Here is a 57,671-nt window from a genome sequence, read left to right on the forward strand (position 1 = left end):
ACCACCGAATTTCTTCGCACATACAGTTGCAATTGCAGCTGTTAAAGTTGTTTTACCATGGTCAACGTGACCGATTGTGCCCACGTTAACGTGTGGCTTATTACGTTCAAACTTAGCCTTAGCCATGTTCATCTTCCTCGTTTACGTCGAACACAGGTATAAACAACTCAGTATCGACACATCGCCTAAAAAAATCAGACACCAAATACTTGAAAAGCAGACTAATAAGCCTGCTTTCTTAAAACTTGTAGATAATCTACTAAACTGTAATCTGGAGCTCTTATCGAGATTTGAACTCGAGACCTCTCCCTTACCAAGGGAGTGCTCTACCACTGAGCTATAAGAGCAAATATAAAACTTCAAATGGAGCGGGAGACGAGGGTCGAACTCGCGACATGTAGCTTGGAAGGCTACCGCTCTACCAACTGAGCTACTCCCGCACGATGTTGGTACAAAGACCACTTTTTGAAGTCTTAAAATTGGTGGTGAGGGAAGGATTCGAACCTTCGAAACTTTCGTAGCGGAGTTACAGTCCGCCCCCTTTGACCGCTCGGGAACCTCACCATTTTACACTTACTTCAGTGTCGCTCTTTACTTAACTTACTCAACTCTCTAAGATGGTGCCGGCACACGGATTCGAACTGTGGACCTACTGATTACAAGTCAGTTGCTCTACCAACTGAGCTATGCCGGCGTTTCTTAGTGTTTCGTACGTTTCGTATCGGAACGGTGTGCAGTTTAGCAAAACTCAAAATCCTTGCAAGTGTTTTTTTCAAAAAAAACGTCAAAAACTCACAAAATCAATCCGTTTGATGATAATTCAACCGCTTTGATCACTGCGCGAGCTTTTATTTGGGTTTCATTCCACTCAGATTCAGGATTTGAGTCATAAACAAGCCCTGCTCCAGCCTGAACATAGACCTTATTTTCACGAATCACGCAGGTACGAATCGCAATCGACATGTCCATTTCACCATGCCAGCCTAAATAACCAACAGCACCACCAAAAATTCCACGTTTTACTGGCTCAACTTGGTCAATAATTTCCATTGCTCGAATTTTAGGTGCACCCGAAAGAGTGCCTGCAGGGAAAGTTGCTTTAAAAACATCCAATGCATCCACATCATCACGGACTTCACCTTGAACATTGGACACAATATGCATGACATGTGAATAACGTTCGATCACCATTTGATCTGTCACTTGCACTTTTCCAATTTTTGAGACGCGACCGACATCATTTCGCCCCAAGTCAATCAACATCAAATGTTCTGCAATCTCTTTTTCATCCGATAATAAGTCTTGCTCAAGAGCTAAGTCTTCTTCTTTGGTTTTACCACGTGGGCGTGTTCCTGCCAGCGGACGTACCGTTGCAATGCCATTTTCAAGACGCGATAAAATTTCAGGGGACGAGCCGACAATATGAAAAGGCTGATTATTTTCCAAAGTTTGCCCTTGCACCAAGAACAAGTAAGGCGATGGATTCAAATGACGTAGTGCGCGATATACTTGCAGAGGTTCTCCATCAAAGTCAGAAACCATGCGATGCCCTGGTACGACCTGCATCACATCACCCGCACGAATATACTCTTTCACCGTCTCAATGGATTCTAAGAATTTCTGTTTTCCAGTGAGTGACTCAAAATGTGGTGCAGTATGTGGAGTCGCTTTAAGACTAATTGGCGTTGCCAACAAATCCTCTAGAACATCTAGTTGCTGCTGTGCTTGCTGATAAGCCTCCGCATTATTGACATCAGCATGCACGATCAGGAATAAAGTATCTTTTAAATTATCAAACACAATTACTGTTTTAGACAGCATCATCCAAATATCTGGTAAGCCTACAGGATCCGCTTCTGGCACGTTATTTAAACGTGGTTCAATATAACGTACTGCATCATAACCAAAGTAACCCACCAAGCCCCCTGTAAAGCTTGGTAAAGCAGGTAAATCTGCTTGGGTTGGAACTTTATATTGAGCTTGAAAATCACGGATATATTGAAAAGGATCTACGCAAGGCTGCTTTTCTATCGCTCCATCGGCTTGTTGAATGGTGAGCTCACCTGCGTTGCACGAGAAAACAGTCGATTCACCTAAACCAATAATCGAGTAGCGCGCCCAGTTTTCACCACCCTCCACGGATTCAAACAAATAGGCTTGCTTATGCTCTTTTAGGCGAGCAAAAACAGATAATGGCGTCTCGGTATCAGCTAAACGCTGACGATAGACAGGAATTAGGTTATAACCTGAGTTTTTGAGTTGATCGAATTGAGCTTGTGTTGTCATGAGTGTTTCTCTATTTTTTCAATATGGCGATATCAGTTTTTAAAATTAGCAGGTTGAGTTTCGCCATCGAAAAGCCATATGTTTACTCATGTTCATTCCTTCGTTTACAAAGTTACCCAATCAGCTCACACAGATTATCCACCACTTGTTGTGGCTGACAATCTAAAATATTTTCACCATGATTATAGCCATAGCTGACCACAACACAATCAATACCCGCACGGCGTGCAGCCTCAACGTCATTGGATGAGTCCCCAATCATTAAGACCTGGTCTTTGTTTTGCGCATATTGCTCAACACAGTGTAACAACTGACGCGGATGAGGTTTGCGCTCTTCAAAACGATCTCCACCAATGACATCAGCAAAATAATGACTCATCCCCAAATGATCGACAATGGCGCGTGCAGGTTGTTCAGGCTTATTGGTCACACAAATCATGGTTTTCTTTTGCGCCAAGCCCCATTCCAAAAATGGCACAATGCCATCAAAAGGTAGCGTTTCCACACATGGGTCAGCATTATAAATCTTTAAAAACGTATCCAATAATTGTTGTTGCTGGGCTGGATCAACTTCACCAGTCAAATGCTTCAAGGTACTTTGACAAAACAGTGCCGTTCCTTTTCCTATCCAGATCCGCACCTGTTCTTCCGTCACGGTTGGTAGTTGCATGGCGTTGAGACTCATGTTCATGGCACGATGTAAATCCGTGGCAGAATCCACCAAGGTTCCGTCTAAATCAAAAAGTAAAACTTCTCGTTGCGCCAAGTTAGCAATATTCATTCACCCTCACCCATTTTTATCATGTGCTGCCCAAAAACAATCAAGGCATGCTGTTGCATGCCTTGATTGTAGTGTGATCTGAATCTTATTTGAACATCAGCCACGCAATAATGGCTAAAATAATCAAGACAATGATTGAGATGAGTCCCAGCGAGGCATTTTTCTGAGTTTCAGCCTCTTGCGCAACCTGTACTTTTGGAGCCTCATTGTTCTCAACCTGAGGTACGCTAGGCGCAGTCAAGTCCACCCCTGCTGGAATAGGCGCAGGTTTAGGAATACCAACATTTTGTGGCATACCATCACGTGTTAGGCTCACATTAGCATCACGCTCTTTCAGCTCTGGCATTCCCTGATCATTCATTTGCTGTGCTACTGTTTTGGGTTGCTCAGGTTCTGCTTGTGCTGTTTCCGAAGTAGCAACAGCTTCCGATGGCTGAGCAATCGTCTCTTCTACCACAGTCGCACCCAACGTCGCATCATCTACTGACTCAACCACCTGCTCAAGTGGCTTTGCAGGCTCAAGTACTGAAAACTTTAAGCTGGCAAACTGGACAATATCACCCTGCTTTAACAAGGTCTCTACAGCAATTTGCACATCATTGACAAACGTGCCATTTGACGAACCGAGATCTTGTAACCAGAGTGCTTGCTCTTTCAGTAAAAAGGCTGCGTGCTTACGCGAAATTTCAGATTGTTGTAATAAGATATCTGCCGTCTGATGACGACCCACCAACATATCACGATCAATATTAATTTCTTGACCAGTTAACTCACCAGAAATTGCTTGTATTTTCCAAGTCATGACTTATCTCTCTATGTGCTGATTTATCATAACACAGTGAATATTCTTTACCATTTTGCCTTTTATGCAGATGAAGTAAAATCATCTATGCTGTATTCGACTGTAAATCCTCAGATTTTAAAGTAAGTTGTCGAGACCGACTTTTGTGTCATCTGCCCAAGCATGGCACCTTGCATCCGATCAACACTTAAATTCTTCCATACAGACTCAGGTTGCTGCACTTGTGGTAACTGACTTGACGTGGTCTTCTGAGGCACTTTAGCAACGGGTTGTTTTTGAATCACAGGTTCAATCGCAACAGGTGTTGTTTCTACCTTAGGTTGAGTTGCTGTCGGGCTGCTCGGTACACGCTGATAAGATTGTGGCAAGCTTGGTTTCGTTGAGCTAACAGGCAAACGTTGTTGGAAGACATCATCGACATTTTCTGGTAATTTTGAAAAACTACCATCTTTATCCATAGCCAACTGCAAACTGTATAACTGACTATAGCGCTGTTGAGAAAGTCGACGTGCTGACTCAGCATCACCAACAATCGTTGGATGAATGAAAACCAACAAATTGCGTTTCTGATCCGTCTTACCATCTGAACGAAATAAGCGCCCCAAACCAGGAATTGCACCTAGACCAGGAATTGACTGGCGTGAATAGGCTGTATTATCAGAAATCAAACCACCTAGAACAATGGTATTACCATGTTCTGCCAAGACTGAAGTCTTGATCGCACGCTTACTGGTAACCAAATCTTGCGCTTCACCCTTATTGGTTTTGACATCTGAGACTTCTTGTTCAATCTCTAAACGGATCGTTCCGCCTTCCCCAATATGTGGCACCACCTTAAGCGTTACACCCACATCTTTACGTTCAATCGTTGTATAGGGATTGGCTGTGCCTGAAGATGTGGTAGAAACCGAACCCGTCACAAACGGTACATTCTCCCCCACAACAATATAGGCTTCTTCATTATCCATAGTCACAATAGACGGTGTGGAAAGCAGATTCGACTTAGTTTTACTCTTTAAAGCCTGAATCATGGCACCATATAACTGGCGAGAACCATCACTGCCTTCTTTGTAATCACCCAAAATGAGTGAAGCACCAGCTCCAATTGCACTGGCTGCCCCTGCACCACCACTGGCTAAATAACCCGCCGCAATACTTTGTAAACTTGAACCAATATTGTCAAAGTTAATAATTCCCACACCACTGCTTAAATCACCCATCGCCCATTGTACGCCCAGTTGATCTGCATCATTCCCTTCCACTTCAAGAATAGTTGCCTCAATCAGGACCTGCTGACGACGAGTATCCAATTGCTGAATAGCAGACTCAATTTCACGCATGAGCTGTGGATCGGCTTTAACAACCAACGCATTTTGTGAGCTATCAGCAATAATACTCACTCCATTACTATTAAAACTGGTGATGTTGTTTTGATTGCGATTGGACTGGCTATTTAAGTTAATACTGGGTGTAGAAATCTGTGAAGACGAACCCTCACTGTTATTATTTTGGCTAAAGGCCGCATTAGTGTTGCCACTATTATCAGCAGACTCGTTACTATTGACTGCTTGTCCCGAAACTAAGCCTTGTAAAATCTCAGATAAGTTTTTGGCGCTGGCATATTTTAAACGAAAAACCTTCAAGCCACCCAGACGTTCCGCAGCAGGCACATCGAGCATCTCGATCATTTGGCGAATACGTTTACGTGTAGCGGTATCCCCTTTTAAAATAATCCGATTGGTGCGGTTATCTGCAATAATACGTATTCTTGAGCCTTTTAAGTCCTTGATGGAACCTGTGCCGCTCATACTCTCCAACAACCCTATCATCTCTTCAGCTTGACTCGACTGTAACGACACCGCTTCAATATCATTTTGTCCCGTACCATCCAAATTACGGATAATGGTTTCAAGCTGATAAATATTGCTAGCACGATCGGAAACAATCAGTGCATTGGTTCCATTCACTGCCGATAAATGTGCAAATTGTGGCATCAGCGGGCGTAATGCTGGAATTAAATCATTGGCATTGGTATTTTCCAGCCAAATCACCCGCGTCACAATCTGATCACCTGTAGCGCGGTGACGTGCGTCATAGGGAATGCCTGAGCTTTTTACATTACTATCAGGCACAATTTTAATGGTTCTGCCAGATGGGATTGCCACTACACCATTCACATTCAGCACCCCTAAGAACAAATCATAAACTTCTTCTTTGTTAAGTGCTTTGTTTGAAATGACCGTAACATTGCCACGAACCCTTGGATCCACCGCAAAATTTTTCCCAGTGATATCTGCAACTTCATTAATAAATGCGGTTAAATCTGCATCGCGTAGATTAATTTTCCATGTTTGCGCATAACTGGCTGTGCTCACCGTGGCAAGCAAAGGTGCTGCAATTGTTAGTGCCCATGCTGAGCGGTGATTCAATAAAGCCATAAATCCAAATCATTCCTAACTGATACTGGTGATGCTTGATCACTGAAAATTTTGTTGTACCGTAATGATACGATCACCACGTTTCACTTCTATTTTTACTTGTCCTTCACGACGCGCACGCTCCAATAACTGCGCATCATTTTGCCCCTGTCCGATCGCTTGACCGTTTAAAGACATAATCTGATCTCCCGCCTGCAAGCCTAAACGACTACGTAGTGCAGCAGGGGTTTGTTCCGTCACCTGATAACCTTGGCCAGCATTATTGTTGGTACCGACACCCAAATCCTTTAAATATTGCTCGCGATCTTGTTGTAAGCCCTGTACTGCTTGGCCTAATGCTTGCTGCTCTTGACTCACAGGAGGAACTGCAACAGGTGCAGTCGTCGGAGCCACAATTTGCTGATCTAGATTATCAATTCCTTGGAACAACAATTCTCGGGTTTGCCCACTGTTATTTTTGAGAATCGCGCGGTCCCAATAGACCTCAGCCAGATAATATGAACTGCCTTCTATGCTCTCCCCCACCCGATAACGATCTGCTACATTATTTGACTTAATCACAGCAGATGAAAACTGACTAGGTTGCCCAACCACCACACCTTGTAGCTGTAAATTGAGCTGATCATCTGCAGGATTCTTACTTTGCTCTGCAAATAGCGCAAAATTGGTAATATTCGGGACTTGGGGTTGCTGTGAACCCAATTCAACACGTGGCATTTGCATAACTTGTGGTGGCGCCACCCAGAGCCAAAATAAGCCAGCCAACTTCCAGCATAGTGCCAAGATCAAAAGCATTAAACACAGTGGTGCTAGGCGCTCAAACTGTTTAAGGTTCAGCTCTGGTAATTTCTGTAGATCAAAATCCATTAAAAGCCCCCATTCAGCAGAGGCTGACGCGAACTCACCACATAACTATCTAGACCTGCTTTACCTTGATAAGATGGCACATTTAACATTAAACGTTGGGTTAATTGCACATCCAGCATCAAGTCTGGATCAACCGTTAAATTCATGAGTTTTTGTTGACGTTGATCCTGCAAATTAATCATGAGTTTATTTTGATCTTGCGATAACTTTCCTGCCAACGATGGAATTTGCATTTGCTGTGGACGTTGCGCAAAGATATACATCAATTCCCCTCCAGCCCACTGCATGCCACCACCTACCTGACTAAAACCTTGCTCTTTTTTATAATTAAAATCAATTTCTTGCAACTGGATTGCATTGCTAGGCCATTGCCAATTGGCGACCGACTTTAAAGCTTCTGGAGCAATTTGTCCGTTCAAATCCCGCACTATGACTTTTTTCCCGAAACCATAGGCCAACACACCATCCAGTTTGGTATTGGCACTATAAATCTCAACATTGGCGCCTGCACGCAGTAACAGTAAATCTAAAGGTCGGGTTGTCCAAACAACGGTTCCACGTAATTTTCCAGTTTGCCAATCGGCCTGTCCATGCCAAAGATTACCGCTGACATTCTGCAAAATCTGATTGTTTTTATAAAATTTTGCAATGAGCCATGCTGCCGGTATTTGCAGCAAAACGAAGATTAAAAATACTACAACTGTAAACATCCACCACGTGACGTATTTAGGTTTTGTGATTCTCCCACCACGAACTTTCAATTATTCTTCCTTGCTTCATTTTTTGTCTTTCTTTGATAGACATTATGCATAATTTTACAACAACACCAAACGTTAACTACAAAAAAAACCAAGCATATAATGCTTGGTTTTCGCAGTTTATGTCACGTCTGTGACAAGGCGATGACTTAGATTAGGAAATCTTCTAGCTTCGCACCTTTTTCCAACTGAGCCACTAACCAGCGTGGTTGCTTACCACGACCTGTCCATGTTTCAGCAGCATTGCTTTTGTTACGGTAACGTGGCTCGACAGACTTACGCGTGCCTTTCTTACGCTTCGTTGCACCAAACTCTAAAATTTGTTCGATGCTTAAACCTACATTTTCTGCAATTGCAATAATTTGGGTATATGCATCTTCAACTGCTTGATCTTTTTTAGATGCAATTAAAGCTTCCGCTTCGATTTGTAGACGCTTTAACTCTTCTACGGATAAATTACTAATATCTGGCATACATTAACTCCATTAACCAACATTTTATTTACTGAGCCTATTTAATAATATTTTGATTAGACCAAAGACTCAACTCATCCATGACTTAAACAACAATACTTAGACAGTATTTATATAGTCTAGCGACTTTTAAAATAAATAAAAAGACATTTATATTTTATGTCCGATGGTTAACTCGAATTCTTTGAGTTTATGACGCGTCAGTTCAGGGATTAATGTTTTCTGCATATTCACCTTATCGACACAAACAATAACCGCTTCCGCTTCTGCAACGATAGATTGTTGTTGCTCGCTCCAGAGTAAATAATGCATACGAAATGCACTATTTCTAAGTTCTTCAATCCGTGCACCGATGCTTAATTGATCTGGATAAAATACAGGTTTTAAATACTTGCACTGATTTGATGCGACCACAGTCAGTATGTCCGAAGATAAAATACCTGTCCGCTCAATATAGGCCAAACGAGCACTTTCCACATAACGGTAATACATGACGTTATTAACATGACCAAAGGCATCCATATCTCCCCAAGCCACCTGTTGGGTATAAACCAATGGGTAATCTAACAGGCTCCGCATTATCCACCTATATTTTCATTTCGACAAAATTTGCATTATTTTCAAAAATTAAATTTAACTGTTTAATTAAATCCTCATCCCCGTTTAAGGTCGACTTGATTCTTAAATAGTTCATTAATACATTATCTGGATATAAATTTAATAACTCATCGGCTTGGTCTTTGTTCCCTAAAGCGGTATAAATATGCCATTTTGCAAAACTCAAAACGGGCACACTCATATACTTCGCTTCCCATGCTTCGATATGCTGTTGTAAATCGACATAATCAGGTAGCTGTTTCAAAAGTTGCTGTTGAAACCACAAATAAAATACTTCTGCATTAAACTGTTGATTGAGCAAATGAATCGACAGAATTTCATGTTGTGCACTCAAATCAGGCATGCGCGCTAATAATTTAAGCCATAAAAGTTGAATATCATAACTGCGGGTAAAAATCTGATCCGATAGATCTAAATAGCGCTGTTTTAAATCTTCTAAATTGTCATAGCTGGCTTGATCAAATTTAATCAACAAACGTTTCAACCATGCTTTCTTCACATCCTGATCCAAATGACCATATTGGGTTGAACGCAAATACAGCCATGGAAACTGAACCGCGAAACGCCCCCACAACTCTTTTAAACAGGATTCATAAGCCGTTTGTACATCCTTTAGCCATGGTGAAAGTTCATGTTGATTAAGAAACTCAAGATGAGTGAGTGCTTGTTCCGCATCCTCTTTCGCTAAAAAGAGTTCAATACGCTGAAGTTCAGCCAGTTCAAAAGCCATGGCATTGCTTTGACTTAGTGCACTGAGTGCTTCTGGAAACTGCGCCTTCATCAAGTATAAGCGCGCATCAATAATACTTTTGAGCAAGCCCGACTGAGCAAACGCATTTTGAATAAAGGCCTGCTGATCTCGACCTGCATCTAACAACCAGATCACAGCCAATTGCTCGTAGGGATGTAAATTTTTAAAATCAAAAACCGTTTCTGCTTTACGTTTTTCCCGACTAAGATAACGTTTCAGCCCGAGCCAACATAGGTGCAAACCAAGACTCAGTACGGCTAATGCAAGAAACATCACCCAAAGATTGGTTTGCAATTGCCAGTCATGCCAAAATACATAGACATAGCCTGCACCATGTCCGTAACTCAAAACACTCAGTACAGCAATCGCAATTAAACTCACCAAGCCATAAGCAGTCAGTATTTGTTTCATCTCATTACCCCAGCAACGCACGTGTGCCTAAAATCGGGGTGGGCACGACCATCAAAGTCTTTAATTTATTCAATTGTTTTAGCAGTTCTTTAGCTTTAGGATCTGGTAGCTGCTGAATGAGCAACATAACCTCAGTCAAATCTTTTTGGTATTCGGTGTATTGTCCTGAAATTAAGGCTTGACGGGCCAATAACAAACGCAATTGGGCCTCTTTCAAAATAATCTGGCGTTGCATTAACGCTGTTGCGGGTGCTTGAGCAGGTTCAAGCTTAAACCATTGTTTCCAAAAGGGTTCAGACGAATCACGTACGGTGCTTAACTGTGGTTGCTGTATTTCACGATTTAAAGCCAGATCAATCTGTTGCAGTTGACGGTTAATTTGTGCTTGCTGTTCATTGCGCTCAGCCACAAATTTCTGAATGGTTTGCATATCTCGCGCGATGACCTGATGCAGACTTTGCTTCAACGCCACAGCCAAATTATATTTTTCCAGTTGCATATCTAAAAAGGCCAATTTATCGGTGGCCACCACATACTGCTGTTGCTTTAAGGCAAACTCCACCAAGTCCAGTTGTTGTTTGATAAACAAAATTGGATCAATACCCTCAACCACTTCTTCAGTGAGCTGACTACTCGTCGCATTCGCTACTGCAGGACTCTGCTTCAAAGTTTCTTTTTGACGTTGCATGGCGACAACTTGATCGTTCAAATTAGCACTGCGCTGCTCGATTTGGTGCATCTCACTCAACAAAGCAGTTTGCTGTGTACTCAGCCCCCACACGTCATAACTCAGCTTCGCAACCCACGCCAACGCAGCCATTAACACCACTATAAGAATCTTCTTCATGCGTTCCCTTGCCCACTGCATAACAACTGTACAATCGTGGCTGTCTTTAAGTCTTTCAGTACACTCACTTTAAACTGTACATACATTTGCTGTTGAGACTGTTTCAAGATGTGAGCCAAACGTTCACCTAATACCAAAAAGTGTCCTTTTTGCAAAAGTTGAATGTTTGTGTCTAGCAGAGCTAACCAATTCAGCCAACTAGCCTCACTACTGATCAGCGCAACATAATCATTATGTTCTGATAAACATTGAACCAATTCAGCCTGTTGCTGCAAAGTTTGATGAGGACAACGGCGTTCATATAGCACAAAGTTCAGTATAAAACGCCCGTGTTGCATTAAGGTGTCCATCATAAACTGACGCCCACCCTCGCCACGCCAAAATGCAATGCTCGCATCATCAGCCAAGTTCTGCAAAACAGGTAATTGTAACATCCCTTCTGAGCTTTCCACCTCGGGCACAACACTATCTAAACCAAACTCAGCTAAAGCTTGTGCAGTCTTTTGTCCAACAGCAATCCACTGAAGATGCTTTAAGTCAGACAGAGCTAGCCCACTGCGCACCAATTGATCCATACCAAACTGTACAGCACTTGGACTAACCACGACCACAACCTGTACCTGAGGCAACTGATCATACAAATGTGCCAAGTCTGTATCCCATAGCCTTGGAATGAGTTCCAATAAAGGCAGAGAATAGACCTCAACCGCCTGTTGCTCTAGCACTTGAGTCAGGCTTTTCGCCCGACCGACTGGACGCGTATTAATAAACAACATCGTAACTAATATTAATGATAAAAAGCTTTGAGCAAGTCACCAGCGCCTTGTGCCAATAGCTCTTGCGCCAGTACAACCCCTAAATGCTCTGCTTCAGTAGCATCACCTGCCACTTGTGCTTTCAGTAAGGTTTGCCCATCGACACTGCCCACGCGGCCTTCAAGCTGAATGCGGTTATCTGCTAAAGTGGCATAGCCTGCAATCGGTACCTGACAGCCACCTTCAAGATAAGCATTGAAAGCGCGTTCAGCACGTACACAAGTATCTGTTTCTAGATGTAGTAAGGGATGAATCAGGTCCAAGACTACTTGATCATTGCCACGACACTCTAGCCCTAAAGCCCCCTGACCCACAGCAGGTAAACTCAACTCTGGTTGAATGGTATGGCGGATACGTTCTGCCAAACCCAAACGTTTTAATCCTGCACTGGCCAAAATGATGGCATCATACTGACCCGCATCCAGTTTAGATAAACGTGTTCCCACATTGCCGCGTAAGTCGATAATGTCTAGGTCTGGTCGTTGTTTTAAGATTTGGCATTTACGGCGCAAACTCGAAGTACCAACCTTTGCCCCTTGTGGCAATGCATCAAAACTCGCATAACTATTCGACACAAAGGCATCTAAAGGATCTTCACGCTCACAGATGACCGCCAGTGATAAGCCTTCAGGCAAAGCCATTGGAACATCTTTCATCGAATGCACTGCCAAATCAGCACGACCATCCAATAACGCTGCTTCAAGCTCTTTGACAAATAAACCTTTGCCACCAATTTTTGCCAATGGCGTATCTAAAATTTTGTCCCCTTGAGTAACAAAAGTTACCAACTCTACGGTGAGCCCCTCATGCAATGCTTCTAAACGAGCACGAATATGTTCAGCCTGCCAAAGAGCAAGTGGGCTTTGTCGAGTAGCGATCTTTAGGGTTTTCATAAATTTTAGTATGTGCCAATAAGAATGAAACTATCTTAAACTGAATTTCCCCCATTGGAAATGTATTCAGCCTAAAGCACTGAGTCTCATTTCTTGCAGCATTACCGATGGCTTTAAGTTAGAGCTTATGTAAGCGCTCACGCAATCCTGGCAAATGCCGTCGGCTGACTGCCAAACGTTCATCTAGCTCACGGCAACGCACTTGATACTGTCCAGAGTTAACCACCTCTAACCCTTCTAAAAAGTGAACTGAAACCAAAGCATTGCGGTGGATGCGAATAAAGGCATCCCCAAACTCATGTTCTAAGTCTTTTAAGGTTTCATCAATTAAAACACTGCCATTTCTATGACGGACAGTGACGTATTTTTGATCCGCTAAAAAATAATAAATATTTTCAACAGGAACCAACTCCACACCACGATAGGTTTTCGCTGCGATTTGATGTCGCTTTACATTAAATTCGTCCATATTTTCTTTTTGTTTTATCTCGCTCATTTGAGCTTGGGTTAATTTAGTGAGGTGACCAAGCACCTGTTGCAATTCCTGTTGCATCACTGGTTTTAATAAATAGCCTTCAGCATGTGACTTAAATGCGTCAAGCGCATGTTCATCGTAAGCTGTACAAAACACCAAAGCAGGCATGGGCTCAAGCTGACGCAAAAAATGCGCACAGGTTAAACCATCCATTTCTGGCATTTGAATATCCAAAAGTACAACGTCTGGCTCATATTGTTGAGTGAGTTCTATAGCTTGTTGACCATGCGATGCGGTTGCCACCACCTGATGTCCAAGCTGACTCACCAATCGAGATAAACGTTCAATTGCTAAAGGCTCATCATCACAAATTAGGATGTCCATTTATCTCCCCCCCAACAGTCACCTTGTTTATTTTTATAGGTTCACTGTGGCTTATTTATATTGATACTGCACAACAGTGGTATACATTCCTTCCCCTGCATAAGTTTGAAAACTGACACTACGCCCAAAATATGCTTCTAGACGCTGCTTCACATTTTCAATGGCAATACCATGTCCCTGTCGTTTATGAATTGTTTCCTTTGTAAATGGGTTAGTTATCACGATATTAACTTGATTTTGCAATATTTCAATCAGTACACTTATCGTACTCTTAGTTAAAAATTTTTCAACTCCATGAAAAATACTATTTTCAAGTAAAGGTTGTAAAGTTAAGAGTGGAATATGTACCTGCGGACATAACTCGGCATGTTCGATTTTCCATTCAACCTGTAAACGATCTCCCAAACGAATTTGCTCGATTGCCAAATAGCGTTGACATAGCTCAATTTCATCACTTAACTTCACCAACTTCAGCTCTTGAAAACTGGCTCTAAACAGGCGCGACAAGTTGAGTAACATTTGCTCTGCTTTATCTGGATCAATCGCAATTAAACTGACAACATTATTTAAACTATTAAACAAAAAATGTGGATGAATACGGGCTTGCATAGCTTGTACCCGCGCATTCAGTTCACTATGTTGCTGCCTGAACCACTGCTCTCTTAAATATAGATAACGAAAACAAAAAGTCCCCAACAGCAGACCATAACCCAAATGTAGCGCCACATCCTCGAATAGAACTGGCGAAGTTAAACCTTTGAGACTAAAATTGATGCCAAAGAAGATCAGCATATTAAGACTCAGCGTGGTCGCCAAAACAATGATCTGTAATAAAAAAAAGCCTGACAATAAAGTCATACCCAAACTTAAATTTTGCAACTTTTTTTGAGCATACTGCATCAGTGCGGTAAACGACAGCAACACCCAATTAATGTAAAGCATATAACTCAGCACATGCCCAAACACCAAAGCTGACCAAGACTGTGCTTCGGCCAAAGCCAACAGCATAGCCAACAAATTTCCACCAACAAACAGCTCCAGCAAATGTGGCCATTGCACAATTTTACTAAATAAATAGGAAATATTGGGCTTGGTCGTACTGGAAGTTAAACTTTGCGCATCTTGAACTTCGGCAAGTTGTCTTGAATTTGTTATACTCATGCGAGTTCTACCGCTTTTTATCTTATTGAGCCGACATGACCACATCTTCTAATTCCTCAAATCCGTCACAAGCCCAAACTTCGGGTATGTGGGGCGGTCGTTTCTCTGAAGCTACTGATGCCTTTGTTGCTGAATTTACAGCATCTGTACAATTTGACCAACGCTTTTATAAACAAGATATTGCAGGCTCTATTGCCCATGCGACCATGCTTGCAAAAGTTGGCGTTCTGACCGAACAAGAACGTGATGACATCATCAATGGCTTAAACACCATTCAAGCTGAAATCGAAGCGGGTCAGTTCGAATGGCGTATTGACCTAGAAGATGTGCACATGAATATTGAGTCGCGTTTGACTCAACGGATTGGCATCACAGGTAAAAAGCTCCATACAGGTCGTAGCCGTAATGACCAAGTGGCAACCGATATCCGCCTCTATGTTCGCGATGAAATTGATGCCATTTTAGAATTACTAAAAAAATTACAAAAAGGTATTTTGAGTATTGCGGCTCAAAACACGCATACCATTATGCCGGGCTTTACCCACTTACAAACGGCACAGCCTGTGACTTTTGGTCACCACCTACTGGCATGGTTTGAAATGTTAGTCCGTGACTCTGAGCGCCTCATTGACTGTCGTAAACGTACTAACCGTATGCCTTTAGGTTCAGCAGCACTGGCAGGTACCACTTACCCCATCGACCGCGCATTTACAGCAGAGTTACTGGGTTTTGAAGCTGTTTCTGAAAACTCGCTTGATGCAGTATCTGACCGTGACTTCGGTATTGAGTTCAATGCTGCAGCTTCGCTGATCATGATGCACTTATCACGCATGTCAGAAGAACTCATTCTGTGGACATCTGCTCAATTTAAGTTTGTAAACATTCCAGACCGTTTCTGTACGGGCTCATCCATCATGCCACAAAAGAAAAACCCAGATGTGCCTGAGTTAGTACGTGGTAAAACAGGCCGTGTCTATGGCGATTTGATGAGTTTGTTAACACTCATGAAAGGTCAACCGTTGGCGTATAACAAAGACAATCAAGAAGACAAAGAGCCTTTGTTTGATGCGATTGATACCGTGCGTGGCTCGCTCATGGCTTTTGCAGACATGATTCCTGCTTTGGTGCCAAACATCGACATCATGCGTGAAGCAGCGCTTCGTGGCTTCTCAACTGCAACCGACTTAGCTGATTACCTTGTTAAAAATGGTGTGGCTTTCCGTGATGCACATGAAATTGTGGGTAAAGCTGTTGCTTTAGGTGTTCAAGAGTCCAAAGACCTCTCTGAATTGACTTTAGAACAACTTCAACAGTTCTCTGACTTAATTCAAGCTGATGTGTTTGAAAAAGCGCTGACCCTTGAAGCGTCAGTCAATGCGCGTAACCACATTGGTGGAACTGCACCTGCGCAAGTAGAAGCTGCCATTGAACGTGCCCATGCGCGTTTAGAAAAACTTTATGCTCAATAAGGACGTCTAGATATGACTCGACAAGTTTTTTGCCGTAAATATCAAACAGAAATGGAAGGTTTAGACTTTGCACCGTTTCCAGGTGTAAAAGGTCAAGAGCTTTTTGAAAGCATCTCCAAGCAAGCTTGGGGAGAATGGTTAAAGCACCAAACCACGTTAATCAATGAAAAGCGCCTAAATGTGTTTGAACCTGATGCGAAAAAGTTTCTTGAAGAACAACGTGAGAAGTTTTTTAACAATGATGAAAGCTTAGAGAAAGCTGAAGGCCTAAAGCCTGAGGCGTAATAAAGCGGAGTACTGCTCCAGCACGCCGTAAGACAAGCGAAGCGCATCGTTTCAAATGTCATGAAAGAGTCTGTAAAAGGACTCTTTTTTTTATTTGCATGTCGATTGACTAAATCACTCTCTAAAGTAAAAAAGAAGATAGATGACACGTGGATGACTTAATTACTGTTTAAACCGATTATTTGTATCCAAATGATTGAGTGTAAACATAGCGCTACAGAACCTGTATAAAACTCAACATTACACTACAAGAACCTACATGACGCAGAAAAACATCTTTCCTATAATGACATTCAAGGATAGAGGGAAACCTCTTATCTATAACGATAAATATCCCCGATTTTAGTCTCAGATTTCCCCCAAAATCTGAGATTTTTTTTATCCAAAAATTAAGCAACCATAAAAAAGCACAACCGAAGTTGTGCTTGAAAAATAAAATTCGCTTTTTTTATTTTTGGATATGTTTTTCAACTTCTTCAAAACTGGTATGACGCACATCCAAGCCTTTCACCATGTAAATCACTTGCTCAGAAATGTTACGCGCATGGTCGCCAATCCGTTCTAATGAACGTAATACCCACATCACATTAATCACGCGCGCAATATGACGCGGGTCTTCAATCATATACGTCATCAAAGTACGCGTTGCAGACTGATATTCACGGTCAATATCAGCATCGGCCATCATCACCCGTAACGCTTGCTCAGCATCCAAACGCGCGAACGCATCTAAAGCATCATGAATCATGACACGAACTTGGTTACCAATATGACGCGTTTCCATATAACCACGTGGTGATTCGCCATCTTCACATAAACTTTGCGCAATACGAGCAATTTTCGCAGCCTCATCACCAATACGCTCTAGATCAGTATTGGCTTTCGACATTGCAATCACCATACGCAAATCAATCGCAGCAGGATGACGACGGGCTAAGATCAAGGTCAATGCTTCATCAATTTCACGCTCTAATTGATTCACTGCATTGTCTTTAAACTGTACATCTACCGCTAAGTTGGCATCGGTGTCGAGTAGCGCATGAATTGCATTTGCCACTTGTTGCTCTACCAAACCACCCATGGTCATAAATTTGGTGTTCACATCCTGCAAATCTTCATTGAACTGTGAAGAAATGTGATGGTTTAAAACAGGACTATTTGGCAAAGGACGTACTCCACAGCAACATCATGAGGGACTAAAGTTTGAGCGATATTAAAACATATCAATTATGAAGATTTGATGACAAGAGCTCATTCTGAGCTTGTTTTGTCGATCCACAATGCTTTCATTTTTCGCATCTCATAGTCAGTCAACTTACCCACAGATGCCTTTAAATGCAAGATAATGCGCAAATCACCTTTCAAGTATCCGCATTGTATTTTGATTAAAACAGTATGCCTTCCCCATGAATGTCCATTTTTAGCACTAAACTTTTAACCAAATTGACATGCATCGAATTCAATTACACCTATCACAACTTAGCTTTCGCCAACATCATCAAAAGCAAAAGTTTATTCAAACGAATTGTTATTAGTTTCGTATATTTTTTATTGCATACATTACACTGACATATCTTAATGCATTCATTATGAAGTAAATATTTTCCAGCGTCATAAACCCTGAACCACATTCATTCACAATACTACACATTAAAAATCTGATTCCTCTATAAAATGAGGCGTGGAGAAACGGAGTGTCTCTATATCTTGTTGTCGCTGAACTGAGTTTTCTAAATCGAGTTGCTGTGAGTCATTTTTCTTTCTTTTCACTTAAAACATATACGCTCATATTTTTGTGCGTAATGCTGGCTGCCTGTCAGAAACCAGAGCCAGTGAGTTTTCAGGAACCAGCTAGAATTGAAGCGTCTTCGTCACAAACGATGGATCTCACAGATTTGTGCCAAAAAATTGGCAAAAACATGTCCGAAATAGATGCTCAGCGTACCACTTTTGCTTTAGAACAAATCAACCAAGACTTGAAACTATGTCTACCTTTACTTGATTTCCAACAGCAAAAACATTTATTGAGTTTATCTAATAAAATGTACAGTGACTTCTTAGCCGTCGATCGTACGCCACAGCAACAACGTGCTTTTGAAAGTTATGCTTTAGAAATGGCACAGCACCCGACCATTCAACAGAGTCTTTTTGAACAATTAACGCTTCGTGACCAATACTTAATCAAACATCAAGGCCAATCTTATGTGGAGTTATTCGACGCAGGCGAAGGGGAAGTCCATTACCGCCGCAGCCCTGAATATTTAGCTAAAATTTTTGCACCCTATTTACCTGTTGCAGAGCAAGCGTTTATTGAACATTTAGCAGCACAAAATCAGTACCCTGCCGTGATCGACCATCAAGTTAAAATTGATGCTAAAGAAATTGCAGATCGTGCATTGTATTGGGAAAGTTATTTAAAACAATATCCTCAAAGTAGCTATCATCAAGATGCCCGCCATTTATTGAATCTATATAGCACCTTGCTGTTTATTGGACCAAATACTCAAGCTGTTTATGATGGCTATACCGTACAAAGCAGTTATTTAGAGGAAATTGAGCGTCTTGCTGAACTCAAAAATTCAGTAGTCACCGATCATGCACGTTTATTTTTGAAATTTATTGAACTTAGCCCTGAACAAAGAACAGCTCAAATCATCTTGCCTGCTTCCACTCATCCGCAGCGTTTAGGTGCAGAGCAATTATTACAAACTCAACTCGCTCACTTTATTCAACTCCGTATGGTTCAACCCGACCAAGGCAAAGACTGCTTAAGTGATGCCATTTGCCTGAACCGCTAACATATACGCTCTCAAATTGTGCTCATATTTTGAGTAAAAAGATCGCTGTTTTTGCTTAACATGCATGTTAAGATGATGCATCGCTTGACGGAGCGCGAGTAACAACTCGCTGAGATCATCTAAAGCTTTTTATGAAGTTTTGAAGATGAGTACCGTTGAACCTGATCAGGTTAAGACCTGCGTAGGAATCAAGCCATCTAAAAACTGAACGCCTTTCATTGAACTATTTCCAGTAGAAATACATTCGTTGCATTTGTATCCACAAATCAACAACACATAGAAATAGTTTCAATTGCCATCGTTTTTGGTCGTGCTTGATTCGTTGATGTCATTCATAAGGATCATTGCAATGAACCATTTAACGAATCTTTCCGCTGAAATTTCAGCACAACATGAACAAGATGCCAAAGACCTGACCCGTATCTTGCCTGCCTCTAAAAAAGTCTATATCCAAGGTTCGCGCCCAGACATTCAAGTCCCCATGCGTGAGATTGAACTGACCGAAACCCCAACAGGCTTAGGCGGTGAGTACAATCCGCCTGTCATGGTATATGACACCTCTGGCGTATATACCGATAGCAATGTCAGTATTGATCTGAATAAAGGCCTACCAAATGTCCGTGAAACTTGGATTGAAGAGCGCGACGATACTGAAATATTAGACTGCCTCAGCTCAAGCTTTGGTCAAGAACGTTTACGGGATATTCGTACCGCTGAGATTCGCTTTGCGCATATTCAAAAACCACGTCGTGCCAAAGCGGGCCACAATGTCACGCAGATGCATTATGCTAAACAAGGCATCATTACGCCTGAAATGGAATACATCGCTATTCGTGAAAATCAACGTCAGCGTGAAGGGGTCGATGCACGTCAGCACGTGGGGCAAAACTTTGGCGCGCATAACTTGATGGAAATCACACCTGAGTTTGTGCGTAAAGAAGTGGCTGAAGGACGTGCGATTATTCCTGCCAATATTAACCACCCTGAAATTGAACCGATGATCATTGGTCGAAACTTCTTGGTGAAAATCAATGCCAATATTGGTAACTCGGCTCTTGGCTCTTCAATTGATGAAGAAGTCGCAAAAATGACGTGGGCAACCCGTTGGGGTGCAGACACCATCATGGACTTATCGACCGGTAAAAATATCCATGAAACCCGTGAGTGGATTATCCGTAACTCACCTGTTCCGATTGGTACTGTGCCTATCTATCAAGCTTTAGAAAAAGTCGATGGGGTTGCGGAAGACCTCACATGGGAAATTTTCAAAGACACACTAATTGAGCAAGCGGAGCAAGGTGTAGACTATTTCACCATTCATGCGGGTGTCTTATTACGTTATGTACCGATGACTGCAAATCGTCTCACTGGCATTGTCTCTCGTGGCGGTTCGATCATGGCGCAGTGGTGTTTGGCCCATCATCAGGAAAACTTCCTCTACACACATTTCGATGAAATCTGCGGAATCATGAAAGCCTATGACGTGTCATTTAGTCTCGGTGATGGTCTACGTCCAGGTTGTATTCAAGATGCCAATGACGAAGCACAATTCTCTGAGTTACGCACATTAGGTGAGCTCACTCATCGTGCGTGGAAACATGATGTTCAGGTGATGATTGAAGGACCAGGGCATGTGCCTATGCATATGATCAAAGAAAACATGGATCTACAACTTGAAGTTTGCCAAGAGGCGCCCTTCTATACTTTAGGTCCATTGACCACCGATATTGCCCCAGGTTATGACCATATTACTTCTGCGATTGGTGCAGCGATGATTGGTTGGTACGGGACTGCCATGCTGTGTTATGTCACCCCCAAAGAACACTTGGGCCTGCCGAACAAGAAAGATGTCAAAGATGGCATCATCACCTATAAAATTGCAGCGCATGCGGCAGATTTGGCCAAAGGTCATCCGGGTGCGCAAGTCCGTGACAATGCCCTGTCTAAAGCACGTTTTGAGTTCCGCTGGGAAGATCAGTTTAATTTAAGCCTTGATCCAGACACGGCGCGTAGCATGCATGATGAGACTATGCCAAAAGAAGCACACAAATCTGCACACTTCTGTTCGATGTGCGGTCCGAAGTTTTGTTCGATGAAAATCACCCAAAACGTCAGGGATTATGCACAAAATAAACAGAACACTGAACTGAATAAAATTCAGCAAGAAGAGGTTGAATCAGGCCTCAATAGTATGAAAAAACAGTTCCATGCAACAGGACAAAACTTGTACCAAAAAGTGTAAGTTCATAAAAAACCTTTTGTAATCATGCGATTCTCAGTTAGGATGAAGTGATAAATTTCATCCTGATTGAGCTTTATGAACATAATTAAGCAAGCTACATATCACCGTGAAGATGTCCAAATTGTAGACAGAACCTTTCTGTTTCGGGGTTTTATCCAAGTAGAAAAAGTAAATTTACGTCATCGTCTGTTTAATCAAACTGAGTACACCTCTGTGATTTCACGTGAGCTCATTCAGCGCCCTGAAGCGGCTGGTGTCTTGATTTATGACGATACACAACAAAAATTTGCACTGATTGAACAGTTTCGTATCGGCGCTATGGATGACCAAGATTCAGCTTGGCAGCTAGAAATTATTGCAGGGGTTTTAGATGGAGATGAATCACCCGAAAGTTGTATTCGTCGCGAAGCACTAGAAGAATCAGGTTGTCAGATTGAACAATTACAACATCTGTTCAGCTTCTATCCTTCTGCGGGTGCCTGTGCTGAACTGTTCCATCTGTATAGTGCTGCAGCCAATTTACCTGAACAAGGCGGTGTCTTCGGTATGCCAGATGAAGGTGAGAACATTTTATTGCACCTAATTGATTATGCGCAGATTGGCACATTACTTTCCAATGGTCGGCTCAGAAATGCGCCTGTCATAATGGCCTTGCAATGGCTACAACAACAGATTAAAACGACAAGGAATGTCTAAGGGGTCAGACATGACTTTAAATAATGAAAAAAATTGGATCATTGTCCAAATTTCCGATACGCACTTGATGGATCAAGATCATTTGGAATTTGTACATATGAATCCAGAGCAAAGCTTTCATCATGTGATGCAACACATTGTTGAACGCCATCCAAAAATTGATGCCATCGTCCATACAGGCGACTTGGCACAGGTTCCCGTGCCTCGGACTTATCAGCGCTATCTAGACTTTATGCAAAGTTTAAAGACGCCGTTTTACCAAGTGCCTGGCAATCATGACAATATTGAACACTTCCCTTTTCATGAGCAACAGAATAAAGCTCACGTTATTCACTTTGGTCCGTGGAGCGTAGTCTTACTCAATAGCGCAGTAAAAGGAAAAGTTGATGGATGGGTGGATGAAGCTCAGTTGATTCAGTTGGAACAGATTTTACAAGATTTTGCACAACAGCATATTCTGATTGCTTGTCATCATCATCCCTTTGAAATGCAGTCCAAATGGATTGATCAGCATAAACTCAAGAATACCCCAGACCTCACTGCTGTGTTGGCACGACATACCAATGTCAAAATTGTCTTATCAGGTCATGTCCATCAAGAATCATGGCGTGAATGGCACAATATTCAGTTTTATTCGACACCTTCAACCAGTGTGCAATTTAAGCCTTTAAGTGATCATTTTGCTTTAGATGAGCAAGCACCTGGTTATCGTATTTTACAATTAAATGCAGATGGAACACACGAAACACAGGTACAGCGCGTGTCACACGCGCAACAAAAAATAAATGTTGAAATTTCAGGTTATTAACTTTTCATTTTTCTCGTTTTCAATTACCTTAGTTGCTCTTACGAAAAAGTGATCAATTTAATCCAAACATCAAAGACTATCAAAATACTTAAAAAGTCTATATGATGACGACCCCCGAGGGTGGAATCTACTCGAGGGTGGATAAAAACACTTGCATATCACCATATTTTTTGCGTATTGAATACGTATATGATGAGGATTGCCCTAAATGGCGAATGACAACCAAAATACTGTCTTAGACGAACAAACTGATGTTGTAGATGAAAAATCTACAAAACGCGTGCGCAAAACTAAGCCCAAAGCGACTGACGGTGGTTCTACTGCTAGCTTATTTGGTATTGAACCTTATCAGCCGAAAAAAAATGAAGAATACATGTCTGAAGGTCAGCTGGAGCACTTCCGCCAGATCTTATTGGCTTGGAAAGCAGAGTTGATGTCAGAAGTTGACCGTACACTCAACACCATGCAAGACGAAAACACCGCTTTGCCTGATGTGAATGACCGTGCGACACAAGAAGAAGAGTTTGCAATTGAACTACGTACACGTGACCGTGAACGTAAACTCATCCGCAAAATCGAACAATCAATTGAAGCGATTAAAAACGACGACTATGGTTTCTGTGAAACCTGTGGTATCGAAATTGGTCTGCGCCGTTTAGAGGCTCGCCCAACTGCAACTTTATGTATTGACTGCAAAACGTTAGCAGAAATCAAAGAGAAGCAAAATAACGGTTAATCATGTTATTTAATAATCCTCCCCCAACCCCTCCTTTACAAAAGGAGGGGGACAACAGGATGGCTTATGTGGGTCGGTTTGCGCCATCGCCAACCGGCCCTTTGCATTTTGGTTCACTCATTACAGCCGTTGCCAGTTATTGCGAAGCAAAAGCACATCAGGGCTTATGGTTAGTACGCATTGAAGACACTGACATTCCCCGCATTTATCCTGGCAGTGAAAGCCATATCTTGCGTTGTATCGAAGCTTTCGGCTTTCAACCCGATGCAGAGATCATTTTCCAAAAAGATCGTCTCGATCTATACGAAAACGTCATTCAACAATTGCATCAACTCCAACTGGTCTATGCCTGTCAATGCACCCGCAAAATGCTCGGTTCTAATCACATTTATGCAGGTACTTGCCGTGACCTTGCTCTGCCTTTTGAGCAACAATCCATTCGCGTCAAAGTGGAAGATCTCGAGATTTGTTTTAATGATGCGCTGCAAGGCAGACACTGCTCGCAGCTAGCACATGAGCTCGGTGACTTTGTACTGAAACGCCGTGATGGCATTATCAACTATCAGTTAGCAGTCGTAGTAGATGACTACCTACAAGGTATCACCCATGTGGTTCGTGGTGCAGACCTTTTAGACAATACCGAGCGACAAATTTATTTAGGTCAGCTCTTAAATTACCCGCATCTTAACTATATGCATCTGCCTTTAGCCATGAATGATCAAGGGCAAAAACTGTCTAAACAAAACATGGCACATGCACTCGATCTCAACCAAGCACCTGCTCTACTCGCTCAAGCGATACGCGCTTTAAATCAGCCAGCTGTCGAGTTAGACCACCCTGAACAAATGTTGCAACAAGCCATCGCACAATGGGATGTTTCGCTGATTCCGCATTGCACTACCCTGCACGGCACTTATGTATAGCAAAACGATTACGGCAGAAACTCAACACTAGGCATAGCATTCAACGTTTCAATTAAAGCAAATTCAAAACTGATGTAAACCATTACAGTTATATCCATCATAAAAGCATGAGGGATAAATGCACTGATGAAAAACAGAATTCAGGAACAGCTCAAACGCTATTCGCATAATAAAAAACATGTCCAGTATGCAAATAACATGATGAAAGAAGAATCAAGCTTAGAAGCTTGATTCTTCTTTCGTTGGGTTAGTGCTTTGTGTGCTGGCATCAATTTTTAAAATCAAACTAATCATCACTGCACACATAATCAGTGATGAACCACCATAACTAATGAAAGGCAGGGTCAAACCTTTGGTTGGGAGCATCCCCATATTCATACCTGCATTGACCAAAATTTGCAGTAAGAAAATAATCGACACACCATAAGCCAAATACCCCGCACGCAGGTACTGGTTTTTCAGTGCACGATGACCAATTTTGATACAACATACCAACATGGTAAAGGACAGAATTAAGACTGTCGTAATTCCGAAAAAACCAAACTCTTCACCTAAAATAGCCAGCATGAAGTCAGTATGAGCTTCTGGTAAATACGCCATTTTCTGCACGCTATGCCCAAGCCCTACACCAAACCACTCCCCACGCCCAAAGGCCATCAAGGCATTGGAAAGCTGATAACCCGTACCTAGTGGGTCTTCCCAAGGGTTAGAAAACGACATTAAGCGCTCAAAACGGTAAGGCTCAAACACAATCAAAAAGACAAAGGCCGCAAAGATTGCACCAAAAGCCATACCAAACTGAATGAGGGGTGCGCCAGCAAGAAAGAAGATGCCGAGCATCATCAAGCTAATCACTACGGTTGCACCTAAGTCGGGCTCCGCAATAATCAAACCCACCGTCAACAGCATAATGATGCCGAGACGGATCAAGCCTTTGATGTTGTTCCTTACCTCTTCAGCACGGCGTACCACATAGTCCGCCGTGAAAATCGCCATCATTACTTTGGCGACCTCAGAGGCCTGCAAGGTGAAGCCCGCAACACGAATCCAGCGGGTCGAACCATTCACCTCTGTACCAACAACCAATACCGCGGCCAGCAGTAAAATGGTTAAGATCCACAACGGAAAAGTATTGTTAAACCAGACATTGAGCGGTATTCGGTAGACGGCGTAGGCTAAAATACCCGCCACAACAATGGAAATCCCATGACGCAATACGTAGTGGAATGAATTCTCATGAAGGCGTTCAGCATACGGCATAGAAGCCGAAGCTACCATGATCGAGCCTAAACACAACAACGCTATCACACAAAAGATCAATACATTACGCGGTGTCACTTCACTGGGTACACGTGGCGCCCAACGGCTATAAAACTGGTTAATTTTATTGATCGTTGTCTGAGCAAACTCAGCCATCTCAATTTCCTTATTATTTTTAGTGGAGTTCTTGCACACAAGCGACAAACTGATGTCCGCGCTGTGGGTAACCACTGAACATATCAAAACTTGCACATGCAGGTGACAATAACACGACATCGTGGGCTTGGGTATGTTGTTGGCAAAGTGCAACCGCCTGCTCTAAAGTGTCAGCATGCAGTAAAGTCGTTGTTCCTGCCACGGCTTTTTCAATCAATACTGCATCTTCACCAATCAATACCGCCACTTTCACATATTTGCTCAAAGCTTCACGTAAGGCACTAAAGTCTTGCCCTTTACCTTGACCACCTAAAATGATCGCAACTTTGCCACCTTTGGCCGCAATTGCTGCGCCTAAGCCATCAATTGCCGCTAAAGTTGCGCCGACATTGGTTCCTTTAGAGTCATTATAGTAACGGACCCCCTCAACGTCTTTCACAAATTCACAGCGATGCTCTAAGCCTTTAAAGCCTTTCAGCGTTTCCAACATCGACTCAAGCGGAAGATTAATCGCTTCACCCAAAGCTAAACAGGCTAAAGCATTGGCAACATTGTGTGTGCCTTGAATATACATCTCTGCACTATTCAATAACCGTGTGCGGCCACGAGCCAACCAAATCGTACCATCATCATCTCTTAACACACCGTACTGATTCATATCAGGAGCATTTAAACCAAAGCTTTGCATTGGTGTAGCATCAGGTACCAAAGGACGAGTGAGCGAGTCATCACGGTTATGAACAACTTTTTTCACACCTTGGAAAATACGATGCTTCGCGGTGTGATAACCCATCATATCGCCATGACGGTCAAGATGGTCTTCACTCATATTCAGCACCACCGCAACCTCAGCCTGTAAATTTGATGTGGTTTCTAACTGAAAGCTGGATAACTCCAAAATATATAGGTCTGGATCATCCTTGGTTAAGTCTAAAGCTGGACGGCCAAGATTGCCTCCCACCGCGACTTTCACACCTGCATGTTCAGCCATCAGCCCAATCAAGGTCGTCACGGTACTTTTTGCATTAGAGCCTGTAATCGCCATAATCGGTTTATCGGTTGCACGGCGTAGGATTTGAATCTCACTCACCACAGGAATGCCTTTGGCAATCGCAGCTTGAATTTCAGGTAGTTTCGGATCAAGCCCAGGACTAATAATGATTTCTTCAGCAGACAACAACAGCTCTGCGTCAAACTGACCAAAACTGGTTTGTACCTCTGCTGGAATTTGGTCATGACCGGGCGGGGTCGATCGAGAGTCCGTTACTGCAACGCGGTAGCCTTGGTTATGTAAAAAATTGACCGCTGCAACACCTGAAATACCGAGTCCTGCAACGACCTTAAGTCCACCACGTTGTATTAACATTTTCGCCCCATGCTTGGTCTGAAATTTATCTGCGGAAATGTTAGCACTTTGCTGTTTTGAATGCTTTTTCTGTTTTGACTTTCCCGCACTTTTTTTGTGTCAGTGCGTAAAAAAGCCGTCCCTATCGGACGGCTTTTTTATTTGTGAGTAAAAATCGTTTTATTTCCACTTCACCGCCTGAACTTCAGGCTTTTTTGCACTGCTGTCTTCTGTCGCTGGGCAGGCACAATTTCCACCACACCCACCAGACATCGCAGGTTTTAACCACGCTGCTAAACGCGTCCAACCGCGTGCTTCACATAGCTCCGCCAAGGATGTGAAAACTGAACCTGATGTCTGAGGAAATACTTTCTTAAACACCACCACCGCACTCCAGATCACTAGAGCAGCAACAATTAGAACTTCAATCATCTCAATCTCCTCGCCTATTTACACTGATTAGCCCAAATAGTGCGTTGCAATTTGATAGGTCAGGAATGACATTAAATAAGCCAAACCAAACAAGTAAATGGTCATAAAACTCACGGTTTTCCATGAACCTGTTTCACGTTTGACCGTCGCTAAGGTAGCCAAACAGTGCGGTGCATAAATAAACCACACCAGTAAAGATAGTCCAGTCGCTACCGACCAACCGAGCTCACCACCACTACTGATCAGTGAAGCCAAGCCTTGTGACATGGCATCATCATCGACAGCAGATAAGGCATATACCGTACCTAGAGCTGCCACCACCACTTCACGGGCTGCCATGGCTGGAATCAAAGCAATACAAATCTGCCAGTTGAAGCCCAGTGGCGCAAAAATCGGTTGCAGTAAATGACCAAGCATGCCTGCAAATGAATAATCAATTTCAGGTAAAGTCGCGCCTTCAGGGGCTTGCGGGAAAGTACACAAGAACCACAGCAAAATAGACAAGGCGAAAATGATACCACCTACACGACGTAAGAAGATCTTGGCACGGTCAAGTAAACCAATCCAAATATTCTTCAAGTCAGGGAAACGATAGCTTGGTAACTCCATCATCAACATATGTTGTGACTTGTCTTTCTGGAAGAATTTCAGAACGAAAGATACACACAGTGCACTCACAATCCCTGCCATATATAAAGCGAACAACACCAAGCCTTGTAAGTTGAACAAGCCCCAAACGGTTTGATTGGGGATGAATGCTGCAATCAATAATGCATATACAGGCAACCGTGCTGAGCAAGTCATCAACGGTGCAACAAAAATCGTGGTCAAACGGTCACGGGGATCGCTGATGGTTCGTGAAGCCATGATGCCCGGAATCGCACAAGCAAAACTAGACAAGAGTGGAATAAAGGCACGTCCTGAAAGACCTGCCTTATACATCAGTTTATCCAGCAAGAATGCAGCACGTGGCAAATAACCTGATTCTTCCAACACTAAAATAAAGAAGAATAGAATCAGAATCTGTGGCAAAAATACCACCACACCACCTGCACCTGCGATGATTCCATCCACCACCAAACTGTTGAGTAAAGGTTGACTAATCACCCCACCTGCGGTTTCACCCAACCAGCCAAAGAAAGTTTCAATCCCATCCATAAACGGCGCTGCCCAAGCAAAAACCGCTTGGAAAATAATAAACATCATCACAGCGAGGCTGACTAAACCGAGAACAGGATGCAAGAAAATTTTATCCAGAAAATCTGTTCGTTTGTCTTCTTCATCAACATACTGCACCACATCGTGCAATACATTCTCAACCTTCTGATGTGCCGTATCACCTTTTAAACCTGTCAACTCAGTATAAGGCACAGCATATTTGCCCTGCTCTAAAGCACTGAGGAGACTTTCAATACCCGAGTTACGTACTGCAACGGTTTCAACAATGGGCACACCCAAACGCTCAGAAAGCTTTTGGGTATTGATTTGCATCCCACGGCGACGTGCTTCATCCATCATGTTTAAAACGATTAACATTGGACGACCCAATGCAATCAATTCAATCACTAAACCAAGATGAAGTTTGAGGTTGGTTGCGTCAACAACGCACAAGAAAGCATCTTGCTGACCTTCATCGGCAATTTTCCCCATCACCACGTCACGGGTAATCATTTCATCAGGGCTGGTCGCATCTAAGCTATACGTACCTGGCAAGTCCAAGACGCGAACTGCTTGACCTGAAGGCAAACTAAACTGACCAACTTTACGTTCAACCGTTACACCCGCGTAGTTGCCGACTTTTTGACGGGTTCCAGTGAGATGGTTAAATAACGAAGTTTTACCGCAGTTAGGATTACCTACAAGGGCAACACGCAAGGCATCACTCATCTAGGTGCTCCTTCGACTTGAATTTCAATTTTTTCAGCTTCAACTTTTCTTAGGGCGAAACGTGTAAAACCCACTTGGATTAAAATGGGATCGCCTCCAAAAACGCCTTTGGTAATCACCTGTACTTTAGTACCTGCAACAAATCCTAGTGTTTCAAGACGACTAGCCACCAAGTCAGTCTGAGCTTCGCCATCCAAAGTACGATTCACTTTGCTAATGATGGCAGTTTGTTTGACTTTTAAATCAGATAAACGCACCGCATCCAACCCTTTAATATTTTGAACAGTATACAAACAAATGAGAATAATTACCAAATCAGATTCGATAATGATTCGCATCTGTTATAACACATCGACAAGCGAGAATGATTACACTACATTGAATAAACCCCAATCATTGTTTTGTATTTTTTGCTGATGTGCTGAAAAGTTATGCTAAATAAAAAACCGCGTATACCTGCGCCTGTTCAAATTCCAACCCAGCTCAGCTTTTTACATGGCTTTAAAGATTACCTCATTGCACAAACTGTCAGTCCGCATACGCGAAATGCTTATCTTTCCGACTTACTACAATGTAGTGAGTGCTGTGCTGTGAGCATGCCCGAATGGAGCAGTGATGATATCGCTGATGTTTTACTGGCACTTACGAAACAAGGCAAAAGTCCACGTTCAATTGCGCGCTGTCTATCCGCCATGCGTTCTTTTTTTAAGTTTTTACGGGAACAAAAACTACGCTCCGACAACCCCGTCGCACTGCATAAAACGCCCAAAATTGGCCGCGCACTGCCTAAAGATTTATCTGAACAAGATGTCGATGCCCTGATTCAAGCACCCGATATTGAAACCGCTCTCGGACTGCGTGATCGTGCCATGTTTGAAGTATTGTATGCTTGTGGGCTACGTGTATCTGAGCTACTGAACCTCCGCCTAGACTTAATCAATTTAAAACAAGGCTATTTAAGAATTACAGGTAAAGGCAATAAAGAACGACTGGTGCCTTTGGGGCAAATCGCAGTGGAATGGGTCGAGAAATATCTGCAAGAGTCTCGCCCACAGTTATATAAATCTGCAACCGACTATCTGTTTCTCACTCAACATGGGGGCATTATGAGTCGGCAAAATTTTTGGTACGCCATTAAACGCTATGCCTTACAAGCAGGGATTCAAGCAGAACTCTCGCCACACACCTTACGCCACGCTTTTGCAACCCATTTACTCAATCACGGTGCGGACTTGCGTGTGGTACAAATGCTACTAGGACACAGTGATCTGTCGACAACACAAATTTATACCCATGTCGCACAAGTGCGTATGCAGCAACTGCATGCCATGCATCATCCACGTGCTTAAAGCCATTAACAAATATGCATGGAAGACTATTTTTAGCAGGAAGGCTACGAAGTATTACCGAGTCTTCTGCTTTTTTTGCTATGCTTGGCGCTCTGTTTTTATAAAGTCAAAAGAAAAAGGGTTATCTATGTTATTTACCCGTAAGCCATTGTTCATTGCCTGTGTCCTTGCCTCCTCTGTTCTGGTCACAGCATGTTCAAACAATACTGAAGAAAAAAAACAAGACTCTTTAACAGCAAGCGCTCCGGCCACGGGTGAAGCATCGACATTGTCGGAACGCAATGCGAAACAACGTTTAATTGACACGCTTCAAAAGCATTTCAAAACAGCCAACATCAATGCCAAAATCATTGACATTAAAGCCACCGAAGTACCCAACCTATTTTGGGTGAATCTTGAAGGAATGAGTTCTGTCTATACCACAGCAGACGGCAAATATATTATCCAAGGGGATGTGATTCGCTTAGGCGATAAAACCCTCCACAATGTTAGTGATAACCTACAAGCTGAGGCCAATAAAAAGCTATTAGCAGAACTGAAAACTGAAGATCTACTGGTTTATAAAGCCAAAGGCAAGACCAAACATGTGGTTTATGTCTTTACCGATGCCAGTTGTCCTTACTGCCATAAACTGCATGAGCACATCCCTGAAATCACAGCTCAAGGTGTCGAGGTGCGTTACATTGCATGGCCACGTGGCGAGCAGTTCATGCCTGCTATGGAAAGCGTGTGGTGTAGTGCAGACCGTCAAGCTGCGTTTGATCAAGCCATTTCAGGTGTTCAACTGCCACCTGCAACTTGTAAAAATCCAGTGCGGGATCAATACCAATTAGGTCTAAACATGGGTGTAAATGGTACGCCTGCGATTTATAACGAAGATGGTGAATATCTCGGTGGCTATTTGACACCAAGTGAATTATTAAATCGACTTAAATAACTAATTTTTATTTGTTATTTAACTAATATTTATAGTTAAACATAAAGTTATTTCTTTCCTAGAGTCTCACAGTTTTTTTAGCTATGATCTAAGCTTGATTTAATATTTATAAGTAAATTGGAGTGTGACGTGAAACCAGTTCGTCTGGCAATCCTCGGTCTTGGTACTGTGGGTGGTGGTGCCCTTAAACTACTAAAAGAAAATGCTGCTGAGATTAAACGTCGCACCGGTCGAGAAATTCAAATTACCTATGTCGGCACACGTCGTCCACGTCCAGATTTAGAGCTTGATCCAAGTATTAAACAAAGCTCAGATTTGTTAGATATTGTGCGTCAACCTGATGTCGACGTTGTGGTTGAAGTTATGGGTGGCATCCACCCTGCTTATGAAGTGATTAAGGAAGCCATTCTTCACGGTAAGCAAGTCGTTACAGCAAACAAAGCCTTACTGGCTGAACATGGCAATGAGCTGTTCAAACTAGCAGATGACAATGCGGTGCAAATCGCCTATGAAGCTGCGGTTGCAGGCGGTATTCCGATCATTAAAGTCATGCGTGAAGGTTTAGCTGCCAACCGTATAGACTGGTTAGCAGGTATTATCAACGGGACAGGAAACTTCATCCTGACTGAAATGCGTGAAAAAGGTCGTGCTTTTGCAGATGTGCTCAAAGAAGCGCAGGAACTCGGCTATGCCGAAGCAGATCCAACCTTTGACGTTGAAGGAATTGATGCTGCACACAAACTGACACTATTGGCATCTATTGCCTTTGGTATCCCGCTTCAATTCGATAAAGTCTTTACAGAAGGCATCAGCAAGGTCACTGCGCAAGATGTAAAATATGCTGAAGAACTAGGTTTCCGTATCAAACACTTGGGTATTGCCCGTCGTGCTGAAAACGGCATTGAACTCCGTGTACATCCAACGTTGATTCCTGAAGAGCAATTGATTGCCAATGTGAACGGTGTGAAGAATGCCGTATTGGTTCAAGCACATGCTGTCGGCCCAACATTGTATTACGGTGCAGGTGCAGGTGCAGGCCCAACTGCTTCTGCCGTGGTTGCAGACGTGATTGATATTGTCCGTGACATTTCTTATACCGAAGATGGTGCAGGAACAATTCCACAATTGGCTTTTGAAGCATTAGCAGACTTACCTATTCTGCCACGTGAAGAAATGACCACAGGCTACTACATCCGTATTAATGCTGAAGATCAAACAGGTGTTTTGGCCGATGTCACCACAATTCTAAGCCGTGCTGGTATTAGTATTGATGCCATCATGCAGCAATCTCGCTTAAAAGACCTGATTCCAATCGTGATTTTGACTGATCCAGTCAAAGAATCAAAAATGGATGAGGCTCTTGCTCAAATTCAAGCCTTACCCGTCATTCATGGCGAAATCGTGCGAATTCGTTTAGAATCGCTTGATAATTAATCGGGTTGAGGGAAAGGCGCTTGTTCTCCCCTCACCAAGCTCTACACACAATTGGAACATCATCATGTCGAATGCCAATCGTTATACTGGTTTAGTTGACCGTTATCGCGACCGTTTACCAGTGTCTGCAACTACTCGCGCTATTTCTTTGGGTGAAGGTAATACGCCACTGATTAAACTTGAGAACATTCCACGTTTAATTGGCAAAAATGTTGAAATTTATGTGAAGTACGAGGGCTTAAACCCGACTGGTTCATTTAAAGACCGTGGTATGACCATGGCAGTCACTAAAGCCGTTGAAGAAGGCTCAAAAGCGATTATTTGTGCATCTACAGGGAATACCTCTGCAGCGGCAGCAGCTTATGCTGCACGTGCTGGCATCAAAGCATTCGTTTTAATCCCTGAAGGCAAAATTGCCATGGGTAAAATGGCACAAGCGATGATGTATGGTGCGATCACCATGCAAATTCGCGGTAACTTTGATGACGGCATGCGTCTGGTTAAAGAAATTGCAGATAAAGCGCCAGTAACCATCGTAAACTCAATCAACCCATACCGTTTGCAAGGTCAAAAAACCATTGCTTATGAAATCGTCGATGAGTTAGGTCGTGCACCAGATTACCACTGCCTACCAGTAGGTAACGCAGGAAACATTACTGCACACTGGATGGGTTATACCGAAGCAGTTGCCAATCAACCTGCAGATCAATTTGAGCAAGTGATTTACAATGCTGAAACTGATCAATTCACAGGTCCAAAACCTGAAGGCCTACCAACCATGGTGGGTTACCAAGCAGCAGGTGCTGCACCTTTCTTACGTGGTGCACCCGTTGAAAACCCTGAAACAGTTGCAACAGCAATTCGTATTGGTAACCCACAAAGCTGGAACCATGCGAAAGCGGTGGTTCGTGACTCTCAAGGTTGGTTTGACGAACTGACTGATGCAGAAATTTTAGAAGCACAGCGTTTACTTTCAATGTATGAAGGTGTCTTTGTAGAACCTGCTTCTGCAGCATCTATTGGCGGCGCAATCCGTGACATCAAAGCCGGTAAAATTGCAGAAGGTTCTGTGATTGTCTGTACCGTGACAGGTAATGGTTTAAAAGATCCTGATACTGCGATCAAGCAATGTTCTGACGCGGTTATGCTTTCAATTGATGCAACTTTAGAACAAGTTCGTGATTCAATTTTGTCGAATATGTAAGCTGAATTAAAAGAAGAAGCCCTGCATATGCAGGGCTTTTTTGTGACTCAATTTTTGTTGTTGAGTGAACAAAAACAAAGTCAGGTTAAATACGTTTTGGTAATTGGCTTGCCCAGTTCATTAGGCGCGTTGCATCATTGGTACGTGCTGCAGATGAGTCCGCGCCCAATAATACCACCACTGCTGGACGGTTATTTAAAGTGGTATGCATCACCACACAACGACCGGCTTCATTAATGAAACCTGTTTTTGAAATATTAATATTCCAGCCACCATTACGAACTAAGGCATTGGTATTATTTGATTTTAATACACGATAACCCAAGTTAAAATCATAGCTTGCTGTGGTTGAGAACTGACGAATCAGACCATATTGTGATGCGGCATTAACCAAAATACCCAAGTCACGTGCTGAAGCCACATTACCTGGATGTAAACCTGTTGACTCCATATAATGCGTTGAATTCATGCCCAAAGATTTTGCTTTGGCATTCATCGCAGCAACAAAAGCTGAACGTCCACCTGGATAAGTCCGAGCAAGTGCTGATGCTGCAGGATTTTCTGACTTCATTAAAGCAAATAACAAAGCCTCTGCACGGTTCATACTATCACCCGCACGTAGAGATGAACTTGAACTTTTACAGCCTGAACACGAAAAGTCTGCTTGCTGTAAAGTAATGTTCTCAGACATATTTAAACGTGCATCTGAAATCACCACCGCGGTCATCAGTTTGGTAATGGACGCAATTGGCAGAGCGGTATTACTGTTTTTACTGTACAGCACCTCCCCAGTATTGCCATCCATGACTAATGCTGCACGTGCATTGACAGTTGGCTGGTTAGAATATTTCGATGTGTCGAAAATTTGTGCAGTTTTAGCTGTGCTATTGGTAACAACACCATTTGAGCTTCGAATACTGGTGGTGACTTTTGTTGAACCCTGCGGAGCGTACTCCTCAGGATCTTCCATCATCTGATCATTAAGAAGCTGTTCTGCATCCGCAGCAGACCAACTCATAGTTGCTTGGCTCGATCCCGAACCCGGGTTGACCACCAAGTCTGCAAAGCTATGGGTACTGCTAGTCATTACAATTGACCATCCCAATAGATGCATTAAAAATTTATTTGATTTTTTCACTTTTATTCACTCAACTTCATAACCCATAAGATACATTTGCGTATCCACGCCCATTGCCTTACATTTGTACACAATGCGAATAGCATTGCCATCAACAGTGCGCATATCTTTTCAAATAAGCCTAAGAATAGGATTGCTAATTTTGTCGTTTCATTGCAAGCTTATTTTGCTTTATGTAACAAAAAATATGGTTTTTATAGTGAGGAAGTGCTAGGTGATCACAGTTTTAGTAGTAGATGACCATGAGTTAGTGCGTACAGGGATTTGTCGAATGCTCGAGGACCATGCCGATGTTCAAGTCATTGGCCAAGCTGAATCTGGTGAAGAAGCCATTAACCTTGTTCGTCAACATCATCCGAATGTCGTTTTATTAGATGTCAACATGCCTGGGATTGGTGGGGTAGAAACGACACGCCGTTTACTACAAACCGCACCTGACACTAAAGTTTTAGCCGTCAGCGGTTTAGCGGAAGAGCCTTATCCATCGTTATTACTCAAAGCTGGGGCTAAAGGTTACATTACCAAAGGCGCACCTGTAACTGAAATGGTTCGTGCCATCAATAAAGTGATGCAAGGCGGTAAATATTTCAGTGCTGATATTGCTGAGCAACTGGCCAGTTCTTATCTATCCGATACACAGACGTCACCTTTTGATGCCTTGTCTGAACGTGAAATGCAGGTCGCAATGATGGTGGTGAATTGCATCAGTGCGCAGGAAATTTCTGATAAACTTTTTGTCAGTGTAAAAACAGTCAATACCTATCGTTATCGCATTTTTGAAAAGCTCAACATCGACAGCGATGTAAAACTCACTCACTTAGCGATTCGTTACGGGCTGATCAAACCCTAATGTCTGCTCACTAAAGACCGACATGGCTCGACACAATAGCAATATTCAACTCAACCAATACCGCTTAGGCATTTGGTATGCGTCGTATCGACTGTTTATTGGCTGTTGTTTACTGCTGGTATTTTTACTGACCTATGCGCAACTGTTTTCAAACTACCAGTATCCAGCACTATATCGCTATGTACTGATTGGCTTTATTTTTATCAGTGCTTTTCAGCTCCTGAGCCTCAAGAATATACGGACACATATTCCGCTTCAGCTTACCTTACTGTTCATTGTCGATGTTGTCAGTCTCAGTTTACTCACCTTCGCCACAGATGGCCCTAACTTACAATTAAGTTTACTATTTGTGATCACGATTTTTGCCTCTTCCTTATTGGTGGATAAACAAAAAGCGCTCATCATTACTTTGATCGCAGTGATTACACTGGTTTATCAGCATTTTATTGGGACATTATTTTCAATTAGTTCACTCAACACCATTGGCAATAGTGCAGTGCTCGCCTTTTTATTTTTTGTGGTGTATGGGTCAGGTCAAATTGCTGTTCGACGCTTCCAATTCCTTGAAAACATAAATTTTTACCAATCTCAAGAATTAGATCAACTGCAAAATATTAACCGTTATATTCTTGAGCAAACCGAGCTGGGTTATTTGGTTCTCGATGAAAACTGCCATATTGTACTCAGTAACCCTGCAGCATGTGCACTCTTGGGTATTTCTCCGATTTATGCCAATGACAAATACCCTTTGTATAAAGCACAACCTGATTTATTCGAGCTACTCAAATTCGACCAACTGAAAAATGGGGAAAAATTCCAATTTAAATCACAGTTGAGTCGCTTTCAGATTCAAATCGAAATTCAAAAACTACAAGTCCCGAATCAAACGCTGACTTTATTTGTGCTGCAAGACGCACAAAAAATTAATCAACGCGTACAACAACTCAAACTGGCTGCACTGGGCCAACTTTCTGCCAGCATTGCACATGAAATTCGCAATCCTTTGGCAGCCATCACTCAAGCCAATGAACTGATGCAAGTCAATGGCCCACAACAAGAACTATTGCATAACATGATTGCCAAACAAGCTTCACGGATTGATAAAATTATTGGCGACACACTGAGCATGGCACGAAGTAAAGAAACCTATCCGACTTTAATTGATGTCGCAGCTTTTTTAGAACGTTTTATCATTGAAGATTTGCCCGATGTCAAAGAGCAAATTGACTGCCGTATTTCGGATCAAGCTTATATTCAGTTCGACGAACAACAACTGAGACAAGTGCTGATCAACCTGATTCGAAATGCCATCCGGCATAATGCAACGGAAGCTGAACATATTCAAATTCGCGTCTATAGCTATAAAAACCTTGTTCACATTGAGGTTTGCGATTTTGGAGACGGGGTTGCCACTCAGGATCAAACTACCTTGTTTCAACCGTTTTTCAGTACCTCAATCAATGGAACTGGTTTAGGATTATATTTATCCCATAGTTTCTGCGAAGCCAACCAAGCTAAGCTATACTATGTAGAACAAAAAATAGGGGCATGCTTTCGGATTGAATGCCCTCGTATAAACAATGACGTGTAATTTTCGGGGTTAAGCGTGGAAAAAAAACCACTTGTCTTATTGGTGGATGATGAACAAGACTTATGTACACTGATGCAAATGTCTTTAAGTCGAATGGGGATTGATACGCATATTGCCTATCGCTTACAGGAGGCTGTTCAAGCACTTAAAACACATCAATATGATGCCTGTCTGACAGATTTGAATTTACCTGATGGTAATGGATTAACGCTGGTGGATTTTATTGCTCAAAATTATCCTAATCTACCTGTAGCTGTATTAACTGCTTATGGCAACATGGATGTCGCGATTGCCGCATTAAAAGCGGGTGCTTTTGATTTTGTCAGTAAACCAATCAACCAAAAGCATTTAGAGCAACTTTTACAAAAAGCCTTTAACCAGCCTATCAGCCAGCTACATATTCAAGAAGATACGCTTGAACACAAACTGTTAATTGGTCAATCCCTTCCTATTCAACAGCTTCGTGTGACCTTGAAAAAAATTGCCCGCTCACAGGCCCCTGTCTTTATTACAGGTGAATCTGGAACTGGTAAAGAAGTGGTGGCCAATTTGGTACATCGCCTGAGTAACCGTAATGAAGGGCCATTTATTGCCATCAACTGTGGTGCTATCCCGACAGAACTGATGGAAAGTGAACTATTTGGACATCGTAAAGGTAGTTTCACAGGGGCAACCCAAGACAAACAAGGCCTGATCCTTTCTGCACATGGCGGCAGTCTATTTTTAGATGAAATTGCAGAACTGCCACTAACCATGCAAGTCAAACTCTTACGTGCAGTACAAGAAAAGCGTATTCGTCCCATTGGTAGCGATACCGAAATTGATGTCGATTTCCGTGTGATTAGTGCCAGCCACCAAGACCTTGACGCCTTAGTACAACAAGGTAAATTCCGTCAGGACTTATATTTCCGCATCCACGTCATGGACATTGTACTGCCTGCCCTACGTGAACGCGGCAATGACATTATTCTTTTGGCACAGCATTTCATTCAGAAAATCTGTCAAGAGTGGGACATCCCGGTCAAAACCCTAAGTGAACGTGCACGTGAGTTTTTATTGGCCCAATATTATCCGGGCAATGTGCGTGAACTGCGCAATATGATGGAACGTGCCATCACTTTAAGTGATGAAAGCAGTATTGACTTACCGCACTTGCAAACCGCCCCACTGCGACCGATTGCACAGGCCAGCTATACTAATGCCACACAACAGGGTGCGATTGGTACTGATCAACTTAGCCCTGTGCCTTCACGCAAATTACCTGAAGAAGGCTTAGAGCTGTATTTAGAAAAAATTGAAAAAGAAATTTTGATGAATGCACTCAATCTCACCCACTGGAACCGAACACTGGCGGCTAAAAAGCTCGGCATGTCATTCCGTTCTTTACGTTATCGCTTGAAGAAATTCGGACTCGATGGTGAAGACGATTCCGTTTAAAGACTTAACGACGGTTAATTAAAATCTCTGCCACATGTTCAACATAGCTTTCGTCTTTGAGTTCGTGTGGCATTGGATAAACCTGATTTGGCGCAATTCCCACCCCTTCAATCATCTGACCAGTTGGCGTGTAATAGTGAGACACGGTCATTTGCAAAGCTGCACCATTGGACAGTGGAAAAAGTTTCTGCACGACCCCTTTGCCATAACTTTTCTCACCAATCACCCATGCTCGCCCATGTTCCTTGAGCGCCGCAGTAAATACTTCTGCCGCTGATGCAGAGCGATCATTGATTAAAATTCCTACTTTCAAGTTTTGAAACTCAAAGCTTGGTAAGGCCTGAAACTGCTGATCACCCTCAGAGCGGCTTTTCGTTGAAACAATGACGCCTTGATTTAAAAATAGATCAGCAGATTCCACTGCAGCAGACAACAATCCTCCCGGGTTATTCCTGAGATCAATCAACACTGCTTTTAGACGCGACGAATGGTGTTCTTCAATCAACTGTTGAATTTCGTTGGCGGTATCTTGTTGGAAAACACGAACTTTCAGCACCAATACTTGGTTGTTCAATAACTGAGACTGAATATCTGTTTCAACCTTTCGGGTTCTCACCACATTGATTGGAACAGAATTAGCTTTCAATTGAAGGCTCACCGTACTGCCGATGGCACCACTGAGTAAATCATTCACCTGAGTATGGCTGAGCTTATGTAATTCCTGATCATCTATTTTAAAAATGGCATCTGCATTTTTTAAACCCAATTTGCTCGAGTCTGAATCAGGTTTCAGCCCACGTATCAGCCATTGTTGTAAGCGGGAATCAAATACTAAACCAAAATCTACCGAAGCCAAATCTCCTTCAGTATATTGCACCAACTGCTTATATTCTTGCGGTGATAAATAGCGGGAATAACGGTCTAAACCGCCGACCAAGCCTTTAATGGCCTGTTGAAAAAGAGCATCATCACTGCGTTCAGCCACATAATTATCTTTGACTAAACCATAAATTTGCACAAATTGTTGAATGGATTCTATTGGAACCTCAACATAGCCCTGTTCCAATTCATCATCAAAAGCAGGTGCAGTCGCTGTTTTTGCAACAGCACCCACTGGGTGGATCAAAGCAAAACCTAAAGCAATCATTACACCTATTGAAGTCCACGATGCTTTTGCCATTTATCCACCCAAATTGATTTATACGTCTAATGTAATTAAGTTACGACCTTGCATTTCTGTAGGAACAGGAATGTGCATTAAGCTGAGTAGCGTTGGTGCGACATCAGCCAATACGCCACCTTCAGCGATGGTTGCTTGCGTTGGTCCTACATAAATGAACGGCACGAGCTCTGTGGTATGCTGAGTATGTACCTGACCGCTATGATAATCCTGCATCTGTTCAACATTACCATGGTCAGCCGTAATTAACATATGACCTTTTTGTGCCATCACCGCTTCATAGACACGGCCTAAGCATAAATCAACGGCTTCCACTGCTTTCACCGCAGCATTAAACACGCCCGTATGACCAACCATGTCGCCATTGGCATAGTTCACCACCAACAGATCAAACTCGCCTGAGTTAATCGCAGCCACCAATTCATCGGTTACTTCATATGCGCTCATTTCTGGCTTGAGGTCATAAGTCGCAACATTCGGTGAAGGAATCAAAATACGTTTTTCACCTGGATATTCATCTTCACGACCACCGCTAAAGAAGAACGTCACATGTGCATATTTCTCAGTTTCAGCAATACGCAATTGGGTTTTGCCAAGGTCTGAAAGATATTCACCAATCGAGTTTTTCAATGCTTCAGGCATATACGCTACAGGCGCATCAATACTAGCTTGGTAACGTGTCAACATGACAAATTTCGATAAGTTGGGTACGACTTTACGTGCAAAACCTGCAAAATCTTTTTCAACAAACGCTTTAGTGATCTCACGTGCACGGTCGGCACGGAAGTTCATAAAGACAATACTGTCACCATCTTCAACTTTCACAGCATCGCCAATACGTGTTGCTTTGACAAACTCATCCGACTCATCAGCCGCATAAGCCAGTTCCAAACCTTCAACTGCCGTAGCCGCAGTACGTGTAGCTTCAGACTCTGTGAGTAAGCGATAAGCTTGCTCTACACGGTCCCAACGATTGTCACGATCCATCGCAAAATAACGACCAATCAAGCTGACAATACGTCCTTGATTTGGATATTGAGCAAACAATGCATCTAATTTTTCTAAAGAGGGTTGAGCACTGCGTGGCGGCGTATCACGACCATCTAAGAAGGCATGAAGGTACACGGTTGCACCACGTTTTAACGCAAGTTCAGCCATAGCCACAATATGATCTTCGTGTGAATGTACCCCACCTTCAGACAACAAGCCCATGATGTGTACCACACCACCCGCTGCTTTGGCTTTTTCAACAGCATCGACCAACACTTCATGCTCAAAAAAAGCACCTGTGCGAATGTCTTTGGTGATGCGGGTAAAGTCTTGATAGAGCACACGCCCTGCGCCCAAGTTCATATGACCCACTTCAGAGTTGCCCATTTGACCATCTGGTAAGCCGACGTCTTCACCAGAGCCTGAAATTAAACTATGCGGATGCTTGGCTTCAATCGCTGTTAAATTTGGTCGATTTGCTGCTAAAAATGCATTGTCTTCGACCGCCTCACGATGACCCACACCATCCATAATCACCAATACGTGAGGAATTTTGCCAGCAGTTGCATCCGCCATAATAAACACTCTTTTTTGTCTACAAATTAATCGCTATATCTTACCGAATTTTCGGTCAAGACTCTATGCAGGCATGATGGTTTAACACCATCATTCGCATTGTTTTCTTCAATATCGTACAGTTAACGCGCACGTTGTAATAAATAACCGCCTGCTGTAAACATCAACAAGATCGGCACAAAAACAAACCACGCAGGTGATGGTGAATACACCAAACTTGCATACCCCAAGAAGTCTTGTAGGTAAAAGAATCCTAAACCTGTAAACAGTGCAATCACCAAACGAAAGCCCATCGACTGTTGGCGAAGTGGACCAAAAATAAAGGAACACGCAATCAACACCAAGGCAATTAAAGCAAATGGAGAGGCCACTTTCTGCCAAAAAGCCAACTGATACGTTTTAGGCACTTGGCTGTATTCATGCATATAACTCATGAAACTGACCAATTGACTCGGTGAGAGATCTTCAGGATCAATAGTCACCATATGTACATATTTCGGTTGTAAAGCTAAGGCCAAAGGCATCTCAGTTGCTTTCTGTAAAGACGCATTCCCCGTTTCTAGCAAATCGACTTGTGCAGTATTCTGTAAAATCCAACGGCCATCTTGTACAAATTGCCCCTGTTCGGCATTCAATACCCCTTTTAAACGGGCATCCCGATCAAAGTCGACCACTTGCACATTTTTCAATTGACCTTGAGAGTTGGCATAATCGACATAAATAAAGCGTTGCCCTTCTCGCGTCCAATAACCACGGACTTCGCCCAGCTCAGCAGCCGTTCGATGACTTTTCACACTTTTGGCTTGCTCATTGGTATAGGGAATCACCCATTCACTTAAAGCAAAAGACAGCACCACTAAAATCAATGCCGAACGAATCACCCAACCGACGATCCGCCAAAGACTCACACCAACAGAGCGCATCACTATCAGCTCACTGTTCGATGCCAAAGTGCCCAAGCCCAATACAGAACCAATCAGTGCTGCAATCGGCAGAATTTCATACAAATATTGTGGTGCCCCCCATAGGACGTAGCGTAAAGCATCTAACGCCCCATACCCATCTTTGAGAGAGCCTAACTCACCTAAATAAGTAAACAGAATTTGTAGAACTGATAAAATGGCTGTGGCACCTATCATTGCCATCGCGGTGGTTTTGGTCACATGTTTTGCGACTATACGACGTGCGAACATGATTAAGACCCCGCTCGTTGTAATGTTTTCTTAATTTTGGGTGCAAGCTTTTGTTTACGAGAAAACAGTGCTGCTGCAATCGCATAAATCACCAAAATCAGTGGATAAGCCCAAATGCCCATTTCTTCTTTGCTGACCCGAGTTTTAATGGCCATTAACGCCACAATCAGACTGGCAAAAATCAGTAATGCTGGAAACAGCTTTAAATAACGCCCTTGACGTGGACTCACTTCAGATAAGGCTACAGCAAGCATCAATGCGACCACAATCGCAAAAGGCACAAAAATACGCCAACCCAATTCACTCGCCACGACAGGATCATTACGATTATCCCAAAGTTTCACGGTAGACAGTGCTTCAACATCAGCACTTTCAAACTTCGCTTCTTTATCATTTTCTAAACGTAGACGATAAGACTGAAACTCCGCTTGCGTATAACGCGGCTGTCCTGGATAAATTTCATAACGCCGACCCTGTACCAAGTCCACCACATTGGCAGGATCATTTTTAATTTCAACACGTGTGGCTTCTTTGGCCAAAATCATGACATCAGGCTTACCCTCTTTTTCAGCACGCTGATAAAAGAAAATATCTTTGAGATTCTTGCGGTCTTCCGACAAATCACCTGCATAAATAGTATAAGGGCCAGATGAAATGAACTCTTTAGGGCGAACCAGATCAAACCCTGTTCGTACTGCCTGACTGGTGGTGAGTTGTTCAAATTGACGAACACCCCACGGCGCCATCCACAACATTAAAATTGCTTGGACAGCAAGATAAACCACCGTAAGTGGAATCAGAAGCCGTCCTAACTGATTACGACTAACCCCACTACCATTAAGTACCGCCATTTCATGATCGACATATAAACGACCAAACACCAGCATCAAACCAATGAAGAAGCCTAGAGGAAGTATTAGCGTTAAAAATTCAGGCAAACGATAGCCAATAATGCTAAATAAAATACCTGCATCCAAGCGACCTTGTGCGGCTACACCAAAATACTTGATCAAACGACCGCCCATCATGATCAAGGTCAATAAGGCAATCACAACCAAGGATGTCGACACCACTTGTTTGACCAGATAACGCCGAATAATCAAATTAATGCTTCCAAAAATAGGTGAATAAAAACTAGCGCTAGTTTACCCGAATAGTGAAAATATAAAACCTGTACTCTTGTTGCACTTTGCAACTCTATTCATGTTAATGTTTCAGTGGTTTAATCATTTTCAAACTTTATAAGGCTTAAATAAAACTTATGAAACTCTCTATTAATACGTCATTCGCAGAGAATACGTCTAGCCAATTTTTGTTGATATTAGTAGATTCTGAAAACACTCAACAGCTTACAAATAGTTATCAAATTAATGATTTAAACAACTTAGTTGAGGCAGCTCAGTTTAAAGCCGCTTTCAATGAAACCTTAAGCCTCATTGCTCAAATCCCAACAAGCCCAAATGCAGCATTGTTAGGAATTGGTAAAGCTGCTGAATTACAAACAGCAAAACTGGCTAAAGTTGCACAAACTATTATCAAAGCTTCACAAAAAAAATTCAAACACATCAGTATTGATCTTTCAGCCCTCCCGACTGAATTGCATTATTTATTTGCCCTCAGCTTGACGCAAGCAGCGTATGCTTTTGACGAATTCAAATCGAAAAAAACAGAGGCTGTGCTTGAACACATTAGCTTCATTGCAACCAACTCGACACTGAATGATGCACAGCTCAAGTTGATTGAAGCAGTGCAATCAGGTCAAAGCTTTGCACGTGATTTAGGTAATCGTCCGGGCAATATCTGCTTCCCTGAATATTTAGCTGAACAAGCTTTAGCTCTAGCAGCCCAATACCCTGACCTGCTCCGCGTTAATGTCCTCGATGAACAGCAAATGGCTGACTTGGGTATGCACTCTTTCCTTGCGGTGAGCAAAGGCTCAGATCGCCCAGGCCGTATCATCACGATTGAATATCAAGCAGACCGCCCTGAGGCACCTGTGGTCTTAGTCGGTAAAGGCATCACTTTCGATACAGGTGGTATTTCACTCAAACCAGGTGCAGGCATGGATGAAATGAAATTCGACATGTGTGGCGCTGCCTCGGTTTTAGGTACCCTCCGGGCTCTTTGTGAATCAGGTTTAGCCATTCATGTCGTAGGTACGATTGCTGCGGCTGAAAATATGCCATCAGGTAAGGCAACGCGCCCAGGTGACATTGTGAGCACCATGAGTGGCCAAACCGTTGAAATTTTAAATACTGATGCTGAAGGTCGTTTGGTGCTGTGCGACACCTTGACCTATGTAAAACGTTTTAATCCCGAACTGGTGATTGATATTGCAACCTTAACAGGTGCTTGTGTCGTTGCACTCGGTTCTGTACTCACAGGAATGTTTACTCCTGATGATGAATTAGCAGCAGAATTATCCAACGCAGGTCAAAACAGCTTTGACCGCGTCTGGCGCATGCCGGTGATTGATGATTATCAAGAACAACTCGACTCCCCCTTTGCCGATATTGCCAACATTGGCGGGCCTAAAGCTGGTGCTGTGACGGCGGCTTGCTTCTTGCAACGCTTCACCCGTGATTACCGTTGGGCGCACTTAGACATTGCAGGTACAGCATGGAATTCGGGCGCCAATAAGGGTGCAACAGGGCGTCCAGTGCCTTTACTGATGCAATTCTTAGCCAACCGTGCGCAATCTAATGGCTAATATTAGCTTTTACCTGTTTGAACAAAGTCCTGAACGACAAGTCGAAAGTGCTTGTCGTTTATGCCGAAAAATCTTGCGCCAACCAGAGCGAATCTGGTTGTATGCAAGTGACACTGAACGACAGCAGCAATTAGATGAACGGTTGTGGAGTTTTGATCGCACAAGCTTTATTCCGCATGGCATTGATCAAATTGAGGCTCGAATCTGTATTTCAGGCCAACTGCCCGAACAATCCGATTGGATTGTGTTCAATTTTAACGATCGAGCTATTGAACAGTTCGAAAAATTTAGCCACATTATAGAAATTATTGAAAATAACGAGTCGGCCAAACAACAAGGTCGTGAAAAATTTAAACAGTATCGACGTTTAGGTGTGGAAGCTCGAACCTTCAAGCTCTAAACCTTTCCACCGTTGACATAAGGAGATGCGTAGTGGCATTGAATGTTGGTCCAGATTTTAAACAGCGCTGGTTAAATGTCCCTGATGCTGTTCGTCAGGCCTTTATTGATGACCTGAGTCGCGTCTGTGATGTACTCAAACCTGAAACAGGTTTACACAGTTGGATTGAACAAGACCAACGCGCTCAAGCCGTCTCTACCCAAAAAATTGAGCAAGCCTATGCTGACCTGAAAGCACAGCTGATTGAAGAAGCGCGAATTCGTAAGCAAGAAGCGTTGGAAAAATCACTGGCAGATAAACGTGCTGCACAGGAAGCTTATGCTGAAAGCCTGAAAAAAGATGAAATTCGTCAGTTTAATGAGCAAACGCAAGCGTTGAATGTCATGCGACAAAGCGTTGATCAGGAAATTTCAAACTATACTGCACGCTATGAAAAAACACCTGAGCACGCACTGGATTATGCCAAAGCTAAGCTCAGCATTAACGATACACAGGTTTTATCTGAACTTGAAAGTGTCCGTTTACGCTTGGAACTTGAAGCAGAAACCTTAATTGAGGAATCTGTGACCGCCTACCGCAGCAAGCTGAAAGCTGCGGCACAAGAAGAAATTGATTATATTCTGAAAAACTCAAATTTTTCAGATGAGGTGGTATCCAACACTGCCGAATAAGTGACCCATTCATGTAAACTCACTTCGGTGAGTTTCTTTATGTCTGCATCACGCTCTCCATTGTTAGTCGTTAAGCGAATACCCCGACCATGAACGATAAAGTATTACCCACACCATAACCAATCGCCAACAAACTGGTGATCCAAATCAAACCACCTGTGACGTTGTACCACATAAAACTACTCAAACTCATATGTCCTGCACCTGCTGCAAAAGGAGCAAACGAACGGACAAAAGGAATGAAACGTGCTACTAAAATGGTTTTACCACCATGCTTTAGGAAGTACTGATTGGTTTTCACCATATATTCAGGTTTCAACCAACGTGAATGTTGATGTGCAAACTTGAAGCCTAGTTTTTGGCCCGTATAATAATTGACACTATAGCCCAATACCGCAGCAATAATCATCAAACTACCCATGGTATGGATGTGAATTAAATCTGAGCTTGAACACAGTGCACCAATGGCAATTAATAAACTGTCACCAGGCAAAAAGAACATAAAAACGAAACCCGTTTCTGCAAAAATAATCAGAAAAAGAATCGCATAAATCCAAAGGCCGTATTCTGCAAGCAGTACGGGCAATAATTGTTCTAGATGGAGAAAAAAATCAATCATTGTCACGTATCCGTGCAATAAACTGCGTACTATCTTTCATCATACTCAATTGCTTACCTATTCATTTCAAAAGAAAAACTCCCTCATTTTGGCAAAATAGGGAGCTCATCTTTTGTCTATTCTTGCTGCAATCTAAACGATTTTTCTATTTCAAGAAACCATTTTGTGCCAAAAAGTCTAAACTAATTTTAGATTGTGGGGTAGTTTCAGCTGCTTTATCACCCATCATCAGGCGTTCGATGTAGCGTGCTAACACATCTACTTCAAGGTTCACTTTACTGCCTGACTTCCACGTTGCAATATTGGTTCGTTCCGCCGTATGCGGAATTAAATTGAGACTCAAAATATGCCCACGTAAATGGTTAATGGTCAAACTAATGCCATCAACTGTAATCGAACCCTTTTCTGCCAAATAACGGGCAATTTCAGGCGGTGCTGTGACTTCAAAATACAGCGAGCGTGCATCTTCACGTACAACGGTAATTTCACCCACCGCATCGACATGCCCTGACACAATGTGTCCACCAAAGCGTGTGGTTGGCAACATCGCCTTTTCTACATTGACCCGTTGCCCCACTTTCCAACCACCCAGTGTGGTTCGGTTCAGACTTTCACGCGAAACATCTGCAGCATACCAATGCTCCCCCCAATCAATCACCGTGAGGCAAATACCGTTGGTGGCAATCGAGTCACCTAAATGTACATCTGACATATCGAGATCAGTACCAATGCGTAAACGCACGTCACCACCGACATTTTGCAGGCTTTCAACAGTGCCTAGACTTTCAATGATCCCTGTAAACATGACTTATTTTTACCTCAATCTTCTTACCACAGTGCCAACTGCGTGGTGACTCCAGATGTATCGACCCCGCCCAATTCTGCATAATGGTATAATTGCCCAAGTAACTGTCGAATTGGTGGCCCTGACTTGGCATGGGTATCGGTGATCACAATAAACTCTAACACACGTGCGCGCTCCGACTGGCGTTGCTTACTCACGCGATAACGAGGTACATCTTGTGTCAATAAAGTCACTCGCCCACGCTCTAGATTCGCCTTGAGCAAATCACCTGCTTCAATATTACCATCGGTTGAATAGCTGGTTAAAATGTAACGTGCATTGATGGTCGAAAGTAACTTCTCATAAGCTTCTTTGGCATACTTAGAAGAGTTATATGGGCTCGGGCGTTCTTTACGCCATGCACGGTCGATCCCGCTTTTAAATCCTTTGGTATCAGGTGTTGGTAAATCAACCTGATCCCATAGCGTTAAAGCATTCAACACATGATAATTACTGCTGTAGGCATGCTGGTTATAGGGTGGGTCTAAATACGCCACATCGACCTCAAAACCACTCATTTGATTGGCCAAATGTTGTGCATCGACACACCACATTTCCGCCGCAGGTTTTTTCGGGTCACCCACTTCACAAAAACGGCTCGGCGTTAACCAAAGCAAGGACTCAATCCGCTCTAACGCTGTTTGAGTTTTCCCCCCCCAACCGTGGTGGAAGCTTTTAAAGACGCCTGAAGTATTGCTGACAAAACTGGCAGAGTACAGTAGCGGCGCCAACAGTGCTGACATTTCCACATCATCAATAGCACCCTGTGCTTGCCAAGTCGCAATTTGCTGACGAATCGCATCAATACGCATGCCGTTGCGACGCTTAAAGAACAAACGGTCACGGCTCGGATCATAAATTTCATCATTACGCGGACACAGATTATGCGTCACCCAGCCTTTCACTTCAGGCAGGCGATTTAAATAATCAATGGCTTTTTGATAGCCACCCAACTCTTTAAATGCAGGTGCATCAACGCAAGATAACACGGCATTATTCAGAGCATGGCTATACGGTTCCCAGTCATTGGCAATCACCCGATAACCATTTTGGCGTGCCAAACGTGAGACCACACCTGAGCCTGCAAAGAAGTCTGCAAAAATAGGCGCACGGCCATCTGTACGGTTTAACGTTCCAGTACTCTCAAGTGCTTCTAAAATCAGATGCAACAGACGGCGCTTATTCCCCAAATAAGGAACAAGTTGATGAAATAGGTATTCATCTGTAGTACGTGCCGCATGACGACGTTTATGATAAACCGTAGACTCTGAACTCATAATGACTCTTGAGATGGAATAAGCGTTAAGCGCACATCATCACCCAATCGGGTAACATCCAGCAGCTTAAAGCGGAGTTGCTCTGCCATCTGAGAAAACTCAGCATTGAACATTGCACGTGCAGACTGACCCAATAAGGTCGGTGCTACATAACTAATCATTTCATCAACCAACTTTTCTTGTAAAAAAGCCGTCGATAACGTTGCACCTGCTTCAACCATGACATCATAAATCTGATGTGATTGAACCAACTGCTTTAATAACTGATCTAAAGGCTGTACAGCAAACTGCAGCACGCCTAAATCGGCTAATGCTTGACGATAAGGCCCCATCACCATCACGGTATCAGGTTGTTGTAGGATCTGAGCAGTCAAAGGTAGACGTCCTTGACGATCTAAGATCAGACGTTTTGGCTGTATCACAGTATTAATATCAGCTACACCCTGAAGTTCTCTCACATTGAGTTGAGGATCATCGGCCAATATCGTTTCAATCCCCGTAATCACGACGCCAGAAATGGCACGAAAATGCTGAACATCTAAACGTGCTGCTGAGCCTGTAATCCATTTTGACTCACCCGACGCCATCGCGGTTCGACCATCTAAACTAGAAGCGACTTTTAAACGCACATAGGGCATGCCTGTTGCCATGGCTTTTAAAAAACCCGAATTCAACTGATGCGCTTCGGCTTGGCAAGTACCAACCTCAACCTCAATACCTGCTTCTTCTAAAATTTGAACGCCTTTACCTGCCACTAAGGGATTGGGATCTGGACAGGCAATCACAACACGTGCCACCCCTGCCTCAACCAAACCTTTAGCACATGGCGGTGTACGCCCATAATGCGCGCACGGTTCTAAGGTCACATAAGCGGTTGCACCCCGAGTCTGTTCGCCCGCTTCACGCATGGCAAAAACTTCTGCATGGGGTTGACCTGCTTTAGGATGATAACCTGTGCCTAGTAACTGTCCATTTTTGACAATGACACAGCCTACATTTGGATTTGGTTTAGTGCTGTATTGACCTTGCATTGCTAAAGCAATCGCTTGTTTCATCCAAGCTTGGTCAGCTTGTAAAGAACTGGACTGTAATTCAGACATGGATGAAAACTCGATTAATGTTCACGTTGTTGCATTTGTTCAATTTGATGACGAAATGCATCCACATCTTGGAAATCTTGATAGACTGATGCAAAACGCACATAGGCAACATGATCCAGTGCAAATAAAGCCTGCATCACAATTTCACCAATGGTGCGAGACTTTACATCGCGCTCACCTAAACGGCGAATTTGCAGTTGAATATCACTCAAAACGGTTTCAATCTGCTCTTGGGTCACTGGACGCTTTTGTAAAGCATGCATCAAGGAGCGACGCAGTTTTGCTTCATCAAAAGGTTCACTTTTTCCATCAGACTTAAGCACACGAGGCATAACCACTTCATAACTTTCAAAAGTTGTGAATCGTTCACCGCAACCAATACATTCTCGACGACGGCGAATTTGACAACCCTCAGCGGCCAAACGGGAGTCGATCACTTTACTGTCTTCAGCGTTGCAAAATGGACAATGCATAGTGGTTAAATTGAACAAATTTGAATGGATTTAAAGTGTAGCAAAAATTCTGTGTTTTGTAGAGTTTTACGCTAGATATAGAAAAAAAACAGCCCTTTCGGGCTGTTTCACACAATATATTGATTATACTGTTTATTTATTATTCTATTGCTTAGTCAACACGTTCACCATGTTGGCTCAAGTCTAGACCCATGCGCTCATCATCAGATTCAACACGAATTCCAATCACAAGGTCAATCACTTTTAAAATGATGAAAGTTAATACTGCTGAGTACGCAATTGTTGCTAATACGCCTTCAACTTGAACCCAAAGTTGATGCATGATATCCGTCGGTGCTTTATCACCCATGATGAAATCGCTAGCAAAGAAGGCCGTTAAAATTGCACCCACGATACCACCCACACCATGTAGACCAAAGGCATCCAAAGAATCATCTGCTTTTAATATACGTTTCAATCCGCTAATGCCCCAGAAGCACACTACACCACCAATAAGGCCCATAGCTAGCGCGCCACCTACAGTGACAAAACCTGCTGCTGGTGTAATCACCACAAGACCAGCAACTGCACCTGATGCAGCGCCTAAAACAGAACCTTTACCACGCGCAACTTTTTCAGTAATTAACCAAGAAATTGCTGCTGCAGCCGCTGCGACTTGAGTCACAAGTAATGCATAACCTGCAGAACCGTTTGCACCCAATGCAGAACCACCGTTAAAGCCAAACCAACCTACCCAAAGTAAGCTTGCACCGACCACGGTTAAAGCCAAATTGTGCGGAGCCATTGATTCACGACCCAAGCCCATACGCTTACCGAGCATATACGCTGCAACTAGACCCGCTACACCTGAGTTAATATGAACAACCGTACCGCCTGCAAAGTCTAGAGCACCATCATGACCTAACCAACCGCCACCCCATACCCAGTGGGTAATGGGTGCGTAGACCACCACAACCCAAATCGCAGTGAATGCAACAAATGCGCCGAATTTCATACGTTCAGCAATTGAACCACTGATAATTGCAACCGTGATGATGGCAAAGGTCATTTGGAAAATGACGAATAAAATCTCAGGAATTGTCCCCGTTAACGCATCGGTAGTAATGCCTGTCAACATGAACTTATCTAAACCACCGATAAAGGCATTGCCTTCACCAAATGCTAAAGTATAGCCAATTACAACCCATGCAATACTTACTACAGCTGCAGCTACAAAGCTATGCGCCATCGTACTTAAAACGTTTTTCTTACGAACCATACCGCCGTAGAACAACGCTAAACCAGGAATAGTCATCAGTAAAACGAGTGCCGTAGAAACTAAAATCCACGCTGTATCACCTGTATCTAATTTTGGTTCTTCTTCTGCAGGTGCTGGCGCTTCTACTGAGGCAGTAACGGCTTCTACCGCTTGTGCTGCTGGGGCAGCAACATCCGTTGTTTCAACCACTGTGACTTGTTCTGATGGAGTTGGCGCTGTTGCCGCTTCTTCAGCCCATGCAACAGAGCCACCTAAAAGTGCGCTAGATAAACCCAACGCGAATAGCATCTTTTTCATTCGTATCCCCCAACCTAATTTGTGCGAGTTATGTGTTACTCAGCAAACTTCATGCCAAATTAAACGGCATCAGCACCTGTCTCACCTGTACGAATACGGATGACTTGTTCTAAATTCGTTACGAAAATCTTACCGTCACCAATTTTTCCAGTACTAGCCACACGAGTGATTGATTCAATTACCGCATCAACCATTTCATCGCTGATTGCGATCTCAATTTTTACTTTTGGTAAGAAATCAACGACATATTCAGCACCACGATAAAGTTCAGTATGACCTTTTTGACGACCAAAACCTTTGACTTCAGTCACGGTGATCCCTTGAACACCAATTTCAGATAGTGCTTCACGCACATCATCCAATTTAAACGGTTTTACAATTGCAGTTACGAGCTTCATGTTTGTTTTCCTTCGGCTTATTTCACCAGTAAGGTTTTATGTTCAAATTTCATGCCAAAAATTCTTAGGTTGGGGGAGAAAGAAAGTCTGACATGAGTTTTCTTTATACCCTATTCTATACATTTAAATGCGTTTTGAGCTTCAAAATTCAGGTTTTTTAGTCGAAGATTTAGAATTTTTTACAATCCATGAAATCATATTTCATCTGAAAGGCTATAGAGTCAGAAGCAGCAATGGTACACTGCTGTCACTTCTCCAACCCATGGATATAGAAATGATCGAAACTTTATTACAAGCCATACTGGAACAAGTCGACCAACCTAAAAAAGACTTAGAACACAATCTTCGAGCATTATTAAACGAAGCAGTCACCAAAATGGATTTAGTCTCAAAAGATGAAATTGAACGTCAACGAACTGCACTAAACAATGCAAATTTACGCTTAACTGAATTACTTGCACAGGTTGAAGCATTAGAACTACGCATTCAGAACAAAAAATAAGCACCTGCTTGGTGCAACAGAAGACACTAACGAATTAAAATAATGCACTATAATGGAACAAAATATGTCTTTTGCCAAAATTCACACTCGAGCTTTGCTCGGATTATATGCACCATCCGTTGAAGTTGAAGTTCATCTCAGCCAAGGACTTCCTTCTCTAACCATTGTGGGGCTTCCTGAAGCAGCCGTTCGAGAAAGTAAAGATCGAGTCCGCTCTGCCATCATTAATAGTGGTTATCAATTTCCGACAAAACGCCTCACCATCAATCTTGCTCCCGCAGACTTGCCCAAAGACAGTTCACGACTAGATTTACCTATTGCACTGGGTATTTTAATTGCCTCTGGTCAGCTCCCCGAACAAGGGACTGAAAATTTTGAATTTATTGGTGAATTGGCACTCGATGGGCAATTGCGACCCATTTCGGGCACTCTAAGTATTGCGATAGCGTGCCAACAAGCTGGGCATCAACTGATTTTACCTGAAGCCAATGCGCAAGAAGCCTCTCAATTGCCCAACTTCCAAGTGTTTGCAGCGCAACATTTGAAACAAGTCTGTGCGCATCTGTCGCAAAACCATCTTATCCAACAGTTTCAGCCCGCGGCGCTAAAAACCTCTCAGCATTACAAATTTGATTTGGCGGATGTTAAAGGCCAACTACGTCCAAGACGTGCTTTAGAGATTGCGGCAGCAGGTGGACATTCCTTGTTGTTTAAGGGGCCTCCTGGGACAGGAAAAACCCTATTGGCATCACGTTTAGCCAGTATTCTACCGCCCTTAAACACGCAAGAGAATTTGGAAGTGGCGAGTATTTACTCGGTGGCCAATCATCAACATCCTTTTGGGCAACGTCCCTTTCGCGCACCGCACCACACGGCTTCTGCTGTTGCCTTAGTCGGTGGCGGGTCGCAACCCAAACCTGGTGAAATTACATTGGCACATAAAGGCGTGCTGTTTTTAGATGAACTACCTGAATTTGATCGAAAAGTTTTGGAGGTTCTAAGGCAACCCATTGAGTCCAAAGAAATTGTGATTTCTCGTGCTTCTCGGCAAATTACCTTTCCTGCAAATTTTCAATTAATTGCAGCAATGAACCCTTGCCCATGTGGCTATGCTTTTAATCAAGATAGTCGTTGCCAATGTTCAGCAGAAGCCATAAAACGCTATCAAAACCGTATTTCAGGCCCATTATTAGACCGTATTGATTTGCATATTGATGTGCCACCATTGCATGCCTCAGAGCTACAGGATACACAGGTTGTTGAAAACTCAGCGACCGTTCGCGAGCGGGTCATTCAAGCTTATGAAAGACAAATCCAGCGCCAAACCTGTCTCAACATGGCATTATCACCCAAACAACTTGAACAGTTTGCTCTCCTAGATACGGCAACTGCTCTTATCTTTGAAAAAGCACAGCAACGTCTGAACTTATCTGCCCGTGGTTATCATCGTATTTTAAGAGTAGCTCGAACCATTGCAGACTTGGCTGAGTCAGAGCACATTCAAACAACACATTTAACCGAAGCGCTGTCTTACCGACAGCAAAATGCCTAAAAATCGCCCAACTTCATATAAAAAAACCCTCTAGTCCTTAGGACTAGAGGGTTTTTGAAGGGATTAAAACTTAGAAAGTTTTAGTCAAGGTAAACACTGCACCTGTTTCTACACCACGTGCTGTAGCATGATCTAGATCATCGGTATCAATATTGGTACCTACTGCTGCTAACTCTGCTGTTGCACCAGAGATAGATTTGAATGCATAGGTCACGCCCACTTTCCAATCTACATAGTTATCATCACCATTGAATGAATATTTATCTTCATCACTTACCACGGTATAACCCACATTCGCTACACCACCAAAGCCTGTTGAACCAAATGGAATTGCATAGCCTGCATTGATGTTCCAACTGTCTGTATCTTCTGCAATATAGTCATTGGTATAGTTTATATTGGTCAGTAAGCTATCACCTTCAGTAAAGACACTCGCAAAGGTTAATTTGCCATAAAACTCTAACCAGTTCAGATCATCTGCGCTTGGGTAGTTGTAGTACACCATGCCCACATCAAGTACAGGCTTGCTAGCAAAACTCTCTAAGGTCGTTGCAAAACCAATTGACGGATCGAGTTCTAAGCTCGGTGAACCTTCACCAAAATCAACATTTGAACCCCAAAGGCCCAAATACACGCCTGATTCATGTGCCAAAGTAAAGCCCGCTTGTACCGCCGGATCATTTTGGGTTTGAGTTAAACCACGGAAACGATAATCGGTTGTTACAGCAGCGCTTCCGCTAAAAGAGAAACCAAACGGTAGTGCTGGCTCGTCATCTGCGAAAGTGAATGTAGAAGCTGAAGCCACTACAGCTAAAGATAATGCTTTAAGTGCAAATTTCATTGTTTGATTCCCCTACATCGTATCCGACGTTTTTTTGGTTATTTCGATAAACTCATGTAGGAATTAGCAATAGCTATGCCAAACTCAAATTAAAATCAGTTACACCCTCATAAAAAATAGAATAATTATTTGTTTTATAAAAATTTATTAAGAATAAAAAAAATTAAACACCATCTGCCTTCTATGGCCAATAACATTCGCTGTTAATTTATGTAATTTAATTTAGCTCAACATAATTGTTTACAATATGCGCTATTTTGAACCCAGCTTTTATACTTGCTCTTTTTAAATGCATAAAAAAAGTGCACCAGCATGATATAAGCTGATGCACTTTTAATCAGAAAATATTAGAAATTATAGGCTAACCCTAACACTACATGATGATCTAAATCATTTCCTGCTCGGTCATATACCCCATAAATATAATCAGCAGACAGCTCAAAACCTGTATTTGCAATAGGTTTAGTCAAACCTAGTCGAATTTCATTTAAAGTTAAGCGTCGCTCAGTGGAGAACATCACATCGTTGCCATGCTGATAAAGCGATACCCCTAAAGAGCTGTTGAAGCTAATGTCGTGTGGAAGTATATAATGGTGCGTCAGATTTAAATAAGTATCTCCTGCATTGGCATAACTTACATTAGCCAATGCTATGCTGACACCTAAGACAAAATCTTGATACGAAAGATTACTCACCCATTCTGCACCTGTAGTGCTTCTGCGCTGTGAGCCATCTTCACTCGAAACAGAGCCACCATCATTATATAAATAAGTGACAATATGTGAACGATAGCTTAGATCAGGACTCAAGCTTCCTGCATAGCCAATATAGAAGTCATGTTCAAAGCCGTGATCCTTACTGGCATCTGCTGCATCATAATTGAGTGTAGACCCCCAATACCCGACATATACCCCCGAGGCATCTGCATATTCAAGCCCCACTTGTACAGTTGGGTTATCATTCTCAACACCACCGCGATAGATATACTGACTCATCACAGCAAGGCCTCCGCTGACCTTATTTTTTGAACTTTCTTTTTGTTCATCACTCGCC

Annotated in this window: 55 protein-coding genes, 4 tRNA genes and 1 riboswitch (1 of these 60 running past the window's edge); of the genes, 20 read left to right on the forward strand and 39 right to left on the reverse strand. The window is 42.8% G+C overall.

Translation table 11 applies throughout. The features are described 5' to 3' along the window. The 19 genes from GBI16_RS03560 to GBI16_RS03650 form a co-directional block, all read right to left on the reverse strand. A partial coding sequence (locus tag GBI16_RS03560; RefSeq protein ID WP_227518531.1) for a GTP-binding protein occupies positions 1-126 on the reverse strand: 126 nt, incomplete at its 3' end. Between the two features lie 146 nt (positions 127-272). Then, positions 273-347 (reverse strand) — tRNA-Thr (locus GBI16_RS03565). Between the two features lie 17 nt (positions 348-364). After that, positions 365-440, reverse strand: a tRNA-Gly gene (locus tag GBI16_RS03570). Positions 441-480: 40 nt separating this feature from the next. Continuing rightward, positions 481-564: transfer RNA gene (locus GBI16_RS03575), tRNA-Tyr, on the reverse strand. A gap of 54 nt (positions 565-618) precedes the next feature. Continuing rightward, positions 619-694: transfer RNA gene (locus tag GBI16_RS03580), tRNA-Thr, on the reverse strand. A gap of 98 nt (positions 695-792) precedes the next feature. Beyond that, positions 793-2,286, reverse strand: a complete 1,494-nt coding sequence (gene trpE, locus GBI16_RS03585; protein WP_110974797.1) for an anthranilate synthase component I — start codon at positions 2,284-2,286, stop codon at positions 793-795. Positions 2,287-2,398: 112 nt separating this feature from the next. Next, positions 2,399-3,067: a phosphoglycolate phosphatase gene (gph, locus tag GBI16_RS03590; protein ID WP_151706526.1), complete on the reverse strand. Its 669-nt coding sequence runs from the start codon at positions 3,065-3,067 to the stop codon at positions 2,399-2,401. 85 nt (positions 3,068-3,152) lie between these two features. Then, positions 3,153-3,869 carry an FHA domain-containing protein gene (locus tag GBI16_RS03595; RefSeq protein WP_151706527.1) on the reverse strand — a complete coding sequence of 239 codons (717 nt, stop codon included), beginning with the start codon at positions 3,867-3,869 and terminating at the stop codon, positions 3,153-3,155. Positions 3,870-3,979: 110 nt separating this feature from the next. After that, a complete protein-coding gene (gspD, locus tag GBI16_RS03600) occupies positions 3,980-6,307 on the reverse strand; it encodes a type II secretion system secretin GspD (RefSeq protein WP_151706528.1) in 2,328 nt (775 codons plus the stop codon). A 39-nt stretch (positions 6,308-6,346) separates the two neighbouring features. Further along, complete coding sequence (locus GBI16_RS03605; protein WP_086209748.1) at positions 6,347-7,174, reverse strand: type II secretion system protein N; 828 nt, start codon at positions 7,172-7,174, stop codon at positions 6,347-6,349. After that, complete coding sequence (gene gspN, locus GBI16_RS03610; RefSeq protein WP_151706554.1) at positions 7,174-7,884, reverse strand: type II secretion system protein N; 711 nt, start codon at positions 7,882-7,884, stop codon at positions 7,174-7,176. Before gspN ends, GBI16_RS03605 begins: the two co-directional genes overlap by 1 nt. A gap of 197 nt (positions 7,885-8,081) precedes the next feature. Beyond that, positions 8,082-8,405, reverse strand: a complete 324-nt coding sequence (locus GBI16_RS03615; RefSeq protein WP_086209750.1) for an H-NS family nucleoid-associated regulatory protein — start codon at positions 8,403-8,405, stop codon at positions 8,082-8,084. A 150-nt stretch (positions 8,406-8,555) separates the two neighbouring features. Continuing rightward, a complete protein-coding gene (locus GBI16_RS03620) occupies positions 8,556-8,984 on the reverse strand; it encodes a thioesterase family protein (protein ID WP_086209751.1) in 429 nt (142 codons plus the stop codon). A 7-nt stretch (positions 8,985-8,991) separates the two neighbouring features. Further along, on the reverse strand, positions 8,992-10,185 hold the full coding sequence (locus GBI16_RS03625) for a heme biosynthesis protein HemY (protein WP_110974803.1): 1,194 nt from the start codon (positions 10,183-10,185) through the stop codon (positions 8,992-8,994). Positions 10,186-10,189: 4 nt separating this feature from the next. Further along, positions 10,190-11,032 carry a hypothetical protein gene (locus GBI16_RS03630; protein WP_110974804.1) on the reverse strand — a complete coding sequence of 281 codons (843 nt, stop codon included), beginning with the start codon at positions 11,030-11,032 and terminating at the stop codon, positions 10,190-10,192. Next, complete coding sequence (locus GBI16_RS03635) at positions 11,029-11,808, reverse strand: uroporphyrinogen-III synthase (RefSeq protein ID WP_151706529.1); 780 nt, start codon at positions 11,806-11,808, stop codon at positions 11,029-11,031. The genes GBI16_RS03630 and GBI16_RS03635 overlap by 4 nt, the downstream gene beginning before the upstream one ends. 11 nt (positions 11,809-11,819) lie before the next feature. After that, complete coding sequence (gene hemC, locus GBI16_RS03640; RefSeq protein ID WP_151706530.1) at positions 11,820-12,740, reverse strand: hydroxymethylbilane synthase; 921 nt, start codon at positions 12,738-12,740, stop codon at positions 11,820-11,822. 118 nt (positions 12,741-12,858) lie between these two features. Beyond that, positions 12,859-13,599 carry a LytTR family DNA-binding domain-containing protein gene (locus GBI16_RS03645; protein ID WP_086209756.1) on the reverse strand — a complete coding sequence of 247 codons (741 nt, stop codon included), beginning with the start codon at positions 13,597-13,599 and terminating at the stop codon, positions 12,859-12,861. Positions 13,600-13,650: 51 nt separating this feature from the next. Continuing rightward, a complete protein-coding gene (locus GBI16_RS03650; RefSeq protein WP_171327379.1) occupies positions 13,651-14,805 on the reverse strand; it encodes a sensor histidine kinase in 1,155 nt (384 codons plus the stop codon). On the opposite strand from GBI16_RS03650, the gene argH reads away from it, so the two are divergent. Next, positions 14,796-16,229 (forward strand): argininosuccinate lyase, encoded by a 1,434-nt coding sequence (argH, locus tag GBI16_RS03655; RefSeq protein ID WP_004692796.1) that lies wholly within the window; start codon positions 14,796-14,798, stop codon positions 16,227-16,229. The genes GBI16_RS03650 and argH overlap by 10 nt on opposite strands. Positions 16,230-16,241: 12 nt before the next feature. Further along, positions 16,242-16,514, forward strand: a complete 273-nt coding sequence (locus GBI16_RS03660; RefSeq protein ID WP_087528582.1) for an oxidative damage protection protein — start codon at positions 16,242-16,244, stop codon at positions 16,512-16,514. A 448-nt stretch (positions 16,515-16,962) separates the two neighbouring features. On the opposite strand, the gene phoU is transcribed toward GBI16_RS03660, so the two are convergent. Next, entirely contained in the window at positions 16,963-17,679 is a 717-nt protein-coding gene (gene phoU / locus GBI16_RS03665; RefSeq protein ID WP_004692799.1) for a phosphate signaling complex protein PhoU, read from the reverse strand. Between the two features lie 580 nt (positions 17,680-18,259). Here phoU and GBI16_RS03670 point away from each other — a divergent pair. The 6 genes from GBI16_RS03670 (at position 18,260) to gluQRS (ending at position 24,717) form a co-directional block, all read left to right on the forward strand. After that, complete coding sequence (locus GBI16_RS03670; protein WP_151706555.1) at positions 18,260-19,312, forward strand: hypothetical protein; 1,053 nt, start codon at positions 18,260-18,262, stop codon at positions 19,310-19,312. Between the two features lie 78 nt (positions 19,313-19,390). Then, positions 19,391-19,517: riboswitch (TPP riboswitch) on the forward strand. 144 nt (positions 19,518-19,661) lie between these two features. After that, positions 19,662-21,554: a phosphomethylpyrimidine synthase ThiC gene (gene thiC, locus GBI16_RS03675; RefSeq protein WP_086209758.1), complete on the forward strand. Its 1,893-nt coding sequence runs from the start codon at positions 19,662-19,664 to the stop codon at positions 21,552-21,554. A gap of 75 nt (positions 21,555-21,629) precedes the next feature. After that, positions 21,630-22,250 (forward strand): NUDIX domain-containing protein, encoded by a 621-nt coding sequence (locus GBI16_RS03680; protein WP_086209759.1) that lies wholly within the window; start codon positions 21,630-21,632, stop codon positions 22,248-22,250. A 10-nt stretch (positions 22,251-22,260) separates the two neighbouring features. Further along, complete coding sequence (gene cpdA, locus GBI16_RS03685) at positions 22,261-23,058, forward strand: 3',5'-cyclic-AMP phosphodiesterase (RefSeq protein WP_086209760.1); 798 nt, start codon at positions 22,261-22,263, stop codon at positions 23,056-23,058. 208 nt (positions 23,059-23,266) lie between these two features. Beyond that, a complete protein-coding gene (gene dksA / locus GBI16_RS03690) occupies positions 23,267-23,794 on the forward strand; it encodes an RNA polymerase-binding protein DksA (protein WP_004692816.1) in 528 nt (175 codons plus the stop codon). Between the two features lie 2 nt (positions 23,795-23,796). After that, positions 23,797-24,717, forward strand: coding sequence for a tRNA glutamyl-Q(34) synthetase GluQRS (gene gluQRS / locus GBI16_RS03695; protein WP_228147002.1), 921 nt, complete (start codon positions 23,797-23,799; stop codon positions 24,715-24,717). Between the two features lie 219 nt (positions 24,718-24,936). Here gluQRS and ftsW read toward each other — a convergent pair whose 3' ends face one another. From ftsW to GBI16_RS03720, 5 genes are all read right to left on the reverse strand, one after another. Continuing rightward, entirely contained in the window at positions 24,937-26,133 is a 1,197-nt protein-coding gene (ftsW, locus tag GBI16_RS03700) for a putative lipid II flippase FtsW (RefSeq protein WP_151706531.1), read from the reverse strand. A 19-nt stretch (positions 26,134-26,152) separates the two neighbouring features. Continuing rightward, on the reverse strand, positions 26,153-27,499 hold the full coding sequence (murD, locus tag GBI16_RS03705; protein ID WP_151706532.1) for a UDP-N-acetylmuramoyl-L-alanine--D-glutamate ligase: 1,347 nt from the start codon (positions 27,497-27,499) through the stop codon (positions 26,153-26,155). 159 nt (positions 27,500-27,658) lie between these two features. After that, positions 27,659-27,910 (reverse strand): DUF6587 family protein, encoded by a 252-nt coding sequence (locus tag GBI16_RS03710; protein ID WP_086209764.1) that lies wholly within the window; start codon positions 27,908-27,910, stop codon positions 27,659-27,661. Between the two features lie 27 nt (positions 27,911-27,937). Continuing rightward, positions 27,938-29,797: a ferrous iron transporter B gene (locus GBI16_RS03715; RefSeq protein ID WP_086209765.1), complete on the reverse strand. Its 1,860-nt coding sequence runs from the start codon at positions 29,795-29,797 to the stop codon at positions 27,938-27,940. Then, positions 29,794-30,054, reverse strand: coding sequence for a FeoA family protein (locus GBI16_RS03720; RefSeq protein WP_213033328.1), 261 nt, complete (start codon positions 30,052-30,054; stop codon positions 29,794-29,796). The genes GBI16_RS03715 and GBI16_RS03720 overlap by 4 nt, the downstream gene beginning before the upstream one ends. 174 nt (positions 30,055-30,228) lie before the next feature. On the opposite strand from GBI16_RS03720, the gene xerD reads away from it, so the two are divergent. From xerD to thrC, 4 genes are all read left to right on the forward strand, one after another. Beyond that, a complete protein-coding gene (gene xerD, locus GBI16_RS03725; protein ID WP_086209767.1) occupies positions 30,229-31,146 on the forward strand; it encodes a site-specific tyrosine recombinase XerD in 918 nt (305 codons plus the stop codon). 127 nt (positions 31,147-31,273) lie between these two features. Then, the gene (locus GBI16_RS03730; RefSeq protein ID WP_086209768.1) at positions 31,274-32,083 is read left to right on the forward strand and encodes a DsbC family protein; all 810 of its coding nucleotides are present in this window, start codon (positions 31,274-31,276) and stop codon (positions 32,081-32,083) included. A 129-nt stretch (positions 32,084-32,212) separates the two neighbouring features. Continuing rightward, the gene (locus GBI16_RS03735; RefSeq protein ID WP_086209769.1) at positions 32,213-33,517 is read left to right on the forward strand and encodes a homoserine dehydrogenase; all 1,305 of its coding nucleotides are present in this window, start codon (positions 32,213-32,215) and stop codon (positions 33,515-33,517) included. A 64-nt stretch (positions 33,518-33,581) separates the two neighbouring features. Beyond that, positions 33,582-34,721 carry a threonine synthase gene (gene thrC / locus GBI16_RS03740; RefSeq protein ID WP_058868731.1) on the forward strand — a complete coding sequence of 380 codons (1,140 nt, stop codon included), beginning with the start codon at positions 33,582-33,584 and terminating at the stop codon, positions 34,719-34,721. Between the two features lie 85 nt (positions 34,722-34,806). Here thrC and GBI16_RS03745 read toward each other — a convergent pair whose 3' ends face one another. Continuing rightward, positions 34,807-35,859 carry a serine hydrolase gene (locus GBI16_RS03745; RefSeq protein ID WP_139841364.1) on the reverse strand — a complete coding sequence of 351 codons (1,053 nt, stop codon included), beginning with the start codon at positions 35,857-35,859 and terminating at the stop codon, positions 34,807-34,809. Between the two features lie 214 nt (positions 35,860-36,073). On the opposite strand from GBI16_RS03745, the gene GBI16_RS03750 reads away from it, so the two are divergent. The 3 genes from GBI16_RS03750 to GBI16_RS03760 all read left to right on the forward strand — a co-directional run bounded on the left by GBI16_RS03750 (position 36,074) and on the right by GBI16_RS03760 (position 39,737). Then, complete coding sequence (locus GBI16_RS03750) at positions 36,074-36,709, forward strand: response regulator (RefSeq protein WP_086209771.1); 636 nt, start codon at positions 36,074-36,076, stop codon at positions 36,707-36,709. 22 nt (positions 36,710-36,731) lie between these two features. Continuing rightward, positions 36,732-38,300 (forward strand): PAS domain-containing sensor histidine kinase, encoded by a 1,569-nt coding sequence (locus GBI16_RS03755; RefSeq protein ID WP_086209772.1) that lies wholly within the window; start codon positions 36,732-36,734, stop codon positions 38,298-38,300. 72 nt (positions 38,301-38,372) lie between these two features. Further along, the gene (locus GBI16_RS03760; RefSeq protein ID WP_404814571.1) at positions 38,373-39,737 is read left to right on the forward strand and encodes a sigma-54-dependent transcriptional regulator; all 1,365 of its coding nucleotides are present in this window, start codon (positions 38,373-38,375) and stop codon (positions 39,735-39,737) included. A 4-nt stretch (positions 39,738-39,741) separates the two neighbouring features. Here GBI16_RS03760 and GBI16_RS03765 read toward each other — a convergent pair whose 3' ends face one another. The 4 genes from GBI16_RS03765 to lptF all read right to left on the reverse strand — a co-directional run bounded on the left by GBI16_RS03765 (position 39,742) and on the right by lptF (position 44,779). Continuing rightward, the gene (locus tag GBI16_RS03765; protein WP_110974813.1) at positions 39,742-40,917 is read right to left on the reverse strand and encodes a S41 family peptidase; all 1,176 of its coding nucleotides are present in this window, start codon (positions 40,915-40,917) and stop codon (positions 39,742-39,744) included. A gap of 18 nt (positions 40,918-40,935) precedes the next feature. Further along, positions 40,936-42,483, reverse strand: a complete 1,548-nt coding sequence (gene gpmI, locus GBI16_RS03770) for a 2,3-bisphosphoglycerate-independent phosphoglycerate mutase (RefSeq protein ID WP_151706534.1) — start codon at positions 42,481-42,483, stop codon at positions 40,936-40,938. Between the two features lie 122 nt (positions 42,484-42,605). Further along, positions 42,606-43,676 (reverse strand): LPS export ABC transporter permease LptG, encoded by a 1,071-nt coding sequence (gene lptG / locus GBI16_RS03775; RefSeq protein WP_110974815.1) that lies wholly within the window; start codon positions 43,674-43,676, stop codon positions 42,606-42,608. A 2-nt stretch (positions 43,677-43,678) separates the two neighbouring features. Continuing rightward, entirely contained in the window at positions 43,679-44,779 is a 1,101-nt protein-coding gene (gene lptF / locus GBI16_RS03780; protein WP_086209777.1) for an LPS export ABC transporter permease LptF, read from the reverse strand. A gap of 158 nt (positions 44,780-44,937) precedes the next feature. Between lptF and GBI16_RS03785 the strand changes: the two genes are divergently transcribed. From GBI16_RS03785 to GBI16_RS03795, 3 genes are read left to right on the forward strand one after another with little or no spacing between them, the layout of a single operon-like run. Further along, complete coding sequence (locus GBI16_RS03785) at positions 44,938-46,386, forward strand: leucyl aminopeptidase (protein ID WP_110974816.1); 1,449 nt, start codon at positions 44,938-44,940, stop codon at positions 46,384-46,386. Beyond that, positions 46,379-46,786, forward strand: coding sequence for a DNA polymerase III subunit chi (locus GBI16_RS03790; protein ID WP_110974817.1), 408 nt, complete (start codon positions 46,379-46,381; stop codon positions 46,784-46,786). The genes GBI16_RS03785 and GBI16_RS03790 overlap by 8 nt, the downstream gene beginning before the upstream one ends. A 32-nt stretch (positions 46,787-46,818) precedes the next feature. Continuing rightward, positions 46,819-47,457, forward strand: coding sequence for a hypothetical protein (locus GBI16_RS03795; protein WP_151706535.1), 639 nt, complete (start codon positions 46,819-46,821; stop codon positions 47,455-47,457). A 70-nt stretch (positions 47,458-47,527) separates the two neighbouring features. On the opposite strand, the gene GBI16_RS03800 is transcribed toward GBI16_RS03795, so the two are convergent. The 7 genes from GBI16_RS03800 to glnK form a co-directional block, all read right to left on the reverse strand. Beyond that, positions 47,528-48,076 carry a VTT domain-containing protein gene (locus GBI16_RS03800; RefSeq protein WP_110974819.1) on the reverse strand — a complete coding sequence of 183 codons (549 nt, stop codon included), beginning with the start codon at positions 48,074-48,076 and terminating at the stop codon, positions 47,528-47,530. Positions 48,077-48,221: 145 nt separating this feature from the next. Next, positions 48,222-48,881, reverse strand: coding sequence for a riboflavin synthase (locus tag GBI16_RS03805; protein ID WP_151706536.1), 660 nt, complete (start codon positions 48,879-48,881; stop codon positions 48,222-48,224). Between the two features lie 23 nt (positions 48,882-48,904). After that, the gene (locus tag GBI16_RS03810) at positions 48,905-50,197 is read right to left on the reverse strand and encodes a DNA adenine methylase (RefSeq protein ID WP_086209783.1); all 1,293 of its coding nucleotides are present in this window, start codon (positions 50,195-50,197) and stop codon (positions 48,905-48,907) included. Continuing rightward, the gene (ribD, locus tag GBI16_RS03815; RefSeq protein WP_086209784.1) at positions 50,194-51,297 is read right to left on the reverse strand and encodes a bifunctional diaminohydroxyphosphoribosylaminopyrimidine deaminase/5-amino-6-(5-phosphoribosylamino)uracil reductase RibD; all 1,104 of its coding nucleotides are present in this window, start codon (positions 51,295-51,297) and stop codon (positions 50,194-50,196) included. Before ribD ends, GBI16_RS03810 begins: the two co-directional genes overlap by 4 nt. A 14-nt stretch (positions 51,298-51,311) precedes the next feature. After that, positions 51,312-51,770, reverse strand: a complete 459-nt coding sequence (gene nrdR / locus GBI16_RS03820) for a transcriptional regulator NrdR (RefSeq protein WP_086209785.1) — start codon at positions 51,768-51,770, stop codon at positions 51,312-51,314. A 151-nt stretch (positions 51,771-51,921) separates the two neighbouring features. Then, positions 51,922-53,325, reverse strand: coding sequence for an ammonium transporter (locus GBI16_RS03825; RefSeq protein ID WP_086209786.1), 1,404 nt, complete (start codon positions 53,323-53,325; stop codon positions 51,922-51,924). Positions 53,326-53,384: 59 nt separating this feature from the next. Next, the gene (gene glnK, locus GBI16_RS03830; protein ID WP_004281042.1) at positions 53,385-53,723 is read right to left on the reverse strand and encodes a P-II family nitrogen regulator; all 339 of its coding nucleotides are present in this window, start codon (positions 53,721-53,723) and stop codon (positions 53,385-53,387) included. 274 nt (positions 53,724-53,997) lie between these two features. On the opposite strand from glnK, the gene GBI16_RS03835 reads away from it, so the two are divergent. Together GBI16_RS03835 and GBI16_RS03840 are read left to right on the forward strand one after the other, a co-directional pair. After that, positions 53,998-54,225 (forward strand): accessory factor UbiK family protein, encoded by a 228-nt coding sequence (locus tag GBI16_RS03835; RefSeq protein ID WP_119064890.1) that lies wholly within the window; start codon positions 53,998-54,000, stop codon positions 54,223-54,225. A gap of 64 nt (positions 54,226-54,289) precedes the next feature. Beyond that, positions 54,290-55,777 (forward strand): YifB family Mg chelatase-like AAA ATPase, encoded by a 1,488-nt coding sequence (locus GBI16_RS03840; RefSeq protein ID WP_151706537.1) that lies wholly within the window; start codon positions 54,290-54,292, stop codon positions 55,775-55,777. A gap of 70 nt (positions 55,778-55,847) precedes the next feature. Here GBI16_RS03840 and GBI16_RS03845 read toward each other — a convergent pair whose 3' ends face one another. After that, the gene (locus GBI16_RS03845) at positions 55,848-56,618 is read right to left on the reverse strand and encodes a TorF family putative porin (protein WP_086209788.1); all 771 of its coding nucleotides are present in this window, start codon (positions 56,616-56,618) and stop codon (positions 55,848-55,850) included. Positions 56,619-56,965: 347 nt separating this feature from the next. Continuing rightward, a protein-coding gene (locus tag GBI16_RS03850; protein WP_151706538.1) for a TorF family putative porin crosses the window boundary here: on the reverse strand, positions 56,966-57,671 show its 3' portion. Its footprint extends 65 nt past the window's final position; 706 of the gene's 771 nt are visible here — the last part of the coding sequence; the start codon falls outside the window, past its right edge; the stop codon is at positions 56,966-56,968.

It is taken from the genome of Acinetobacter sp. TUM15064 (assembly GCF_008980265.1).
GTDB lineage: Bacteria > Pseudomonadota > Gammaproteobacteria > Pseudomonadales > Moraxellaceae > Acinetobacter.

What these genes read in the sequence shown, in the direction of transcription:
- GBI16_RS03715 (WP_086209765.1), bottom strand. Translation starts at nt 29,797, where the DNA reads ATGAGTGATGCCTTGCGTGTTGCCCTTGTAGGTAATCCTAACTGCGGT.
- ftsW (WP_151706531.1), bottom strand. Translation starts at nt 26,133, where the DNA reads ATGGCTGAGTTTGCTCAGACAACGATCAATAAAATTAACCAGTTTTAT.
- GBI16_RS03790 (WP_110974817.1), top strand. Translation starts at nt 46,379, where the DNA reads ATGGCTAATATTAGCTTTTACCTGTTTGAACAAAGTCCTGAACGACAA.
- thrC (WP_058868731.1), top strand. Translation starts at nt 33,582, where the DNA reads ATGTCGAATGCCAATCGTTATACTGGTTTAGTTGACCGTTATCGCGAC.
- GBI16_RS03785 (WP_110974816.1), top strand. Translation starts at nt 44,938, where the DNA reads ATGAAACTCTCTATTAATACGTCATTCGCAGAGAATACGTCTAGCCAA.
- nrdR (WP_086209785.1), bottom strand. Translation starts at nt 51,770, where the DNA reads ATGCATTGTCCATTTTGCAACGCTGAAGACAGTAAAGTGATCGACTCC.
- lptG (WP_110974815.1), bottom strand. Translation starts at nt 43,676, where the DNA reads ATGTTCGCACGTCGTATAGTCGCAAAACATGTGACCAAAACCACCGCG.
- GBI16_RS03595 (WP_151706527.1), bottom strand. Translation starts at nt 3,869, where the DNA reads ATGACTTGGAAAATACAAGCAATTTCTGGTGAGTTAACTGGTCAAGAA.
- cpdA (WP_086209760.1), top strand. Translation starts at nt 22,261, where the DNA reads ATGACTTTAAATAATGAAAAAAATTGGATCATTGTCCAAATTTCCGAT.
- gpmI (WP_151706534.1), bottom strand. Translation starts at nt 42,483, where the DNA reads ATGGCGGATGCAACTGCTGGCAAAATTCCTCACGTATTGGTGATTATG.
- xerD (WP_086209767.1), top strand. Translation starts at nt 30,229, where the DNA reads ATGCTAAATAAAAAACCGCGTATACCTGCGCCTGTTCAAATTCCAACC.
- hemC (WP_151706530.1), bottom strand. Translation starts at nt 12,740, where the DNA reads ATGAAAACCCTAAAGATCGCTACTCGACAAAGCCCACTTGCTCTTTGG.
- gluQRS (WP_228147002.1), top strand. Translation starts at nt 23,797, where the DNA reads ATGTTATTTAATAATCCTCCCCCAACCCCTCCTTTACAAAAGGAGGGG.
- GBI16_RS03825 (WP_086209786.1), bottom strand. Translation starts at nt 53,325, where the DNA reads ATGAAAAAGATGCTATTCGCGTTGGGTTTATCTAGCGCACTTTTAGGT.
- GBI16_RS03805 (WP_151706536.1), bottom strand. Translation starts at nt 48,881, where the DNA reads ATGTTTACAGGGATCATTGAAAGTCTAGGCACTGTTGAAAGCCTGCAA.
- GBI16_RS03660 (WP_087528582.1), top strand. Translation starts at nt 16,242, where the DNA reads ATGACTCGACAAGTTTTTTGCCGTAAATATCAAACAGAAATGGAAGGT.
- trpE (WP_110974797.1), bottom strand. Translation starts at nt 2,286, where the DNA reads ATGACAACACAAGCTCAATTCGATCAACTCAAAAACTCAGGTTATAAC.
- GBI16_RS03840 (WP_151706537.1), top strand. Translation starts at nt 54,290, where the DNA reads ATGTCTTTTGCCAAAATTCACACTCGAGCTTTGCTCGGATTATATGCA.
- GBI16_RS03800 (WP_110974819.1), bottom strand. Translation starts at nt 48,076, where the DNA reads ATGATTGATTTTTTTCTCCATCTAGAACAATTATTGCCCGTACTGCTT.
- GBI16_RS03680 (WP_086209759.1), top strand. Translation starts at nt 21,630, where the DNA reads ATGAACATAATTAAGCAAGCTACATATCACCGTGAAGATGTCCAAATT.
- gph (WP_151706526.1), bottom strand. Translation starts at nt 3,067, where the DNA reads ATGAATATTGCTAACTTGGCGCAACGAGAAGTTTTACTTTTTGATTTA.
- GBI16_RS03835 (WP_119064890.1), top strand. Translation starts at nt 53,998, where the DNA reads ATGATCGAAACTTTATTACAAGCCATACTGGAACAAGTCGACCAACCT.
- GBI16_RS03645 (WP_086209756.1), bottom strand. Translation starts at nt 13,599, where the DNA reads ATGGACATCCTAATTTGTGATGATGAGCCTTTAGCAATTGAACGTTTA.
- dksA (WP_004692816.1), top strand. Translation starts at nt 23,267, where the DNA reads ATGGCGAATGACAACCAAAATACTGTCTTAGACGAACAAACTGATGTT.
- argH (WP_004692796.1), top strand. Translation starts at nt 14,796, where the DNA reads ATGACCACATCTTCTAATTCCTCAAATCCGTCACAAGCCCAAACTTCG.
- GBI16_RS03845 (WP_086209788.1), bottom strand. Translation starts at nt 56,618, where the DNA reads ATGAAATTTGCACTTAAAGCATTATCTTTAGCTGTAGTGGCTTCAGCT.
- GBI16_RS03730 (WP_086209768.1), top strand. Translation starts at nt 31,274, where the DNA reads ATGTTATTTACCCGTAAGCCATTGTTCATTGCCTGTGTCCTTGCCTCC.
- GBI16_RS03650 (WP_171327379.1), bottom strand. Translation starts at nt 14,805, where the DNA reads ATGTGGTCATGTCGGCTCAATAAGATAAAAAGCGGTAGAACTCGCATG.
- GBI16_RS03810 (WP_086209783.1), bottom strand. Translation starts at nt 50,197, where the DNA reads ATGAGTTCAGAGTCTACGGTTTATCATAAACGTCGTCATGCGGCACGT.
- GBI16_RS03760 (WP_404814571.1), top strand. Translation starts at nt 38,373, where the DNA reads ATGCAAATGTCTTTAAGTCGAATGGGGATTGATACGCATATTGCCTAT.
- GBI16_RS03605 (WP_086209748.1), bottom strand. Translation starts at nt 7,174, where the DNA reads ATGGATTTTGATCTACAGAAATTACCAGAGCTGAACCTTAAACAGTTT.
- GBI16_RS03625 (WP_110974803.1), bottom strand. Translation starts at nt 10,185, where the DNA reads ATGAAACAAATACTGACTGCTTATGGCTTGGTGAGTTTAATTGCGATT.
- GBI16_RS03765 (WP_110974813.1), bottom strand. Translation starts at nt 40,917, where the DNA reads ATGGCAAAAGCATCGTGGACTTCAATAGGTGTAATGATTGCTTTAGGT.
- ribD (WP_086209784.1), bottom strand. Translation starts at nt 51,297, where the DNA reads ATGTCTGAATTACAGTCCAGTTCTTTACAAGCTGACCAAGCTTGGATG.
- GBI16_RS03635 (WP_151706529.1), bottom strand. Translation starts at nt 11,808, where the DNA reads ATGTTGTTTATTAATACGCGTCCAGTCGGTCGGGCGAAAAGCCTGACT.
- murD (WP_151706532.1), bottom strand. Translation starts at nt 27,499, where the DNA reads ATGTTAATACAACGTGGTGGACTTAAGGTCGTTGCAGGACTCGGTATT.
- GBI16_RS03710 (WP_086209764.1), bottom strand. Translation starts at nt 27,910, where the DNA reads ATGATTGAAGTTCTAATTGTTGCTGCTCTAGTGATCTGGAGTGCGGTG.
- GBI16_RS03620 (WP_086209751.1), bottom strand. Translation starts at nt 8,984, where the DNA reads ATGCGGAGCCTGTTAGATTACCCATTGGTTTATACCCAACAGGTGGCT.
- glnK (WP_004281042.1), bottom strand. Translation starts at nt 53,723, where the DNA reads ATGAAGCTCGTAACTGCAATTGTAAAACCGTTTAAATTGGATGATGTG.
- thiC (WP_086209758.1), top strand. Translation starts at nt 19,662, where the DNA reads ATGAACCATTTAACGAATCTTTCCGCTGAAATTTCAGCACAACATGAA.
- GBI16_RS03630 (WP_110974804.1), bottom strand. Translation starts at nt 11,032, where the DNA reads ATGAAGAAGATTCTTATAGTGGTGTTAATGGCTGCGTTGGCGTGGGTT.
- GBI16_RS03755 (WP_086209772.1), top strand. Translation starts at nt 36,732, where the DNA reads ATGGCTCGACACAATAGCAATATTCAACTCAACCAATACCGCTTAGGC.
- GBI16_RS03615 (WP_086209750.1), bottom strand. Translation starts at nt 8,405, where the DNA reads ATGCCAGATATTAGTAATTTATCCGTAGAAGAGTTAAAGCGTCTACAA.
- gspD (WP_151706528.1), bottom strand. Translation starts at nt 6,307, where the DNA reads ATGGCTTTATTGAATCACCGCTCAGCATGGGCACTAACAATTGCAGCA.
- gspN (WP_151706554.1), bottom strand. Translation starts at nt 7,884, where the DNA reads ATGTTTACAGTTGTAGTATTTTTAATCTTCGTTTTGCTGCAAATACCG.